The organism is Bacillus sp. AFS037270 (genome assembly GCF_002585305.1).
The window spans coordinates 1-57,671 of record NZ_NUNF01000078.1 but is presented as its reverse complement, the minus strand read 5'-3'; the positions used below and the strand labels follow the sequence as shown (position 1 = coordinate 57,671).

The window sequence follows — 57,671 nt, the reverse complement described above, 5'->3', positions numbered from 1 at the left end:
GCGATCCAGGTAGTTATCCAGTTTACCTGTGTAATCGAGCCAACGGATATAATTGTAATATCCTTGGGTATCAGACTTTTTCTTTCTTCTCGAAAAGAACGATAATAGTGGATGATGATGAATATGGTTTTGTTTCCATGAGTGTATATCTTTTGTTAAGGCAGGGACATATGACTTTTCCATGACCTGTTGATAAAGGGAAAGAAAATATTGTGCAGCCTTTTGCTCAGCTAACTGATAAGATGTATTGGCTTTTTTTATTAAGTCTTCATTCATCCTTTACATTACCTCTACTTAATGGTCTCGATTGCCATATAATTTATAAAATTTCATTTGAAATATATTTATGTATAATCTTTAACGAACATCTTTATGACCCAAAGCGGGAAATTACACTTTATATATCTTTCTTTCATGTTACATTAGGAATCCATTTCTACACCTTTCCTACTATTTTACTAGATTTAACAAAATGAGCAATAGAAAGTGCCAGTTCCTCTTTATCCGGCCTGACACTTTAGATACTTTTATTTTGATTCTTACACCTTTAAACTTTTACAATGAAAAAGTTTCTGTTTCCTTTAGGCTAAATATGCTGCCAAGGTCCTTTAATGTATAAAGTCTTGCTGTTAACAGATATAAATCTTCGTAGTTATTTCGAACATATTCATCTATAATGTCAATTCCCTTTTTAAAACAATCAACTAAATAATGAGTATACTTTCCATCCCATGAATACTGATTGATTCTTAATAGCTCGTCTGCAATTATCTGAAACCTAAATTCTTCAACAAGGAGTTTTACTTGTAATAATTTATCAGGATTAAATCTAAAGCTGTTCTTATTTTCATTACTTTTTTGAACATATTTTATAAAATCATTTATATTTTCAGCTAACATAATAGCTTTTTGCATCTCAAACTTCATTTTCCCATCCCCCTAAATAGTTATATGTCTCCTCTAAGAAGAGTGTATGATTTCATCCTGTAGTCTGACACTCTATTGCTTTATTATTGACATTATTCCTTGTCCCTGTTTATAATTTACTTCGCATACGAAATATTCTTATAGGTAATATTAGATTTTAGAAAGAAAGGAGGGTTCTAAAATAGACGTACTTAATAATGAAATTTTAGGGAGTTTTATGGAAATTAATAAAGCCTTCAATAGACTTGTTAAATTTGATGCAGAAAGATTAGGTATTACTCCTGTTCAATTAAAGGCACTATACAAAATTAACTACAATCCTAATATCAGTTTAGGGGAACTCGCAGAAAAATTAAAACTGACCAACAGTACCGTTAGTGGGGTGATTGACCGCCTCGTTCATAGTGGCTTAGTTGAACGAGTAATACCTCCGGGAGATAGAAGATCCGTCTCTATACGTTTAACAGACGAAGGAATAAGAACATTAGATCAGTTTAATACTTCCGATTCCATGCTTATAAAGAAAATGAAAGAAGTCCTTGATTTACCAGAGGAGGAAATCTCCCATCTGCTGCGTCTTCATAAACTGGTTTTGGAAAAGTTATCGATTGAGGAGGAATAATTGAATGAGTACGAAACGTTTACTATTAGTCAACATTATAATTTTAATTGTCTTAGTAGGTGGAGGTTTTGCAGGATATGCTTACTACAATAAAAGCGTCAATTATTTAACAACAGACAATGCGCAAATCGCTGGACAACAAGTTTCCATTGCAGCTCCTGCTAACGGAAAATTAACTGGTTGGGAAGGCAAAGTTGGGGATAGTTTTACTAAAGATGAAACAATTGGGACGATCTTAACTACTGGAACCGATGGACAGCCGACTGAAATGAAAGTTACTCTTCCAACAAACGGAACAGTTGTTCAAAGTAACGCTGTCCAAAATTCATTCGTTGAAGCAGGAACACCTCTTGCACAAGTATATGATTTAAATAATTTGTGGGTAACAGCAAACATTGATGAAACAAAGATTGACGAAATTGCCGTAGGACAGGATGTTGACATTTACGTTGATGCTTTTCCTAATTCAACATTAAAAGGGAAAATACAACAAATCGGTTTAGCTACAGCAGGCACTTTCTCTTTGTTACCTAGTTCAAATAACACAGCAAATTACACTAAGGTAACACAAGTTGTTCCTGTTAAAGTATCCATTGATGACAATAAAGGTGTAGGAATTGTTCCTGGTATGAACGTGACCGTGCGAATTCATAAGTAGGTGATAAGATGTCAATATATATCACGGTTTATGCCCTTATATGTATTTTAGTGTTACTTCTCATCAATTTCGGTGTGTTGAAACAAAAAAAACCGAAAGTTGCTCAAACTGAAGTAATAAAACAAGAGGTTGAAGATATTCCACAAAGGCAAGAAATCAATAAAAAAGACCAACAAGAAGATCTATCAAGTCAAGTGGAGGATATGCTTGAAGATAATGCGATAGCCGAGCCAGCTTTGGAATATGTGCAAGCCGATGTAAAACCAAAAGAAGAAATTAGAAACCGTTCCAGTCAAGAAGAGCGTAAATCTGAAAAATCTTCAGGAACAGGTAAAATACTCACTGCATTAATGCTTGGTGCATTTGTTGCTATCCTTAATCAAACTTTACTTAATGTAGCGATTCCTCATATTATGAATGATTTAGGTGTTTCTGCAAATACGGTTCAATGGCTATCAACTGGTTATATGCTAGTTAACGGTATTTTGATTCCAGTTACGGCTTACTTGATTGAAAAGTTTGGAACCAGGAAACTTTTTATTGCTGCGATTTCTCTTTTTACCGTAGGTTCATTAATTTGTTCCCTATCATTTAACTTTAGTATGCTGATGATCGGAAGGGTCATCCAGGCAAGTGGTGCCGGAATTATTATGCCTCTATTGATGACTGTCTTTTTCGCCCTCTTCCCTCCGGAAAAGCGTGGGAAAGCCATGGGACTCATGGGTGTTGTTATGATATTTGCTCCAGCTATCGGCCCAACATTGTCTGGGTGGTTGATTGGACATTATTCATGGAGATTATTGTTTGATATCGTTATTCCAATTGGTGTACTTGATTTAATTTTTAGCTTCATGTGGATGAAAGATGTAACCAAAACAACGAATCCTAAATTTGATTTCCCAGGATTATTATTCTCAACATTAGGTTTTGGATTTCTATTATATGGATTTAGTGAAGCAGGAAGTGATGGCTGGGACAGTGCAACTGTAGTGGTTTCTTTAACAGTTGGAGCGATATTTATCCTCGCGTTTATCTGGCGTGAACTTACAACCGATAAACCGATGTTAGATCTAAGAGTATTTAAATATGACATTTTTGCTTTAACTACCATTATCAGTATGATTGTCAACATGGCCATGTTTGGTGCGATGATCTTGCTTCCTATTTATTTGCAAAATATTCGTGGTTTTACCGCCTTAGAATCTGGTTTATTGATGCTTCCTGGGGCGATTATAATGGGAATTATGTCGCCAATCTCAGGTGCACTTTTTGATAAAATCGGTGCAAGGTGGCTTGGTGTCATCGGCTTAACCATAACGGTTATTACAACATGGCAATTTACTAAATTAAGTATGACAACAAGCTATACCCATCTCCTTCTCCTTTATGTATTTAGGATGTTTGGTATGTCATTCATTATGATGACAATTATGACTGAAGGTCTAAACCAATTACCTCGTCACCTAGGGGCACACGGTACGGCCGCATCCAATACAGCAAGACAAATTGCCGGAAGTATTGGAACTGCCTTCCTTGTTACCGTGATGACCTCAAGGTCAGGGGTGCATTATGGTGAATATATTAGTACAATGACAAGTGCGAATCCATTCATCGCAGGTCAATTTTCACAGCTTAGTCAAGGCCTAGCAGCGTTAACACACATGCCTGCTGCCGCTGGTAAACAACTAACTACCTATGTGCTTTATGGGCAAGTCATGAAACAAACCACAATAGATGGGATTAATGATGCATTTATTGTCGCTACCATTATTGCTTTTATAGCCCTGGTTTTAGTATTCTTTGTAAAACGGGCTCAGATACAGAAATAAAATATTATTAATTAGATAGAGGATTCCCAAAAGACTAATTCTTTGGGAATCCTCTATTTTTCTGTATATATTGAATATAAAAAAGCCGCTCAGCAAAACTGAGCAGCTTAGATAATGAATGACTGTTATAGTCCAAGGGCTTTTCTCGTATTCGGTCCTACAACGCCATCTACTTGCAGGTGATGGGCTCTTTGGAAGTTACGGACTGCGCTATCAGTGTTTGCTCCAAAGATGCCATCAAACCCTTTGGTACTGTATCCAAGAGATGTCAGCTTCTTCTGAAGTATTACTACTGCAGGTCCCCTGCTTCCTTTTTTAAGGGTTTCCCCGATTGTAGTAACAGGGACAGAAGGTGTACCTTGCCCGCCGCCTTTTAATCCGTTAGCCACAGCGATCGCATCGAAGGAGCTTTTCGAAGTGGTAATAACAACCGTAGTATTTACTGGCACCTGGTTAAATAGCCACTCCACTTCATTATCATACATGCGGATGCAGCCGCCGCTCACATACTTGCCAATAGAACTTGGGTTGTTGTTCCCATGGATGGCATAGGTGGACCCCCATGTTCCGCGTGCATTCAATCCAAGCCAGCGATTACCCAGCGGATTTCGAGGGTCCCCTCCTGGAATATGCCCCGTGTAATATGGGCGGTTAACGATTTTGTTAACAATTTTGAACTTCCCTTCCGGTGTGTACGAAGGACTCCGCCCTGTTGCTACCTTAAATTCTTTTTTCAGTGTGCCGTTTTCATAGTATGCTAGGCGGTTGGTTGCTTTGTTAATAATAATGAACTTGTTGACTGTCGCCGCCTTACTAGAAGGTACACCAAAACACAAGCTAAACAACAAAAGAAAAGCTAAACTAACAAAAACCAACCATTTTCTCTGCAAATAGATCCCCCCAACACTCCATTAAAATGACTAATCCGTGTATCATATGTTGGCGGGCATATCCACATTACAAATTTGTTAGCAATATTACAATCTAGTTTTCTGTGTTACACCCGGCCTTCCATTATATTAATATTTCTACATATTTTTCCTTTTTCCTTTTTAACGAACAAAAAATTAAACTATTTTCTTTTTAAAAAAAACTAACCCAATCATAATGATGTGGGTTAGTTCACTTTTATATTTTATAACTATTATGCAGATACTTTTATGTTCTGATCCTTGTTTCTTTTAAGAGAGTACAAGATAAATAAAAGAATAAACCATATCGGTGTCAATAATAAAGCTGTCCGAGTTGATTCAGCAAACAACATAACAATAAGAATAAAAACAAATAAAGCTAAGACTGCGTAATTAATAAACGGCGTAAATGGAGCTTTAAAAGTCGATTTTTTTCGCAGGTCCGGACGTAATTTCCGGTACCGTAAATGACAAACTAAGATAATACCCCAAACCCAAATAAAACAAATCGCACTGATCGTTGTCACGATGCCAAAAGCTTGTTCAGGAATCAGTTTGCTTAAAAGTGCTCCGACTGATAAAACAAGTGCTGAGACCAATAATGCATTACTTGGTACATGATTTTTATTTAATTTAGAAAATTGGGCTGGGCCCTGGGATTTAGAGCTTAAATTATATAAGATTCGGCTCGTTGAAAACAAACCACTATTGCAGGCAGATGCCGCTGATGTTAACACAACGAAATTAATAATACCTGCTGCAATCGGTATTCCTACCAAACTAAACGTTTTTACAAAAGGACTGTTATCTGCATTTAACTGTGTCCATGGATTGATACATAACAAGATAAAAAGTGCGCCCACATAGAAAAATAGAATTCTTAACGGAATTTTATTAATCGCTGACGGGATATTTTTTTGCGGATTGGCTGTTTCCGCTGCTGATACACCCACCAATTCAACGCCCACATAGGCAAAGACTACCATCTGAAAAGATAGTAAGAAACCTGATACACCATGTGGAAATAGACCGCCATATTCCCAAATATTTTTTACAGAAACGGTTGCCACATCTGTTTTGAATCCTATTACTAATAAGGTAACTCCTATTCCAATTAAAGCGAGAATCGTGATGACCTTTATTAAGGCAAACCAAAACTCTAACTCTCCAAATAGTTTTACCGTTAATAGATTAAGCCCCAATAATAGAACTAAGCAGACGATGGCTGGAACCCACTGCGGGATATCAAACCAATATTGAACATATACACCAACGGCAATAATATCAGCCATAGCTGTCATGATCCAACAAAACCAATAAGTCCATCCCGTTACAAATCCTGCCCATGGTCCAATGTAGTCTTCAGCAATGTCTGTAAAAGATGTATAACCCGCTTTTGATAATAGCAGCTCTCCTAATGCTCTCATAACAAAAAAACAGGCGATCCCTACAATGATATAGGCAAACATAATCGATGGACCTGCTAACTGGATGGCTCTGCCTGATCCTAAAAATAACCCTGTTCCAATTGTTCCTCCAATTGCAATCAATTGTACGTGCCGGTTTTTTAAATCCCTTTTTAATTCCTGATGTGCCACTTGAAACTCCCCCTAATGGTAGTAATAATTCTTCTTGTACATGTGAAACTATGAACAAGAATTAAACCAATAAAAAAAGAGACTGGAATTTCTCCAATCTCTTCGGGCGAAAGAATAACAAATAATATCTATTACTCTTTTGTGATAGAATAATAAATAGTCTTCGTACTCTTCTGTCCTTTTGCCTGAGATTGTGAACCCTTCGGCGCCGCAGATATCTGCGATCTCTCCAGAAGCTGCTCCTGCTATAGTGTGATCCATAGCAATCATAGCTTGCTAAATATTTAATTTGTAAAGTAATGAATGATTATTGAGCATTCATACTCAGAAACTAAACTATCGTTGAATAATTTATAATTTTAGTAGTATTAGTTCTATTTGTCAACTAATAAATTTATGTACCATTAAAATGACCATTTTTCAGGTATTGAAACTTGCGAAGTCATGGATGGGCAGGTAGTTAAAACTCCGAGCTTTAATACCTAGACACCGTATATGAAAAAAATGATGGTAGAATATTAGAATTAACTTTCTTAAAGTTACTAAAAATAAAAATGGAAGGCGAGTGACACCTTCCATTTTTTTAAAATCTGATTGAGAATAGTTCTGCAGGTTTGTTAATAGGTTTTGTCCTTAATCCCCCCTATTGAAGACACTTTCTAAACTTTTTTACTCGTTTTTGTCCTTATCAGTTGAATCTAATAAAACTTGACTCTGCGACTCTAGGACTTCTGCTCGACTTTGGCCATACAGCCCAACATAGATTTGCTCTATCTCTTCGCCTGTTAAATCGCCACGCTTCAGGAGCTCCTCGGCAATCCGGTGAACAAAGTCAGCATTATCATTTACAAGCTTCTTAACTTTGTTCATCTCTGACTTTAGGAGTTCATTGATTTTGGATCGCAGTGCTCTTAGTCCGTCCGAACGTGAACCGACCGCGAGCCAGCTGAATAATTCTTCACCCATGCCGACTATCCCTAGATAAGCGCCCGCAAGCTCTGTTGCCTGCCTCAAATCAGAAGTAACCCCATTTAATTTTTTATTTAAAAACTCCTCTTCCACCGCACGAGCTGCCAAACAAACTTGTATTTCCGCTAGGATCTCTCTGTCGGTCCGATTATATCGTTCATGCGTTGGTTTCGTAGCTGCGAGTCCTAGCGCACCACCCCTGCGGATAATGGTTACTTTCCATACTCGTTCATGAGGTTTTAGAAGAAACTGTGCAACCGCATGGCCGGCCTCATGATAGGCTACGTTTCGTTTTTCATCCTCACTCATGGACCTAAGCGGCTGTTTTAGCCCCCATTCATATGTCTCCATCGCAGCACGGAAATCTTCGTAACTAGCAACCTGAGCCCCGCGTTGATGGGCAATCACGACTGCTTCATTTACGATGTGTTTAATTTGTGCAGGAGAATAACCAATCGTATCAAGTGCTGCCCGCTCAGGGGTAATAGATGAGTCCCTTTTTACCTTTTCAAGGTAGTATTGGAAAACATCGATCCGTCCATCATAGTCAGGGGAATCCACCCAGAGTTTTCGGTCAAAACGCCCTGGCCGAAGCAAGGCTTGATCAAGTACATCGGGAAGGTTGGTTGCACCAACCGTTAAGACTGCAGGCCGGTCCGCCTTCTTTTTTCGAAGACCAATTGACCGAAGCAACTTGGAGAACCAGCCGTTATCGATATTTGGCGGGTCCATTTGCAAGAGCAGTTCATTTAGCAGACCCGAACCACCCATTCCCATCAGTCCGCCCATCATTCCTCCTGATCCGCCTCCTGCCTGACGGCTCATTCCGATGGCGTCAATTTCATCTATAAAAATAATACAAGCACCATACACTTTTGCGAGCTTACGGGCCTTTTTATAGAGCCCCATTACTTTAAGGTTTCCGACACCAAAGAACATATTTTGAAAACTAGGTGCAGAGGCGTAAGCAAAAGGAACTTGGGCTTCATTTGCAATTACTTGGGCAAGGTAGGATTTCCCAGTCCCTGGCGGTCCACATAGCAATAATCCGCGGATGGCTTCACCACCCATCTCCTTAAACTCTTTTACTCCCTTTAAAAGGGTAACAATGCGTTTTGCATTTTCGACAATCTCTGGGTTTCCCCGGTAATCGTCCCAGGTGGAGCCTGTTTCCCCCGGCAGGATCCAATAGGTCCTGCCGCGGGCAAGGAACCAGAATAGGGCAACAAACTGGATAATCATGAACAGCATGGCAAAGAGCAGCTGCAGTAACAAACTGACAATACTGATGACGACTCCCCATACTGTCGGTCCACTATTAAGCAAATATATACTTATAATGACGACAGCTGCGACCCAGAGGATGATTTTTCGCCACTTTACCCACCGATATTTCCTCATGGCTCCACAATCCTTTCTGAATATTGCAAAAAATTTATAAGTAACTCGCTTGATTGGTGCTGATTTACTGGTGAAGCACCACAGATATTTAATCTAGAATACTGATATTTATTCTTATTTCTCGTAAGTCATACCTATTGGTAAAGGGTAAATTTATTCTCTGATTTATATAGATTTTCTCCCTCTAGTGACATTATTTAAAAAACCCTCCATCGAGCATGGGAGGGTTTCTGACGGGGATTATTTAAATTTTTTTATAATGTCTAATAAATACTTAATTGCAACGGCTAAACCGCCAACGAAAAAGAATGCTATTAAGATCCATCCAGTAGGGTCGATTGGGAACATGGAGATGAGGAAGTTCAATGGAATAACGTAATATAAAAGATCCTTCAAGTAACCTAAAATAAAATCTGAAGTGAGCGTGCCTTTCCAGAATGACTTTAAAAATCCTAATAAAAGATCAAGAATCATTAGTCCAAAAACGGCCCACATTGTATAAAGCATCCAATCTGAAAGTGTAAATGTCATTTTTTATCACCACCTTGATACATGATATGCTTGTAACAACGGCTGGTGAGAGTACATGAAAAGTTTTGTTCACAGAATATTCACAAAAATAACACACAAAAAATGCACCCCTATAATTGGGTACAATAGTAAATTAAATTTATTTTAGTACTTGAAAAATGGGTTCTTCCACTCCATTAGAGTCCCATAATTACACGATTCTTCATCCTCTAAATATTTTGCAATTACTTTTACTGGGGTTCGGCCGCAACGGAGAAGAAAAGATTTTCCCCATAATTACGTATGATCACTGGAACAGGTTTTTCTTGGTCGAAAACAAAAAATTCTTTTCGATACATTGTGCCCCTCCATTTCTAACTGAGAACAAGCCTATCAGTTTCCCAATCCGGGTAAAGATCCGTACGTCGGTCACGCCAGGTTGTAACAGAACCCTTTTCACGTACCTGATATAATAGCTCTAAATTCAGATCCGCAGTGACAATCATATCCTGGTTAATCTCCCCTTCTACCATGATGCCTTGTGGAGGGAATGGGATATCATTAGGTGTGATGACTGCAGCCTGTCCAAAATTTGCACGCATAAAGTCAACGGTTGGCAGCGAACCGACGGTACCAGTAGTTACGACATAGACTTGATTTTCAATCGCTCTAGCATGGCTCGTATAACGGATACGATGGAAACCATGGCGGTCATCCGTGCATGACGGACAAAAGATTACATCTGCGCCTTTTGCCTTTCCCATACGAACAATCTCTGGAAACTCAATATCATAACACGTTAACATCGCGATTTTTCCTTTTTCAGTTTCAAAAACCTCTAGTGTATCACCTGCACTCATATTCCACTCGTATACCTCTGTTGGAGTAATATGAAGTTTTGCATGTTCTGCCACCCGACCATCTGGGTAAAACAAATGCGCCACATTGTAGAGTCGATCACCTTTGCGGATTACATGAGTTCCGCCAATAATGTGCATGTTATATTGTTGGGCTAATGTGATAAATAATGAACGATATTGTTTGGTAAAATCGGGTAATTCTTGGATGGTCAATACTTCCCCATTAGCATTGCCAATTGACATTAGCTGAGTAGTGAAAAATTCAGGAAAAAGGATAAAATCCGCTCCAAATTCTTCAGCTGTTTTAATATAATGCTCCACTTGATTGGCAAACTCTTCAAAAAAATAAATCGTGTGGAGATTATATTGAACCGCTGAGACTCTTAATTGCATGTGATCCCCCTCTTGCCTATTAATTCTTTATTCCTATTATCGGCAAAATATATAAAGTGAACAAGTACGCACTTTTAAAATAACATAGTGTAAAAAAGTATACTGCTAAAGAGTAAAGACCTAAAATAATTATAAACAACAAATACGAATATACCAGCTAACTTAAATAAAAAAAAGAGACAATGTTTAACAAAACATTGCCTCCATTTATAGCTTGTTATACTTTTTTCGTATCCGCAATCTGCCCATTCGAGATTGCCGTCTCTCAATATTAATGATACATAGACATTACTTTCTCTAAATCAGATATTAACTGATTAATTTCATTTTGTGACAAGCGAACAGGCATTTGATCGTATAATGTTATAATTTGGCCATCCTCCTCATCCTGATGTTTTTTCAAATAATCATAAATATTATTTATTTGGTTTACTTTAAGAACTGATTCTAAATCGAAATTTTTCACCTTCTGTAAGGAAAATTCATTCATCATCGAATCAAATTCACCCGCAATAATATTCCCTTGCATGAACATAATCCACACCTCTTAAAGTTATTTTGTTTAGTTTGCCCCTAGAATAAGGAACAAAGAATCATTTTTAAAAAAATTTAAGAACTAAATGTAGTTGAGGTTAAAAATCACAATATTATTTTTAACCTTTTTTTGTATTAAAGAAATGTATATAAAAAATAAGACGATAATCTAGCACTCTTAAGATAAATAAAAAAAGGGAACATGGAAAATGGCAGGTTATGATAAATATGTAAGCGACATCAATATAACAGAATAAAAAGGTGAAGGGAGATTTATCAATGAGTAAAATAAAAACATGCGTTAGTTTATATAGTTTGCAAGATGAATATTTAAATAAACGTATGAGCTTAGAAGATATTTTTAAATTTTTGGCTGAGAATGAAGTTGAAGGAATTGAAATTATTCCAGATCAGATGTTGCATAACACCCCCCATCCTTCAAAGGAAACTTTGGCAGAATGGGACAGGCTGGTAAGTACTTATAAAATGAAGCCTGTCATTGCAGACGTGTTTTTAAATACAAATTTGTACAAGAATAGAGAATTAACAAAAAAGGAATGTGTTGATTTACTAATTGAAGAGATTAAGCTCGCCAACCGTTTAGGGATTAAATTAATTCGATTAGTATCGATGGTACCAGCTTTTGTCATCGAGCCGTTATTACCATATGCTGAAAAATATAATGTTACCTTGGCGTTAGAAATACATGCCGGTTTGAGCTTTGATGTTCCAAAAACACAAGAATTTATTAAAGAAATGATGCGGTTGAATTCTCCTTATGTAGGGCTTGTCATTGATACCGGAATTTTCTGCCGCAGGTTGCCTAGAGTAATGGCAGATTATTGCAAACATTTAGGGACAAATCAGGAAGTGATTGATTATATTAATGATATTTTCGCCCAAGGAAAAGATCCTAGAAAAGTATATTTGGAAAATGGCGGCTTTCCAGATGACCTAAAAAAATTATTAAAATCGGAAGCCGATCACTTCTTCGCACATATGGCAGATGGCTATGAAAATGAGCCATACAGCGTTTTAGATGAATATATGCCATATATTAAACATTTCCACTTTAAGTTATTTGAAATGACAGAAACTGGCGAAGAATATTCTATGGATTATAAAGGGATTCTCCAATATCTGCACGAAAAAGGATATGACGGTTATGTTTCCACAGAATATGAAGGAAACCGCTGGGTACTTCCTGGACATCCAATGGTGGAAAAAGAACAAGTATTAGCCCATCAGGCACTTATTCGAAATGTTATTAAAGAATTAGAAGGACAGGAGGTATATTAAGATGTTTGATAATAATGTGTTTCTTGAAAAAACATGTAAAAATATTGAAGAAGCAAGTAAAATTACAGGATTTGAATTAAAAACCAACATTACCTACTATCGAGGCATTCCTCTGTCCATGGTAAATGATATTCGTGTGGAAGTGGATGGCGAAAAGATTTCACGAGAGGATATTTTATGTTCAGTAGACGAGGTAGACTGGTTTACTTTAGATGAAATGGAAACCGTTACGACCTATAAATGGGAATATGGCGAGCCCTTAACGGTGCGAGTTCGAAAGGATGGGGGTTTATCAAAAGGAACCCATGAAGTCGCATTAGATGTTATCGTTCGGACTGCCTATATACCTGTACCTTTGGCGGGAAGAAAGATTAGGACTGTAGAGATAGCATAATAGAAGATTCAATAAAAAATCAGCCCAAGCAAAAGCATACGGCTGATTTTTTATTATTATTACAAGGTTTATTTAACTTCCCTGTATGGTTTGCTCCATTACATTCTAATCACTCTAAATACTTGTTTGCCCAAGTCCTAAATACTGAAAATAAGTTTAATCCAATTTCCATTGTCAACGTAATTTTATCTCTCTAATTATTTATATATTTAGGAAGATTGGTTCTGCCCGCTTAAAATCGAGACAAAATCAGAATTCCTTCTTGCTTTTTGATTCCAAACTGCACACATAACCATACTTCCTAGTAAAATAAATGCACCAAACACAAAGGGTATATTATAGGAAACATCATATAATATACCTGCTAACGAAGGCCCAATGATATTTCCTAAGCTGCTATAGGCATTATTCATACCAGCAGCAAAACCTTGTTCACTGCCTGCCATTTTCGATAACAACGTATTAATCGCGGGGCGAAGAATAGACGTAAACAAGAAAAAGAATACATTCATAATCAGCATGAATAAAAAGTTTCCAGATAGCAATACAAAGACCATTGATATTGCAGAAAGGATAAAACAAGTATTAATAACTTTAATCTCATCAAAACGACGAAGGAGCCAATCTACCAGCACAGCCTGGATTATTACCCCTACCAGAGCACCAACAGTTAGGATGATAGAAATATCTTTAGGTGTATAATCATATTTCTCGCTAACATATAATCCATAGATTGCTTCAAAGTTTGCTAAACCAAATGTCATTGTTAAAACTAGTAATAACAAGACAAAGTAAGACACCTTATAAGATCTTAAAATATCATGAACCATTCCATCTTTCTCTTGCTTAGAGTTCCTAGCGGCATATTGTTGTTCCTTTGACAATGTCTCCGGTAAGAACAAGAAGGAAACAACCATTGCGATACCTGCAGCAAAAGCAGAGGCAAAAAACGGTACACGTATCCCAAATTCAGCTAGGAATCCACCTAGCCCTGGGCCAATTACAAAGCCGAGCGAAATGGCCGCTCCCAGTAACCCCATTCCCTTCCCGCGATTTTCAATTGTTGTGACATCGGCGACATACGCCATATTTGCAGGTACTAGTATTCCGATACCGATTCCTGCAATTAAGCGAGATAAATAGAGAAGCCATAAATCTGAGGAGATACTAAACATCAGCTGAGATAGCATGATAATCCCTAATCCAGCGATGGTAATGATTTTTCTCCCATATTTATCCGAAAGTTTGCCACCTAGGGGAGAAAAAAGAAACTGAGTCAGCCCTGTTGCAGCTACGAGGTAACCTTGGTCTTTACCTGTTGCTCCTAGGTCTATAATAAATTTCGGGAGAACAGGAATTGCTAACCCTACCCCCAGCAATGCAATAAATATGTTCACCATAAGTATTAGCAATGGTACATTCATTTTAACTTTTAACCTTTTAAACCCTTGCATTAATTTTCTCCTATTCATAAAGTAAAAAGCTTACTTTAATATTACACCCCCCATTCATTAATTTAATTTCACATTTTTAATCTTTTTGCGAAGCAATTTTTAACCTAACTTATTGATTTTTTTCAAATTAAAGAAAGAGATTAAAAATCTAATTATGATTTTTAACCTCTTTGATTACTATCATTTATCATCAATCATTTCAGACATGAAGAATTGCTTGACCGTTCCGGCTTAATTCCGTTTCAATATAATCAAACCACTCGAACTGCGCACTGTTTTTACTTTCTTTTCCATTGGAACTAGCAAACATGCAAAGCATGGTCCCGACCATACCACCTACTGATTCGGGATTTAATTTCCTGCCATCTGCATTATCATAAAGTACCCGTAGATTTTCCTCCGCTTTACCATAATAGAAGTTATACGATTGACCCTCGGCTGTAATGCTTAGTATGATTTCTTCCCCTTCTACTTCCGTTTTGGCAAGCTCCTTTTCTGTTGTCACACACTGAAAGTGTGCCTGGTGAGGGTATCCATTTATCTCACTTGTACACTGGATGAGCCTTAAAATTTGCTTTCCTTTCTCCATCGTCCTCTCCAACCGGAATTGATGATTACAAGCCTGCATGATTGCTATACCAGCTGTTTCATTCTCCTCGGAAGCAAGGAAGTTCATCTTTGTTGCCATACTGAAATTTGGATGCAGTTGTCTGCGCCCAATAAACCCAAGGGTTGGGACATTTTTATCCACTTCTGTTGCAGTTATGTCGATTTTACGTACCTCCTGGCTGATTGAACGAGGAAGTAGTTTCATTGTCAGATTACTGTCTGAAAGCGTGTAAAAATTCACATAAGGGGTCCCAAAAAATACCCAATCCATTCCAAGTTTCTCTTCATCGAAGTCATCCCTCGCAGGAACTACTCGTTCTGTAGCTGCAGGCAAATCTGGCGCCGGATAACTCCATTCGACTTTACCTGTGCCGGGACTGACAACGGGCCAGCCTTCTTCCCATACGACTGGTGCAATAAAGGTTTCTCGTCCAAGATTCTTATGATATCCTTCAATTAGGCGCGAGCCAAGGATCACGGCATACCACTCGCCATTTTTCAGTTCAACCAAATCCGCGTGCCCCACATTGCAAATAGGATAATGTTTTCCGAGATGACGATGGGTTAAAATTGGGTTCCCCGCATAGCCCTCAAAATCATTAAAAATAGTTCTACTGCGTGCAACCGTTACTGCATGGAAGTGCTCTGTGCCTCCCTCAGCAATCACTAAATAATAAAAGCCGTCCTTTTTATAAAGATGTGGAGCTTCTGGTGAAGCGCAATTTATTAGGGCTCCCCCCCAAATTGTCCGGGCCTCTCCAACAAGACACATCTGATCTAAATCAATTTCACTAACCCAGATTCCCTGAGCAATTGTACCGTCCGGATTCGTATCCTGTCTTGTACCTGTAAGATACGCTTTCCCATCATCGTCGAAAAATAAAGATGAATCAATCCCAGGGCAATCCTTGAGCCAGTATGGATCAGACCAGGGGCCACGAGGGTCTTTAGCGGTCACAATAAAATTCCACTTATCGCTAACATTCGTCGTAATCATGTAGTAGGTACCGTTGTTATATCTTAATGTCGGTGCCATGATTCCCGCAGTCATATGATCTGCCGTCACATGAAGTTGAGATTTTCTGTCAAGGATATGACCAATCTGCTCCCAATTTACTAAGTCTGTAGAGTGAAAGATTGGGACGCCTGGAAAGAGAGAAAAACTCGAGGTAATCAAATAAAAATCATCATCTACCCGACAGATGGAAGGGTCTGGATAGAATCCCGGTAAAATTGGATTCATTAACTGTTTTGTCATATTTAATTCACTCCAACTATTAAAATAATTATTTATTCGATATCAAATTCTTTTACGAAGGAATAATTTAAGCTACATGGAGTCCACTTGTGATTATTTGTGTTAGGCTCACCATTTTTCATAAAGTTTGTCCAAGCAGAGACCATTCGCTCTGACAAATCAAAGTCTGCTGTTAAGTTGGGACGCCAATTCCTCTTTAAAGTCCCGAACATATACCAAAGCTCTCCAGAATGGAAGGCACCACTGTCATCACCCGGCAAATCTCTAGTAAAATAATAAACATAGGCAGGTTTTCTTCCGATGTCTTCTACCTTATGACTAAATCCAATACATCCCTGGTAAAGTGGCGAATTCTCTCCACCCTCTGATGTAACAGAAATATCGTCTTTACAACATCCCAGCATATATGGGATATCCTTGATTTCACCTTTTTCGATTAACTTATCATACCCATCAATAAGTAAATGTCCATCAATGATTGGCGAAAAAAATAGTCCCTCTTTTCCAGTCTGTCTTCTATGAAGGTAATAATCTTCAATCAGTACAAGTATTTCACCCGCTGGTTTTTCTCGTAACTCTTTCAGACTCTTAATATTACTTAAATTGATGAATTCTTCTCCAATCTTTTCGGCCTCCTTCAAGTTAGTATTTCTTATGATAGGAGATTTATAGCCCCCGCCGCTTTGCAAAATCGCCTTATTAATCATATTGCCTGTAAGCGATGATGAGATTAGTGTTTGAACGCTAACTGCTCCTGCAGATTGCCCAAAAATGGTAATATTTTCAGGGTTCCCTCCAAAGGCCTCGATATTTTCATAAACCCATTTTAATGCCATAATTTGATCCATAATTCCATAATTACCCGATATACCTTTTTCGTTTTCTTCGCTTAACCATTCATGTGCAAGAAAACCAAACAATCCAAGCCGATAATTGATGGTTACTAAAATGACACCCTGCTTACAAAACGCTTCACCATCAAATTCCATCTCTGAGCCAAATCCGCCTAAAAAGCCGCCGCCATGGATCCAAAAGGCAACCGGTAATTTTTCCGTCGTCTCCTTTGCCGGGGTCCAGATATTTAAGTAGAGGCTATCTTCACTACAGTCCGGCATAAACTCTGGGTTTGAATAAAACTCTTTAATATAAAAAGAAATTTCCTTCGGCAGTTCACTTTGCATACATTTGTTTTTAAAAGTATCGGCTTGATATACTCCATCCCATGGGTCGATTTCCTCTGGTGCATGAAATCGGAGATCTCCGATCGGCGGTTTTGCATATGGTATCCCTCTAAATACCGTATACCCATTTTCTATCACTCCAGAAATGGTTCCGTATTTTGTATCTATCAAATTCATATATTATTTACCTCCTCACAAATACCAAGAGACAGTATAAAACTGTCTCTCTGAAAAATTCAAAAAGAATCAGACCAAAATTAATGTCCTCTTGTGTGTGCCGGCACCAAGAACCGTATCAGCAACTGGAGGAAAATAGGAGCAGCTATACGTATAGCTTACTTCAATATCGTAGCTCCCGGCTTCTAGTCCGCCTTCTTTTGCTACTGTAAGCGTTGCTGGCTCTAAAATACCCCAATGAACATCTCCAAGTGAAGACATTTCAGCTTGTGTGTAGGTATCACCATTAATTGTCCATGTGATCTGATCGCCTGAAAAAGTTTCCCCATCTACTGAAACCGTAGCTGGGCGTAATTGAGGGAGCCAGAGGCCTCGATAATACAAAGATCTTATATTAACCTGGAAGCCGATGATTTTTCCATTTTTCTCGACATTTTTAAATCCTCTCGATTGGATGCAAGGTTTTTCTAACATAGTCATAGCTATTCACCCTTTCTCTTATTCTCCCAAAATTCTTTTCATCATTACATGTTGTTTCCGGATTTGCTCAGAGGCATAGCCCGTAACGTCTTTGTTTGGACCTTCATACTCACTTACCATATAGCCATCCCAATTATGTTCAATTAGCGTTTTAATGATTTTTTCGTAAGGAATCGTCATCTCTTGAAAATCATCCGACATTTTTACAAATTTAGCATGGCAGCAATAGACATAAGGTAATAATGGGATAATATCCTCTACTGGACTATGTTCAGATGGAGGCATGATAAAATCATCGGGACCCCATTCACTTGCAGGTAGAGCTTGTGTCTCAAATACACCGAAGTCGATGTTTAATCCAAAATATTTTGTTCCTGTCTCTTTAATAAACTCAACATAATCGTCTACCATCTTAGATTTCAAAAGTGTTGGAGCATGAATCTCCGGGCACATACGGACATTGTACTGTTCTGCTAACGGAAGCGCCATTTTGATAAATTCCCGCCAGTTTTCTACGGGAGTAAGATTATCATCGATTACGCCTAATTTGGTCCGAAGAATGGTAAATCCAAGTCTGTTTGCCAGTTTGAAATCACGTTCCAACATTTGTAATGATTCTTCTGAAGTAAGATGTCTTCCCTCATACAAGCGTGAATCGACCCAATGTCCGTATTCTGCCGGTACAATATTGTATTTTTCTATTAATCTATCCCAAGTTTCCAGCCATTCCTCACTTGGACTTGGGTAGCCTTCAATATGTGAGTTTGCTAATATTTCTAATCCTTTTGCGCCGATATCGTTCATTTCGGCAAACATGTCTTCTAATGTCATGGTTACACCAAATTCGCCCGCATAACTATAAAGAGAAACTCCTCGTTTTGGTTTGCTAAGATTCCCAGCTTCATTATTCATTCCAGTGTACGCTCCTTTTCAATTTACAATTGATACCGCTTCCACTTTAACTATAAAGTTTATTTCTACTAAATACCTTTACTTATTTATCTTAATAGATATAGATTTTATTTCATTTTGTCTCTTTCATTCTGAATAAATAAAAAAGGATAAAAATCATAGCGTGATTTTTATCCTTACTTGACAGTTCCAACTTCCTAATGTAGTTCTCGGAATTTCGCTGGTGTCATACCTTCTTTTTTCTTAAATACCATCCCAAAATAACTAACATCTTCATACCCGCACCATCTGCTAATATTCTTGATTTTCTCGGTCCTATCATTTATGAGTAAAATTTTCGCATGGGCTAAACGAACATCTGTAATATAGTCAAAAATAGAGAATCCATTCATTTTTTTAAATAACTGACAAAGATATTCTTTTGACAAACCAGTCATTTTTGCTAATTCTGCTAACATAATAGGCTCTTTAAAATGCTCATTTATGTAGTCCATAACTAGATGTACTTTCTTATTCTGATTTAGAAGGGACTTCTCATTTAGCAATGATGTTGATTTTACAATTTCCAATAAAATTTCATAAAGTACTCTTGAAAAATCATACATTTCCATTCGGCTATCCAGACTATAAATAAAAAATAATTCTTCCATATATTGCTCTACCTTTTCAATATCGGTTAGTTTATAAATACCTGATTGCTTAATTCCTATGTTTTCAAACAAATCCTTTGTCCCATAACCTGTAAAACACATGAAATGAACAATCCATTCCTTGCTCACTCCGTAATATTTATGACCAACGTTTGGGAAGAATAACATCCCACTTCCTTCCTCTACAACATACTGTTTAGTGTCTATTTCTAGCACACCGCTTCCCTTGACAGCTTGAATCCATTGAAAAAATGGCAATCCTGAGGGTCTGTTTATGTATTCCTGCCTATGATTTAAACCTAAAGAATATAAAACAAAAGGAAGTTTTAAGTTTTGTTCTGTGTATTTTGTAAAAAAGACCTTATTCATAATTAAGACACACCATCCCGAGCTTAATATATTCATATCCACTATAATATTTTAAGATTTTTTTTGACAATAATATTTATTAAGATATTAATATAATCTTATCATGAAAGGATGCTTTAATCATGTCTACTATCCCTCATATCAAAAAGAACAATGATATTCCAACATTATACGTTCATGACGAGCCCTTTATTGCATTAGCGGGAGAAATCCATAATTCCAGTGCCTCGAACCTGCAATACATGGAAAAATATGTTTGGCCTAATTTAAAAACATTAAATATGAATTCTGTTATTGTCCCTGTTTACTGGGAATTAATTGAGCCCGAAGAGAATCAATTTGACTTTACCATTGTTGAAGGACTGATCAACCAGGCGCGTGAAAATAACATGCATCTTATTTTCCTTTGGTTTGGCTTATGGAAAAATTCAGAATCTATGTATGTGCCCCACTGGATGAAAAAAGATACTAGAACTTATTTCCGTGCTTGTAAACCAACCGGTGATGCAATAAATACCATTTCACCTTTATGTAAAGCCGCAATTGAAAAAGATGCAAATGCATTTTATCACTTAATGAGATTTATCAAATCTATTGATTCAGAAGAAAATACGGTTATTGTTATGCAGGTTGAAAATGAAATTGGACTTTTAGGGACGGATCGAGATTATTCTATTAAAGCAAATGAAGCTTTTTCCCAAGAAATTCCGCAATGCGTTGCCGAAGAATTCCAAGTTTCTGGAACGTGGAAAGAAGCATTTGGCTATGATGCAAGTGAATACTTTATGGCTTATTATTTTTCATCTGCAGTAGAGCAAATTACTAATGCAGGTCAAAAGGCATATCCGCTTCCATGCTATGCCAATGCATGGTTGGAACAATTCCCGTGGCGTGCTGGAACCTATCCAAGCGGCGGTCCTGTAATGAAGATGCATAAAATGTGGAAATTAATGGCTCCTTCTCTATTTTGTCTGGCACCTGATATTTATGTTCCATATGTACCTGATGTATTGGATCAATATAGTCAGAATGGCAATCCATTATTCATTCCAGAGGTCCGTAAAGATGCTGTATCTGCTACATATGCCCTATATGCTGTTGGCGGTTGTAACGCTATTTGTTATGCACCATTTGGCATTGAAGAACTTTTGATGAATCCGGAAGCTATTGAAAAACCACCGCTGGAAATAATGAAGGCACTAAATATTGACCCCACAGCATTTGAAATTGAAGGCAGCGCAGCCTATCTTGCGAAGAGCTATTCTATTATAGAAAATATCAAACCGCTTCATTTTAAATATCGAAACACCAGTCATTTACAGAGTTTTGTTAAAAGAAATGAACATGACTTCGGTAAACTGCTACATTTTGGCGCTTATGATATTCTCGTATCTTATACGCCTAAAGCACCTTATAAGCCAACTTCAGGAGGTATGATTTTCGAACTCTCGGAAAATGAATTCGTCGTTATTGGAACAATGATGAAGGTTCAATTCCTTTCAAAACCAGGAAAAGATACACACGTGGAATTGTTACGATTCGAAGAAGGTGATTTTGTTAACGGTGAATGGAAAGCAGGACGTGTTTTAAACGGTGATGAAAAAATGATGATACAATTGAAAGATATGCCCTCAGCTTTTAGAATTCAAGTATATGAATATTAAAATTTATTCTTAACAGCCAATACATACAAGATACTATTATAACTTGTATGTATTGGCTTGGTTTTTATTAACTGTTCCTAGATTGTTTCACTAACGATGCCGCCCCAATTACCCCAGCATCATTTCCTAACTGAGCAAGCTTCAGTTTCGTACTAGTTCTTACTGTTGGGAAGGCAAACTTATTAAAATATTCTTCTACTCCTTTTAACAGCATGTCACCTGCAGCTGACACTCCCCCGCCAATAACAATCGTTTCCGGATTTAAGATGTTTCCAATATTGCCGCATGCTAGTCCCAAGTAATAATAAAATTTATCAACAACAATGACTGCCAATTGATCGCCACGTTTTGTCTGGTCAAAAACGGTCTTTGCAGTAACTTCTTGGCCATCATCAATTAACCACTTCAATTCAGAATCCCCAGCATATCTTTCTGAAAGATCTCTGGCTAATCGGACAACACCTGTTGCACTAGCTACTGTCTCCAAACAACCTTGATTTCCACATGTACACTGGTAGCCATCTGGCTCAACGATAATATGACCAATTTCTCCGGCAGCGCCTACTTTACCATGAATTAAGTTCCCATCTGCAATAATGCCGCCGCCGACACCTGTTCCAAGTGTAATAAATACCACATCGGCCCCATCTTCACCGGCACCCTTCCAGCGCTCACCTAATGCTGCCACATTGGCATCATTATCAATACAAAAAGAGATGCCAGTTCCTTCTTCAATCTGTTCTTTTACTGGCTGCAAGGTACTCCAGTTTAAATTATAAGCTCCAATGACTGTCCCTTTTTCACGGTCAACTGTCCCAGGAGACCCCATTCCGATTCCTAAAATATCATCAGCTGAAAGCCCATACAAATCAAGACGATGATTAATCGAATCAATAATGCTTGGAACGATATTCTTTCCTTCATTTTGAATATCTGTCTCCAAACTCCACTTTTGTTGAATCTCGCCCTCTTCAGTCAAGATCGCAAATTTTACTGTCGTTCCACCTAGATCAATACCAATTAGTTTTTTCATCTTTTCCCCGCCTTATAAAATAATACAGGTGAAATACCCACCTGTATTATTTTAATCTATTTACCTAATAATTTCCGCTCCATTTGTAAATGACGTTTCGTCATTTCTAAAGCTCTTCCCGATATATGGTCTTCATATTCTGAAACAATATATCCATCAAAATTAGAGTTTTGAATAATCGGTAAGATCTTATCATATGGAATGCTGGCTTCTTCCAAATTCTCATCAATATAATGGAATTTACCGTGGAAGTGAATGACATGTGGCATGATTTGTTTTAAGCCTGCATAATCCGGTTCGTTGTAGAAGGTTACAAAACCATACATTCCTTGGAAAGCACCCATTACTGCACCATTTGCACCAGCGCCAAGCAGCCGTTGTCTTGCTTCCATCATTGGCACACCGTCATAACGTAATTGAGCTGCCATTTCTAATAATTCTAAAGGTGCTCCATTCGCTAAGGCCTCATCCCAATGTGGTTTATTAGGACGAGTCGCAAAAGTACCAAAATCAGTGACAAATCCAAGATAAGGAGATCCTGTTTTTTCAATTACCTCGGTGAATTTCCGGATATTTGGTGATGTTGGCGTTTCAGGATTATGAATTTCAATTCCGACCTTGATACCATAAGCCTCCGCATATGGCGCCAATTTAGCAAAAACTGATGGTCCAATAAGATATTGAGCACGCATGATTTTACAACCCAATTTATTCGCTGTTTTCAAATCAATAATCGACGACTGAAGCAATTCTTCTTCTGTTAAATCACGATCAGATCTTAACCCACGGTCTGCATTAGCTCCGTAAGAAATAAATTCAATTCCATAGTGATTCGTCATGGCCTTAAACTCATTTAAAACCTTGTCACTTACATATGGGTAAGATGGCAGCATTTGCGTACCTACCAATTCAAATCCTTCCGCTCCAAATTCAGCTGCGGTACGAACGCAATCCTCTAATGTAAATTTGCCTTTTACATATTCATCGGTAAAACTATATAAAGAAACACCTAATTTAATATTACTCAACTGATCTGACCTCCTTTCTCCTAATCTCTCACCTGTAAGGTTTTGCTTCCGCAAGAATCTAATACAGCATATTCACGTTCTGTCTTTCTTCCAGGAACAGCCATATAAGGAATACGTAACATCATTTTCACATCGATATGATGTTCCCCTTCAGTTAAACCGCCAGGTGCAAATACACTAATCGTTGCTGGATCTATCAAATTCCAAAACTCTGAAATGAGACTTGGCAGTTGTCTTAAAGTAAACTCTTTCTCATTAAGACCAAAAGTTATATCATCAGAATTTACTTCTTGACCATCCACGGTAACCACAAACTCTTCAATACAGGATAAGTAATGTCCACGATAGTTACTTAATCGAATTTGGAATTCATATCCCAACTTTTTCCCATTCACATAGGTGTTTTTTAAACTTTCATCGCAAACGACATCGACGAAAGGTAATTTCATACTAAATGCCACTTTAGTCCACCTCCTATTTGCTTACCACAGGTTCCTGTTCAAAAACAATTTCTTTTCCAGTTTCAGCAGATCGATAGACAGCATCTAAAATTTTCGTCACAACAAATGCCTGCTCTGGTTTTACGAGTGGTTCTTTATCATATTTAACCGCTTCCAACCATTGTTTTGCTTCAAGCACTTCTGGTTTATTCGATCCGCCTTCAAAGAATGCAATCGCGCCGCCTGCAGAGTTTCTCTCTTCTGTTAACATACCATTGCGTGCAGTATTATAAATTAACTCATTGTTGCGGAAGCTCATGCCGGAATCGATTTGTGCTCCTGCCTTCGTTCCACAAAGAGTTGTAGCCGCTTCTCTTGATTCTAGTACATTAAGTGCCCAAGAAGATTCAAGGAATACCGTTGCTCCATTTTCCATCTTAATGTAACCAAATGCTGAATCTTCCACTTCATATGTTTCTGGATCCCATGGGCCAAACATATTTCCTTCAACCGCTTCAGGAAGATTACCTAATTTATTGAAAACAGAACCTGTCACGGAAACTGGTTTGTAATTATCCATCATCCATAAAGTGATATCAAGAGCATGAGTACCGATATCAATTAGTGGACCGCCGCCTTGCTGCGATTTATCAGGAAATACTCCCCAAGTTGGTACGGCACGGCGGCGAAGGGCATGTGCTTTTGCGAAATAAATATCTCCAAGTTCATCTTTTTCGCAAGCCTTATAAAGAGATTGCACTTCAGGACGGAAACGGTTTTGATACCCAATGGTGAATTTCTTACCGGATTTTTTCCAAGCATCCATCATTTTTTGAGCAGCTTCTGTATTGTGTGCCATTGGCTTTTCGCACATAACATGTTTACCGGCTTCAAATGCGGCAACGGTAATTGGGCTGTGACTAACATTCGGTGTCAATACATGCACAAGATCAATGGATTCATCCTTCAATAGCTCGCGATAGTCTCCGAAAATTTTAGCATCTGGTGTTCCATATTCTTTCGCCGCCTTTTCAGCGCGTTCAATTTTAATATCACAAAAAGCAACCAGTTCAGAAATCTCTTTAAATTGTGATAATGCTGGAAAATGCTTTTGATTTGCAATACCACCGCAGCCAATAATACCAATTTTTAATTTACCCATAATATTCATTCTCCTTTTTTGTTTTAAAATGATTTATTAGATTTATAAATGCATCTATTTAAGCAAAAAACTGACTTAAATAGTTTTTACTAATTTTAATAGAATCTTTTTTGGATTTAAGTGAATCTTCGAACGCCTTGTCCTCTACTTCAATGACAGCATATCCACGGTAGCCGATATCCGTTAAGGCAGATACATATTGGCCCCAATTGACATCTCCGAGCCCTGGTAGTTTCGGCGAAATATATTCTAGAGGTGTTGCCATGATTCCAACATCGTTTAAGCGGTCCTTATAGACTTTGATATCTTTAAAATGGATGTGAAAGATCCGTTCTTGGAATTCATATAACGGCTTGATATAATCCATTTGCTGCCAAACAAAATGCGATGGATCGAAATTCAATCCGAAGTTTTTATTTGGGATTACTTCAAACATACGTCGGAAAATGGCTGGTGTCGTCATTAGGTTTTGTCCACCTGGCCATTCATCTGTAGTGAATAGCATCGGACAGTTTTCAATCGCAATTTTCACTCCTAGTTCTTCAGCGAATTCTACGATAGGCTTCCAAACCGCAGTCATAACCTCCAAATTTTCTTCAACAGTTTTCTTTTGGTTTCTGCCAATAAAGGTAGTTACCATGTTAATATCAAGCTGGCTAGCTGCCTCAATACATTTTTTGATGTGGGCTGCATAATAACCACTTTTTTCTGAATCCTCATCTAAAGCATTAGGATAATAAGCAATGGCGGAAATCTTGATTCCTTTTGCTTCGGTATAATTTTTGATGTAATCGACATCTAAGTTATCAACATCAATATGGGTAACACCAGCATATTTCCGAGCCGCTTTCCCTTTCGGCCAGGCACATATCTCCACACATGAAAAGCCATTATCAGCTGCATAATCAATTACTTCTTCAAAGGTGCATTCATTTAAAATGGCGCTGTTAAATCCAAGTTTCATTGTGTCTGATCCTCCTATGTTTCTATTAAGTTTTATCTATTGATTCCGCTTACATATATATCTTAACCTGTATCTGCACATATTCCCTTTCTTAAATTATCCTTATGAGGTATAGATTTTCGTCTTTTTTCTACGGTTCTTCTTTCATGTATTTATAATAGATTAAGAATGATAGTGTTATTTTTAACCTTGTCTAAAATTCCTTAGAAAACAAAAAGGTGCAATCATTCTGCACCTTTTTGTTGGTTTGGGATTAAACCTTATTTTTGTGTTTTTGCCCATTTATCCAATTGGTTTTGTTTCTCTGCAATAATCTTATCAATGCCGGCAGCCTTTAACCCTTTTATGAACTCAGGTAGACTCTTATCAGGATCTAATATACCGTATTCCAATCCGAGGGCATATTTGCTTACCACATTGGATACCGCTGTCACTTCTGTTTTAACTGGTGAACTATCAAAATTAAATCCAAGTGCTTTAGATTTGATCGCATTTTTATTAAATTCCGCCGTTTGATTCCAAAGGTTTGGATCATTGCCTTCAAACACATAAGATAGGAAAGAATTCCCCATTGCAAAACTCATATTTAAATTGTAGCCATTGTTTCCTGCATTTACCCCATCTGGATATTTAATAACATTATCTGATACTTTTTCATAATGCTTTCCTTCAATACCCCAGCTTAGCAAGTTCACAATATCTTTATCCGCATACATTAAATTTAGAAATTTCATCGCTGCTTCTGGGACCTTAGAACTTTGAGGGATTCCCCACATCATTGTGGTTACGGCAGATGTTGTCGTAACAGGTTTTAGAAGTGATGTAGTTACCATCGTCATATTCGTATTTTGTGATTCTTGTAAAGCTATACCAGGTTTTTGAGGACTGAAATAACTAAAGCCTGCATTTGACTTAACTAACGCCGTGCCAGGATCTACATTCGTTGTTGCATTTTTTAACGTAAGTCCTTCCTCATACCATTTTCTCATTTCCTTTACAAACTGCGCATATTCATCTGTTTCGTATAAATCTACTACTTTCAAATTATTATCGTAGTTAGGAAGAACTCCCATACTGTCACCTAGCGGATCGAACCAGTTATAGACTACAGTTGGCTGGGCTCCAGGCTGAAAAGGAACAAGTGGTATTATGCCTTGCTCGTTTTCTTTAATTGCTTTCAACATTGATTCTACATCATCAAGTGTTTTGATATTATTAACGTTTATGTGATATTTATCTACCAAATCTTTGCGCATATTAATACCAGGTGCTCCTGCCATATCTCTTAAAGTTGGAACCGCATACATTTTTCCTGAAACCTTTGCAGCATTCAAATAATCCGGATCCATTACCTTTTTGATATCTTGACCATATTTATCTACCAAATCGTCCAAGGGTAATAATTGCCCTTTTGCTACTTGTGATGTGTAACCAAAAAAGGAGGTAACAAGCATTAAATCCGCTTTTTCATTACTAGATAACATCAAATTCATTTGTTGAACATAGTTACCAATATTAATGGGGGTTAATTTCACCGTTGCCTTAATCTTTTCTTTTGCTATCTTATTAATTTCATCTTGTACTAGTTTAATATCCTTAGGTACTGAAGCAGCAAAAAAGACAACATTCACCTCAGGCAAATTTTCTCCCGAACCTGAGCTTTCATTTGTAGAACTCTCTTTATTCGAACTGCATGCTGAAAGTAAAAGTAACAAGCAAACCAAAATCAAACTAATTAACCTTTTATTTTTCCGCAAAATTCCTCAACCCCCAAGTTCTAATTGTTTTTCATCGAGACAACTTTTCATCTCTTTGAATATGATCTAATTAAATCCCTCTTTTTACTTTTATTCATCACCACCTTTTTAGGAATGGTTATTCCTTTTTAACCATCGTTCTATATAACGCCTATTATAATGAGGAATAGTATTGAAAACGTTCACTTTCTTAAGAAAAACAATATCATTTTTTACTATTTTCAGAATATTAAAACAAAAAACCACAAAGTTTCCTTTGCGGCTAGCTGATTTTATTCAATTATAATATAGTAAAACACTTAAATTAACTTCTATTATTTGAAGCCCAAATATACTTATCTAACTCTTTAAGGCCAACTTCTTCCGTATAATCATAACCCTCAATTCCTCTTTTATCACTTTTTTGAGAGGTGCTAAAGGTTTTCTGCTGATTTTTCCGAAACTGATAGGGAGTTGTGTGAAAGGTATCTTTAAACAGTTTGTGAAACGTATTCAAACTAGAAAAACCAGACTCCATTGCAATCTGAATAACAGGCCAATTCGTATCCAGCAAATACTTAACAGCCTGTTCAAGTCGAATTCCGTTTAAATATTTAATAAAAGGCTGTCCCATATGCTGCTGAAAATAACGGGATAAATAAGGTACCGTCAATTCTTCATTTTCAGCTATTTCATTCAGAGTAATAGGATGCATATAATTCTTTTGAATATAGTTTGTGATTCTTGTTAGACGTTCTATATCTTTACTACTATTTCGGTTGATTTGCTTTTGATCGCCTACTCTAAATTTACTAATAAGGTTGTAAACGATATCTAATAATAGTGAATGAATTTTTATTTCATAACCTAATTCTTTCTTTCTTAATGTCAGCATGAGGTTAACCATTAACAAGCGAATGCCATTAAACTTTTCTTGATCCTCATTTTGAAGGGATTGGCAGTGGAATAATTCCATTTCAATGTCTTGGTACCATTTTTTAATAAAGGATAGTGGGATTTGAAGTAGTAATACCCGATTATCTTCACTCGCGTCCACCCCGTGGACCACATTGCTGTTAATCAGGAGCAAATCATTTTCCTGTAGAGAAAACTCCTCTCCCCCTACAACAACTTGGATTCGGCCTCTCAGAACAAACAAAAATTCAATCCGGTCATGCCAATGCATCGCCACATATCTTACACTTGTCATTAACATCAACATCGGAACCTCTTCGTTAATGACCACACTTTCATATGGATATTTCATAAGCGCCTCCCAACTGTTAATAAAATATAAATATTCAAAAAGGTGTGGCCTTTTCAGGTAACACACCTCCTTCAGAAATGTCAAGACATCGACAAGGTAATTCTTCCAAACATACCGGTTGGATCCATTGGATCATGCCAAATAATAAATGGTGGTTCTGGCTGATTCAGGCGATCTCGATCCAAGGTTGTGGCCACTTCAACGCGGATGGTATTAGTGCCTTTTCTTAAATAGTTACCCAACTCATAGATATATGGTGGACTTAACTTCATCCCGACATATTCATCATTAATCCATAATTCTATTGCTTCATATATATATTCAAATGATAATATAGCTTGATTTGGTTGTTCTTTTAGTTCAATTGTCTTTTCGTACTTAATGATTCCCGTAAAAGCCGGGTTTTCCTTTGAAATAGGCGCTAACTCTTTCATTAGATTTACTTCACCAAAATTCGGATATTCCTTGTTCTTTACCAGCGAATAATTCCATTCTGAAGAGAGGTTCCTTTCCTCAGCACATTCAGAAAGCTTTACAGAAAGAGGGCGATAATTTCCAAACTCACCGGCTAGTTCATCATCACTAACAAACACAATACAAGATTCATAGGGTCTCAACTCTAAAAATATAATAGATTTGCCATTTTCTTTTCTTATTGGTAAATTTTCATGCTTATTTTCTAGACCGTTATAGACAATAGCAAATTCTCCATTCGTTAATTCAATCTCTCCGCTGAAGGTCTCATGTGCGGATTCATTCTGGAACATGTAAATGTTACTTTCTTTCACATAATGGTAATAAGTTAAATCCTTAAACTGTTTCTTTAATTGAATATCAACTACTCCTTCTGCTTTAAGCTCAGGAGCCAACTCATCTAAAGGTACAACCTTACATTTGTCAACCGCTCTTAAAAGTTCCGAAGCTTCCTGTCGATCTACTACATTAGAAATCTCTTCTGGTTTTCCATCTACAAAAATAATCTCCAATCCTTCTGCACTCTTAATAAAAGCAGCCAGCTCTTTCGTAATATATTGACTATATGGAATGATTAAACATTTAAATTCTTCGCCATTAATGAATAAATGCTTATTTTCTAACTTTCCTTTGTAGGACCCTAGATCAGTCAGTATATCAATTGGTACAAAGTCAAAATCAATTTGATTTTCGGTCAAGACTCTAGCAGGTTTTTGCATTTTCATAGCTTCGCCAGTCCACTCACTCTCGCCGGGATATAAAACAGCTACAGGGGCCACATGTCTGCCGCCATTAAAGATATGGCATAAGCGGTTGGCATAGTGCATGAGATAGGCAAAATGTTTGAACTGCGGATTATGTCCTCGTGCATAGAAATGCGGCGGGCAATCCAAGTCAGGGTATTCACGCATCGAAAAAGCATGAGGAACAAGATAATTAATCCCACGGACAACTAGGTGATCTAAAATGTACTTCATATCGCGAACCCCCAGCCTCCATCCATATGCACCAAATAATTCACACATGGTCCTTCCCTTTTTCTTGGGATCGAGATGACCATAAGAAGAACCTAGTTTTCCTAAAGTATAATGATAAAATTCCCCATCACCCTTAAAGAGTCCGCGTCGTTCTAACCCAGCACCGCCAAAAATGACTTGCCCGCCAATCACGTCAATCCCTGACATGTGCTGACCTGACAACGCTCTAAAGAAATGACCTGCACCGCTTCCTAATCTGCTATGCTGATCATTATCTTCGATCACATGGCCAATATATTCGACATGGTGTCCTTCACACCATTTTCCTAATTGATCACTAAAGTTCTTTTTATATAATCGGGTAACAATATCCATATAGGTATAGCGTGTATGCACACATTGATTCATTTCTTCTGAGTTGTTCCATAAATAAGGTAAGAATACTCTCCACTGATCTCCCAGTGCTCCTAAAAGCAAAGATTTTGCTTCTTCACTCCAAGGTAATGGCATATCCTTTCTTCCAATCGATTCATTAAAATCAAACCCGTTTACATTTCCGAAGGCAGGCTCATCGGAGAAGAATCCGGCAAATGTCTTCCCAAACTCTTCTTTGTATCGTTCAAAATGTGGTTGATATACCGCTTCAAGCTGCGTACTGACAGATTCTTCATCAATCATATTTATATATTTCGGGTTTCCCCCGTCTGTTTTCGTTTCATAAACCACATAAATTCTCCATGGTCCTTCTGGTAAGGTGCAGGTTAAAAAATCTCCCTCAACATTATCAGTTAAATCGATTAACTCTTCATTAATAATGCCATCTGTCACTAATTTGGCTGCGACAACACTAATTAATTTATTGTTTTTCTGTTCATCTTTGTCTATTGTTTTTCCTATATCCAACCATGAGGTCTTCGGCTTTAACATCGGGGTAATATGTATCGTAACTTCATTTTGTGCACCTAAAATATCGAGGGTATTATAGTTTATATATGTTTTCTTTCGTTCCGGATACTTTTTCTCAATTAAACCATTGGCATAACCAGTTGGAAAATGGGCATCGTCTAATACCCAAATACGCATTCCACGTTGCTTCGCCTCGTCCATGACAATATCCAGATCATGCCACCAGCCTGGTCCTGCAAAATCAGGATGAGGCCTTGCTTCTACACAAATCCCTCTGATCCCGCATTCATAGATTCTTGCAATTTCTTCTCTAATAACGTGTTCTTGTTCTCCTCTCATCCAGAGAAAAGGAAGAATATAATTACCGGTATGTGCATTCATTAGATCTTGTACTGTCTTATCCATGATGAACCCTCCTATTAAAATAGCTTATAAGCTACACATAGTTATGTAACTTATAAGCTCCAGTCAATTATTACATTGTTAATTCATTACGTCTTCTTAACAGTTCACTAGTATTCTCCATAGCCCTAGCTTTAGAGATTTTATAAAAATATAACGGAATAGTTGCCAACAGATATATAATACCAGGTGCTAAGTTTACTAACATGTTTATACCATGTACTACTTCTGGTGTTTGTTGTTGATTGGCAACATAGCCGATGGCCCCCAAAATTGTTGCACTCACAGCTCCAACTAAAGCGCTTGCAATCTTAGTTGAAAGACTTGTAAAGGAATAAATGGCTCCGTCAGCTCTGATACCCGTTTTAATTTGATAATCATCAATACAGTCTGCCACCATACTGAAAATCATCGGGCTGGCAAAACCAGTTGGTAAACTTGACACGACTGTCCATACGATAATCATGTTAATATTAGTAGCTGGTGTAAAATACATCGCTATAAAAGCAAGTCCAGTAATGGTTGAACCAACAATCAAGAGTGTCTTCTTTTCAAAAAACTTTGCAATAAAAGGAAGACAGAAAGAACCGATTGCCCCACAAACCGAGAGTATTGTAAATGAAACGGCTATTAAATCTGGACGATTTAAGACATAAATACAGTAATACGTTACAGTACCTATTCTTCCAAATACCCCCAATAGTACAACAAATAGACTTACTATTATTAATAATAGTGGTTTATTGGCTCCAACAGCTATAAGAGATTCCTTAATTGATGGTTTTTCCTCTATAGAAGTCTCGATTACTTCCTTACAATTCTTGAATGTTAAGAATAATAATGGTGCAGATACTGCAGACAATACAATTGCTGCATAAAAGAAACCGTGTTGCTGATTACCATGGCCTAAAAGAGTAATCATAGGCATTACCGCAGCACCTGTAAGAATACCAGCCACTTGTCCAAAAACTCCTCTAAAAGCATTTAGATTTGTTCTTTCATGTGTATCTCGCGTCATTACTGTTGCAAGGGCTCCGTACGGTACATTTACTACAGAGTGAACTGTTCCTAATAATAAGTACGTAACACCAGCATAAATTACTTTCGCTGTTCCTGTTAGATCTGGGGTGTAAAAAGTCAATATATTTAGAAGTGCAAGTGCTACAGCACCATAAAGTATATATGGTCTAAAACGTCCATGTTTGCTTTTTGTCCGTTCCATGATTAACCCTAGGATTGGGTCGACAAAGCAATCCCATACCCTTGCTACTAGTAAGATAATAGCTGCCGCACCACCTGCAATACCAAAAACATCTGTATAGAAAAACAATAGATAAGAGGATGCTAAACTCCAAACAACGCTCGCAGAGAATTCACCAAATCCATAACTTAATTTTGTAAGAAAACTAAGATTTCCATTAATTTGAGGCACTACCAAACTTTCTTTTGTTTGTGGAACTGCTCCATTTGCCATTTCTTATCCTCCTAGTTTAAAATACCTCAAGTCCAAACTGTGAATCTTTTCAGTAGCTACTGTTATAATTATAGTAACGCACCCTATGTGTAAACGCATTCATATAATTAAACACGATACTGCAATATTTTATCCTCTATAGTAAGTATGTTGTGGGATGTAGCAAATGATTAAAAAATTAGGTATAATTCTTAACCTATTTTAATAAAAATTTCGAAAATTAATTTTTATTAGATGTAGTAGGTCTACATTTTCAACTATTTTATCACACCATTAATAGAAGATAGATTAATAATTTGATAGGTCAGACGACCTAACGAAATAAAAATATTATTTGAGTTTATAAAAAACAACCTATAACATAAGTCATAGGCTGCCGATAACATAAATTCTAATAATTTAATGTAACGATATTCATTTGTATTATACTAAGGTGAATTCTCCTTCAAGTCCATCTTGAGAACTTGGTCCCACGTATACTTTAAACAAACCAGGTTCAACTATATATTCCATCGTCTCATTGTAAAATCCAAGGTTATTTACACCTAATTCAAAAGTCACTGTTTTACGTTCCCCAGGTTGCAGCAGGATCTTTTTAAAGCCTTTTAATTCCTTAATTGGTCTTACCCTGCTTGCCACCACATCTGCTACATAAAGCTGAACAATTTCTTCACCGGTCCGTATCCCTGTATTGATTACCTCTACACTAATGGTCACTTTACTTTCCTTTGTAACCTCTGGTGTCTCAATAACAAGACTATCATACTTGAAAGTAGTGTAGCTTAAACCAAAACCAAAAGGATACAATGGTTCATGTGGACCATCTATATATTTAGAGGTGAATTTCACTTTACTTGCAGGTCTGCCTGTTCGAGGATGATTATAGTAAATCGGCACTTGTCCAACTGAATATGGAAAAGTAGCTACTAATTTTCCGCTTGGATTGTAATCCCCAAACAAAATATCTGCTATCGCATTACCGCTCTCGATGCCCAGTTGCCATGCTTCAACAATGGCAGATACGTTCTCAGCCGCCCAAGGTATGGATAATGGCCTTCCGTTTATAAGAATCACAATAACCGGTTTACCGGTTTGGTGCAAGGCTTTTAACAAATCCTCTTGTTTTCCAGGTAAGTTTAGATCCAATCGACTGGAGGCTTCCCCACTCATATCAGCATTTTCACCAACAACAGCAATGATAACATCGGATTCCCCTGCTATTTGAACAGCCAAATTAAAGTCGACATTCTCATCTCCAATTACTTCACATCCCTTGGTGTAGACGATTTCTGTTTCTTTTTCAACCGCGGATGTTATTCCTGAAAGAACTGTAACAACATCTTCTTCATTTCCAGTTATCGCCCAAGTACCCAGCAATTCCTTTTTATTATCTGCTAATGGACCAATTACGGCAATTTTCTTGAGATTTTTCTTTAATGGCAGAATATTATCCTCGTTTTTAAGTAAAACAATCGAACGTCTCGCCATTTCTCTGGCAACTTGAATATGTTCCGGAGCTAATATTACTTGCTCTTCATTGTCCTTATTTGTTCTGTATGGGTTATCAAATAGTCCCAAATGAAATTTAACACGTAAAACTCTTCTTACTGCTTCATCCAAAACCTCTACTGAGATTGTACCGTTGTTAATTTGCTCAGGTAAATCTTCTTTGTAGGTACCTTGACTCATATCCATTTCTAAGCCAGCAAGTAATGCCTTTTTACTAGCCTCTTTCCGGTCTTCTGAATCTCCGTGAACAACTACTTCTGCAATCGAGTTGGCATCACTAACCACAAACCCATTGAATTTGTACTTTTCTCTTAAAATATCTGTTAATAAATATTTATTTACAGTACAAGGAACGCCATTTAAATCATTAAATGCACTCATAAAAGTTCCCACTCCTGCTTTTGCTGCTGCCTCAAACGGAGGAAGGAATACTTCATGAAGTGTTTGCATCGACATATCGACTGTATTATAATCGCGACCGCCAACTGCTCCACCGTAAGCAGCAAAGTGCTTGGCGCAGGCTAGTATTCTTTCGGGTTCAGATAGATTCTCCCCCTGAAATCCTCTCACTCTAGCATCAGCAATCATACTTCCCAGATACGTATCTTCCCCTGCACCTTCTGCAATCCGTCCCCACCGCGGGTCTCTTGTAATATCTACCATCGGCGCATAAGTCCAGTGTATTCCAGCGGCAGAGGCTTCTTTAGCTGCAATTTCCGCCGTTTTCTCAATTAAGTCCAAATCCCAGCTGCAGGCTTCGGCGAGGGGAATTGGAAATATGGTTCTGTAGCCATGGACTACATCTAAGCCAAAAAGTAGCGGTATTCTTAATCTTGACTCCTCAACGGCAATCTTTTGTAATTCATTGGAAAGCTCTGCTCCTGTAACTCCTCCCATTGAACCAAGGAGCCCTTCTCTAATTTCGTCTTTATGATAATTTCTCTCCATTGCCTGGAATTCCTCATATGAAATCTCACCTTCTACTAATTTGGCAATGATTTCGTCTTTCGTCATTCCAAATGCGCCAAATATAGAAGGAAGAAATTGAGTAAGTTGTCCAACTTTTTCTTTTAGCGTCATTTTACCGATCAGTTCATTTATATCTGTCTCATAATCATTATTAATAATTGTTTCTTGATTCCTTATTTTTACCATTCCCCTGCTCCTCGCCTTACTTTTTATTTTTAATTAAAAAGTACCCTAAGGTAGATTTTTATTTTTCTACACTATAAGGTACTTGTTAATCACCATTTTTAAAATGACGATGAAAGTAATAGAACTTTATTTTTGCCTTTTTCGAAAAAAACAGGTTCACTTCGGCTAGCTGCTTTATAAAACTGATCAATAATATCCATCATGTATAATCCATGCTCCGCTGGAGCGATTAATTCTTCTCCAGTTAAAATACTATTTACAAAATGCTCAAACTCATTCTTTAATTTAATATTCGGATTAAGGACTGGCGAAATATCAACACAGGTATCCAATAACTCAGAGTGAATCTTTAATTCACCATTACTAAGGCTTACGCCGCCTTTTGTCCCTAGTATTTCAATAAACGTTTTATCTTTTTCTATATTGGAGGCCCAACTAAATTCAAAATTTACTGTCGCTCCGTTTTGTAGACCGATAAAACCAACCGCTGTATCTTCAACATTAAAAATACCATTTGGATTCCCTTGATAACCGTTTCGATTACGCGTAGTTGTTTCAGTGAAATTCTGGTGAATAGCTCCAGTAATATAGGATGGTTGTGGCATTCCGATGAGAAATAATGCTAAATCAAGATAATGAACACCTAAATCAATCATGACGCCGCCGCCAGCACAATCCTTATTCGTAAACCATGTTCCTCTTCCTGGAATGCCACTGCGTCTAATCCATCCTGCTTTTACTTGATAGATATCTCCTAAGTAACCTGCCTCAATATATTTCTTCAAAAAAGCGGCTTCATTCGTAAAGCGATTATTTAGACCAACCATGACTTTTTTCCCTGATTGATTCTTAGCATCGACTATTTTTTGTGCCTCTCTTGCATTAACGGCAAGAGGTTTTTCACAATGAACGTTTACCCCTTTTGAAAGAGCGTAAGTTGAAATCTCAGCATGAAGATAGTTAGGAGTACAAACACTGACTAAGTCTAACTCTTCATTGTTTAGCATTTCCTCATAATTCCCATAGACTTTTGAAATATTATATTTTTTTGCCAGCCTTTGTGCATTTTCAATATTCACATCACAAATGGAGATTAATTCAACATTTGGCAATGTCATATAATTGTTTAGATGTTTTCTTTCAGCATTACTACCCGCCCCAATTAGACCATAACGTAATTTCTTGTTGTTCATATGACAACTCCTCCATTTTTAGAATGCTAGTTTCTTCATATAATTAATAGTGAAATCGATTCCCTTTTCCCCTAGTTCTCCAATCCATACCGGAGAGTGCGGCTCAATACTTAATCCACCTTTATATCCTTTCACTCTTAACAATGAAATAAATGTTTTCCAATCCGTTTGGTCCAACCCAGCTGGCGGATCATCCACTCTCTGTCCATTAATAATCATCGACCCTTTTAAATGAACATGGTTGAAACGGTCACCCCAATCGAGTGTTTCTTGGAGGTAATCCCCGCCAAAATACCGGCTATGTGAAGGATCAAATTTAATACCTAAGTCCTTTAAATGACCATGAACGATTTTCCATACTTCCGGATTATTGACAAAATTCACCTTTCGACAATTGTAGGAAGACACGTTAACTCCTTTAGGTTTGGCATAGTCAATGAGGAGTGAAAAAAACTGGATTGCCGCTGAACAGTTTTCAAAGTAAGATATTTCCTCAACATAATTACAACCACTAACAAAATTGGTACAACCCAATTCACTTGCTACGTCAATTAGTTTATAGCATCGTTCCAATTCTTCCTCGAGGACCCTTCCTTGCTCATCAATCCGTAATGATTTCCATCTTCCTAACGAACCGATCGCAATCCCATATTGATTTTTCCATTTTACTAGGTTCTCACGATTCCGATAAAACGCATCGACATCTTGGCCTTCATTTACACAAACTTCTATAAAATCTAATCCCTTTTGATTCGCCTTTTGAAAGCTTTCTTCTGTTGGTGTTGCTATTATTCCAAGCGGCATCATAACAAAAACCCTCTTTCTTCATTTTTTAAATTTCATTTATATGAATTTTTGATTTTAAGTAACGCTTACATTTTTATTTTAATCAATAAAAATGTTTACTGCTTTCTTCCTATTAACCAATTAATTATGGATTTTCATTCTTTTTAATTTCTCTTTAAAAAAAATATAAAAAATGGTTAAAAATCTATATTAGATTTTTAACCTCTTTTTTATAACAATTATAGATCGCTATACAACAAATTAAATTCAAATAATCTTACTTCGTGAGGTTGAAGTTCACCTTTCAAAACAATCGATTGATTCTCCACAACATGATGCTCCACTTTCATATATGGGACACAAATTTGCTTTAAATATTCAACCTCATCAGGTTTCATATCGTCTACAGCGCCAAATTTCAACCACTCATCTAATACACTTCCATGATCACGGTTTAATCTAAGTTCCTTAATTCGATACTTTCCATTGACTAATCCCTGTATTTCCAAAGAGAGATTAAGCGTTTCGCTATTCTCAAAAATATCGTATTGTTCGTGAATTCCCATACTTCCTTCTGGATGTAAATAATAGGAATAGTTAAAATGTTTGTAATTAAAACAGATCACTTGGTACCGATCGCCGGACCTCTTCGTAACAATATAATGGTCACCCTTGGCTACTAGAATCTCACCTAATTGTTTTAACAGGACAAACGCATGATAACTCGGTTTTTTTATTCCACTTTTCGTTACCAATCCAGCACCGCCGTGCAGCAGGTTTTTAGAATCTCTAAAATCACTAAAAATATCTGAAAACAACCAATAACCAATCATGTTCACTTGATTTTGATTCAGATTTTCAATGATATTCCTAACCATGTAAGAAGCTTTAAAACAACTATCATTAAGAAAGTTACGATTAGATATTGAGATATTCCACTCAGTCACATTTAGTTCTAAACCATCGAATCCTGCCTTTTTCAAAGTTTTCCTTACTTCATTCAACTTATTGAGTACATAATTAGGATTGCTCGAGTGTAAATTTTTAATTGGCACCCGATATTTATGACGATCTATTTCAATTGGATAAAGGGATATGGAAAGAAAATCAGGCTGAATTTCCTCCTTTTTCCACTCTTCAAGTAACATTTCAAGTTTGTCGCCTTCTAAATCAATACTTAACCCACATCCGCCAACCTTAGCTGAAGGAATAAGTTCTTTGGTATCCTTTTTAAATTCACTAAACATCTTAAAATACTCATGAAATTGGCTCGGACTCTGAGCTTGATTATTCTTAATTTTATCGAAAAATTCTTTTTCATCTTGTACTTTTGTATTAAATACATCTGTATGGGGTTTCCACATTTCAAAATACCAAGTCTCAACTTCTTCAATTCCATAACGTTCAATGCATTGAAGTAAAAAAGCCCTTATTAGGTTTTTCCATTCTTCTGGAGACCTCTCGCTTATCGTTTGGATGGCAAGTGTTTCTCCAACTGCCTTTTGAATAATCTTAGGTTTAGGCCCAAATTCAATAAAAGGCTTTAATTTAACTTTTATGAGAAAATCCAATAATTTGTTCGTATTAGAAAAGTTATAAGTGATCATTCCTTCAGAGCGGTCTTCCACTAGCATATCATCCCCAAACAATCCCCAAAATCTAGCGTAAGTAAAGCCGATTTCATTTTGCAGGAGGGTGATTTGCTCTTGCATATCTGAGTTTAAAAGATCTTTTGCATATCCAACATTCAACAGCTTATTCCAATACTTTGTAAAAGCAGCTAAGTTCCCTATTTTAACTGTTTCTGTTTCCACTGCTCCTGTAGATTGAGAGAATGTTTGAACGCTACGATCTTCAGAACTCTTAAAATATTGTCGCAGCTCAGTAAATGCATCATTACTTTCTTGGATAGTTATTTCTTCAGTAGTATCTATTTCTTTGTATACTGTACCTGACATTTGCTTTCGATATTCAACTGGCTTTAACTGATAGCTTTCATTAAAAACTCTGTTAAATGCCGCTAAATTAGGAAAACCATTATCTAAAGCAATCCGTGTAATAGGTTTACTAGAGTTAACCAATTCGTTAACTGCATGGGCAAGTCGGACTTCGTTTAAATATTGGGAAAAAGTTTTTCCTGTTTGCTTCTTAAAAAATTTAGACAAATAAGGAACAGAAATATAATGAAGACCTGCCACTTCCTCTAATGACAAGGGCTCGCGATAATTACTTTGGATATATTCAATAATTTCAGACAATCGATCATTTTGTCCTTTATTAAACAAGAGATTTTGTATTTCCTGCTGATTTGTACTCTTAAGGTAATGTAATTTTAAAATGGTTATTAATTTAAATGTTTTCTCTAAAGATTCAACTTCTGAATCATTACGCTGCTGCAAATAAACCGATAATAGTTCTTCGATGACCATTCTCATATCCGAGTTCGAAGAATTACTCTGTTCGATGGAATTACAAGAGAAAAAGAGACCTTTTTGTCCCAGCAACGAACTTAATTCTAAATAATTAAAATGAAAAACAACAAATAAATTATCCTTTTCAGATTGAAAAGAGTGAAATTCATTTGAATTCACTAAGATAAAATCCGATTTGTTCAAGTTATAAGAATTATGATTAATTTTCACTTGAAGCTGGCCTTTTATCATATAGATCAATTCAATGTCTCGATGGGCATGCTCTAGATTACTTTTGTTATTCATAACGGAAACCGTTATCAACTTTGAATCTATTGAAGTTTGGAAAATATGCGTACCACTCATTTCAATCACCTCTTAAAAAGCAAAACCAATATTTTAAATGGCTTTATATTTTCTAAATATAGCACAGAAAGAATCTAATTCGACACTTTTTTCTGATTTATTAAATTTAAATCAGTTGATTTTGATCTCGGGTAAATAGGAATAGGAACCTTATTTTTTATTTAATAGGGTTCCTATCAATATTCTATTTATTTATTAGATTGCTTAACAACACTTGATGACGCCTAACCTGCTCCACACTATCTACTTCCATAAAGTCTTGGATGTGGCGGTTTCCTTCATATTCACTGTCTAAATACCCATCATAGCCAGCCTCGGTTAAGACATCAATAATCTCTTTATATGGTATGCTAGGTTCCTCGTAGTTTTCGGTTACTTCATAAAATTTCCCATGAACATGCATAATATATGGAATGTAATCTTTAAGGATTTTTGGATCAGTATAAACAAAGTGTTTAGCTAATTCTGCATATTCCACATCTTTTTCATTTGCATTCTTCATTCTTTTTACTTCTTCAAATGTCTCTTGTTTATCTACACCGTTGGCATAATTGTCACTAACAAACCTTACTATATCGGGGGTAGCTCCATCACGAATATATCTTTGCTCTATAACAGGGGCCATCCGTTTAACAAAGATACCTAAATCAGGCATAATTCCGAACCACTTAGTTCCGCTCTTTATGATATACTCCATTCTTTCCTCAAACCATGGTGTACCAAAGGTAAAAGGCGCATGAACTTCTAGAGCAATTTTCACACCATACTGTTCTGCAAATGGCAGACTTTCTTTCACCACTTCCAGAGGAGTCGATACTAATGTTCTTAACACTTTAAAGCCCAGTTTATTTGCAATCTCTAGATCCCGAACCATCATATCCACGTTTTCTTCAAGAGTGAGTAATCGATTAGGAAATAATTTATTATCTAAAAATGCGTCATAAGCAGCCGGTTCGACCCCGTATTGATCCATCCATCCAAACCACTGGTCAACAAACTGATCTGTTACTTTAGGAAATCCTTTAAGCATTTGTTCCGGTAGCAATTCAATTCCTTTAGCACCAGATTTAGCCGCCTCAGCAATACATTGTTCTAAACTTAACTTTCTTGTATAGTATTCTTCCTGGTAACTATATAAGGATACACCGCGCTTAATGTTTGCTTGTTTGCTCATCTTAATAACCTCCTCGTCCCTAAGCTAAAATTCTATCTTCTTCAAGTGTAATTTGTTTGGTATCATCACCGATATTAGGCCATGGCAGATATGAAATACGTAAATTCACGACAGCATGTACTTTATGCGTTCCCGCTTCCAACCCACCAGTTTTCTTAATAAACAATGTTGCCTTTTCTCCGAATTCCCAGCGATTATTGATAACGGTTGATAATTCATGATATGGAAAGCTGCCGGTTTCTACAGAGAAAACCATATCATCGTGTGAAAATGAGATATCATCTACCTCTAAATCGATGCTATTAATCAATGACAATGCAACTCCCCGATAATAAGGAATCCGCAGTTTTACTTCAAAGCCAGCTACCTGTCCGTCTTCCACAACATTTCGAAAACCATCTTCGCAGACTAAGTACTGTTCAAACATGTATTTTCACTCCTTATTGACTCTAGTGTTACTATTAATATAAAACGCTTACTTTTAGTATCTATTAAAAATATACCTTTTCATTTTCAGTAAAACAATTTTGTTTTAGCCCTACTTTCATATACTTTTCTATCCAATTACACTTTTAGAAGTTAATATGTAACTATTCAGATTAAAAAAGTAATGCAATTTTTTAACCATTAAAAGATTGATACTGAAGCTGCTTTAAATTATGTTTCAATATTCATAAATTATAATGATAAAAAAAAGGAAGGTTTTACCTCCTTCCTTTACATTGCTTATTTATAATGAAGCTTGGATCTCCTTATTTCTCGATTGATTCAGTTTAATAGGTGCTGTTTCTTTTATTCCAAACGTGCAAAGGAAACCAATAAAAGCAGCAGCTGCCGTTATCCATAAAGGAGCCATTAATCCAAAGCGATCCGCTAGTATTCCTGATACAGTTGGACCGAAACTACCGCCAATGATTTCACTTGTTAAGATGACGAAACTTATCGCAGTTGCTGAAAATGACCTAGAAACCGACTCTGCAGGAATAATGTTCATGATTAATGGCTGATAGCCATTTCCCAAGGAGAAAACAAGAATAAAGATGAGTAATAGCCCGAAGTTGTGGTAAGAAAGTGCTATCGTTATAGGAAGGAATATAGCTAAAAAAGAAAAAATCTTTATTGCAGGTAATCGTCCCACACGGTCTGATATCGCTGCACCGCCAAACTGTCCAATAAACATCATCAGACCCATTAAACCTAATAACATGCCAATTTGAGTTTCTCCAAAATTTGTAGTTTGGGCATAGATGGTAGGTAGAAAAGCCGTTAGCGTTAAAATATAAATCATATTACAAATACCAACGATCGTACTTAACCAAATATTTCTCGTTTTAAAAACGTTAATATAATCAGCTTTGGTTGGCCTTACATTTGATGCCACAGTAGGATGAGATATATTTGGTTTTGGTTCTTTTAAAAATTTCCATATGATTAGACCCATTAGTATTCCTGGAATAGCAATGATATAAAAGGAAGACCTCCATCCAAAAGAAGCAGCTAGTGCTACAGTGATCACAGGTGCCAATGTTCCTCCAATTAAAGAGGAAGAACTTTGAACGATCCCCATGTTCAAGCCTCTTCTTTTTTCCGATGACTCATGGATCACAATCGATTGGACCAGCGGCATGACTGGCCCTTCCGCTAATCCCATTATTCCCCTTACCAATAGTAATGTAGCAAAAGAACCGACGACACCTGATAATAAGGTAGCAATTGAAAATAAAAACACAAAAATAACAAGCATCGGTTTCTTTTTTCCTAAAAAGTCAGAGAGACTGGCAAAGATTAAGGTAGACAGACCAAAAAACACTCCTGTTACTGACACAGTTATTCCTAACTGTGTATTGGACAATCCCAATTCAGGAGCAATTTTCGGAAAGATAAACCCCAAACTTAATCGGTCTAAGAATACGAGACCTACAACTAAAAACATGGAGATTACAAGAAAATTTTCATATTGAAAAAACCCTTTCTTTTTTGCCATCCAATTGCCCCCTTCAATAAATACTCAAGCTTTACTTTGAAGTGGAAACGTATACAAAGATATATACGTTAGTCTATAGTGTGTTTACTTCTGATAGAAATGGTTCATTCATTTTTGCTAGTGTTTCATATACAAACTTACCGATATTTACATCCTCTTTCATTTGACCGCTCCAAGTAAGCAATTCCCATTCAACCAACTGGTCTGAATTGTCAACGATGAGCCTGCAGCGTTCATACCGTTTTTCCATGAAAATCTTAAACGCTTCTGCAACTTCGAGGTTATTCTTTAGAATGTCAGCCAAAACAATCACATCTTCGATTGCGATGGAAGCACCTTGTCCAAGATGTGGGGCTGTACCATGTGCAGCATCACCGACAAGCAAAACATTTCCTTTATACCACGGTTTTGGCAGCATATGCGTAAATATCGGGCGATAAACCACTTGCATAGGATCGGTAATTTGATTAGCCGCATCTGCAATCGCACCTCCGAATTCAGTCAGTCTCTCTTTTAATAACACATGGAGTTGGTCATTCGGAAACCTCGGATTACCTGGTTCATGCGTAGTGACAAGCAAATACATTTCATCTTCTGACATAGGAACCAAGCCTGCTTTTGCTTTTTGACCGTAATAAAACAGCCCTCGGTCGACTTCTTTCGGACGTGGCAGGGTATAACGCCATACTCCTTGACCGCTATATTTTTGGACAATATCCCCGAACAATAATTTTCGAACTTTTGAGTTAGCACCATCCGCCCCAATGACCAAGTCATAAACTGCTGAAATCCCGTTACTTAACTCCACCTTCACACCATTTGAGATATTTTCAATCCTATTAACCGTTGAACCCATATATATTTTTGTACTGATTTTTTCAACGGCCTCTAAGAGAAAATCATGAAGTTTCCTTCTGGAGATTCCGTTAACGCCCGGATATCCTTCTATGGTAGGCGAGTCTCCTTGGAACATAAAATGTCCCTGCCCTGTGTAATAATCGAAGCCTGGATAAGAATACCCCTGTTTCATACATGCATCAGCCAAGCCAATTTCATTTAGGGCCCTAAGAGCATTTGGGGGCTGAATAATCCCAACACCATATACATTCCATTCCAGTTCCTTTTCCACTATTTCCGCGTCAATTCCAATTTTGTGAAGGGCAGCGGCTGCTGCTAAACCACTAATTCCACCGCCAACAATGAGTACTTTTTTAACCAATTGATTTGTCATTTTAAACACCCCTCATTCCCTTTTAATCTATAATCGCCACAGCCCGAGTCCATCCTGCGCTCCCGCCTTTTATTTTGACCGGAAAAACTGATACTTTGAATCCAAACGGCGGTAATTGATCCAAATTTGCTAGTTTTTCAATTTGGCAATACTCTTTTTCTCTTCCCACAAAATGCGCTGCCCAGAGTACACCAGGACGCGGGTTTTGTTTATAATCCTCTGCTTGTATGGATAACGGCGTATCCCAACCCCATCCGTCCGTACCCATCACCTTTATCCCTTGGTCAATCAGCCAAAGAGTAGCCTCCGCCGAAACCCCGACATGAATTTCACTATAATTAGGCTGATATCTTCTTTTATCGGCATCACAGCGGATCATAACAATATCGAACGGCTTTAACTCATAGTCCATTTGTTCAAGTTTTCCCTGAATATCTTCAACTGTCAAAGAATAACCTGCTGGTTTGTCAGTAAAGTCCAGTACCACTCCATCATTAAAAAACCATTCCAGCGGCATTTCATCAATGGTTCGAGCCGGTTTCCCTTCTGATGTCGGCCAATAATGCCATGGTGCATCTACATGGGTACCAGCATGGCTCGTCAAGGTCAGAAACTCCCCAGCAAGACCTTTCCGCTCAGGAAAATCATCCGGGGATACACCGACAAGTTTAGCCCCAAAATCGGCACCTTCTTCATGTGTTTCAAAGCGAATCGAAAACGGAAGAGGATCTTTTAAATCCTCTTCAATTGAAACACTTAGGTCAACAATTCTAGCCATAAAAGTTCCTCTCCGTTCATATTCCTTAAATAATTCTATTTTTCAATGTGCCAAGGCCTGTAATCTTTAATTCTACTTCATCCCCAGGCTCAAGCCAGCGGTGAACCTCGGTTCCGAGTTCCATGATGCAGCCGAAGCCGACTGTACCAGAGCCAATGATATCTCCGGGATATAAAGTCACTTCCTCTGAAGCACGCTCAATCATGTCACCAAATGTGTAATAAATATCCTTAAAGTTCCCCCGGGACAGAACTTCACCATTTACGGCCGCAGTCATTTCTAAATCGAACCTGCCAGTTGATTTATAAGGTTCTAATTCATTCTTTGTTAAAAGGTAAGGACCGATTGATGTTGCAAAATCCTTTCCTTTTGCTGGGCCCAAAAGTACCTTCATTTCTTTCATTTGGATATCCCGCGCCGACCAATCATTTAAAATCGTATATCCGAAGATATATTCCTCTGCTTCGTCTGACTTGATATTTCTTCCTTCTTTCCCAATAATACAAGCTAGCTCAAGTTCATAATCAAGTCGGATACATTTAGCTGGGCGTTTTACCTCCTCTCCAGGTCCTTTCATAGCATTGGGATTGGAGAAATAAAAGATGGGCATTTCATACCACTCTGGTGCAACTGTATCCCCTGAGCGTTTTGTTGCATTTTTGACATGTGTCTCAAAAGCAACAAAGTCTCGGAAGGTTACAGGGTTCGGCAATGGCGCAGTTAAACGTATTTCTTCGAGCGAATAGGATGGAAGATTCGTTGAACCGCTTAACGTTTTTACATTTTTCATATATTTTTCGTTATTTTTGATAAACTCTGCCATATTATCAGGTAATTCACCTTTGGAAGCAATCTTCATATCTATCACTCTATCACCATCCAGCCACCCTGCACGCATCTGGCCATCCTGATTATAAAAAGTAACGAACTTCATGACTCCACCTCCGGACTACTTCAATAACTGGTCTTTTAACCAGTCATACATTTCGTAGGTCACTGTGATATTATCGACCTGACAATGAGATGAACCTGTGCTGCTGGTCGGAATAATCTTTAACCAGCGTGGGCAAGTAAGGTCATTATAAACATTATAGGCGTTATCCACTGTATTTTGTCGATCATCTTCGCCATGTACAATGTAAGTTGGCATTTGAATTTTTTCTGCCACACCGCGTAAATTATAGTGCTCAAGCTTTGCCCTTGCAGCAGGCATGTCTTCAACCCCAAAGATATGCTGAAGAATCTTTGCTAATGGATGGTTATCCGGGCGTTTTGCCCAAACATCGTTGTAATCATAAACGGCTCCCCAGATCGCACAAGCTTTAAACCTCGGCTCGAATGCTGCACATCTTGCTGCCATATAACCTCCCATCGATACAGCCATAACCCCAATACGGCCGGGATCGACATCTAGATTTTCAACCGCCCACTCATATGCCGCTGTTCCAGCTGTATTGTAATCATGACGGGAATGTATGTGATGGATTCGTAATGCTCCCCCTTGGCCAGGACCGTCTAGTGCAATAAGCGAAATACCACGTTCATTTAATAGCTGCGCAGGCCCATAATATAATTCCTCTGCAGTTGAATCTAAACCGCCAAACATCACTATCAATGGTCCCTTACTTTGACCTGGTGCTTCAAAATAATACCCTGGCAGAACAGCATGTTCAAAGGGAATGTTAACAGCCTTTGGCGGTGAGGCTAACAGCTCCCCGCCTTTTCTGAATGATTCTACCCCTTTTAAATAGGTTGGCAGTTTACGCTCATCGTCAGGCTGAAGGAAAAATTCTGCCGTACGAAAGTAGTTAGCTGACCGTAAATAGCCGGACCGTGCCGTTTCTTTAAATCCCTTGTCCATTGCATCATTAGCTGTTGTTAATGATTTATTTCCTAGTCTCATCCATTCGTGATGGAAACTCTCATAATCTCCTAACTTCATACGGCTGGCTGCATCTAAGATTTCATTTACTTCACCACCGCCAAAATAAGATTGGCTGATCATTCTTACTATTTGATAAGACCACATATAATTTTCTGGAAAGAAATGCCACATTTTGATAAGTCCCCCTGTTGTTTAATTGATTATTTAATGACTTTTCCTGATGCATCCCAAGGCATTTCACGCCCCCAAGCATCATTTGGATTTTCAGAAAGACTCCATCTGTATGGACCAAAATCTGGCGCAAAAACAAGATGTGCTCCTGCATATAATTCAAACCGATTGCCGCCTGGCTCATCTACATAAAAGAAAAATCCTTCTGCAAGCGCATGCCGTGTTGGCCCGCCCATGGCTAATTCGTATCCACTTTCGAGGATATGGTCGGCTGCTAACAGAACTTCTTCCCTGCTTTCAACCGCGTAACAAACATGATTGAATCCACCTGGTTTGCCACTATGGTTCTTTAAAAAGGCGATATCATGCGAAAGGTTGGTGACAGATAACCATGCACCGATTTCCGGGCTGCCGGGTTCATTGGCATTTAAAAAGATACCTTCGTTATAGCGGAAGCCAATATTTTGATAGAATTCGCGGTCTTTTGTTACGTCATTACTAAAAAGAGTGATGTGATCGATTCGGCGAGGAGATATACCGCGTCCTGGATTTTTTTGCGGACGGTTTTTCCATTTGCTCCGAAGTTGATCTGGTGCTTCATATAATTTAACATCCCAAAAAATCTCTTCTAAATGACCATCGGGAGAAGTGAATTGATAGGCTCTGCCATGTCCCAGATCCCCTTCAATCCAGCCGATTCCTTGTCCAAGTTTTTCAATATGTGCAGCAGCTTCTTCAAGTGCTGCCGGGCTATCAGCACGCCAGCCAATATGACCAAGACCCGGTTCTGTTCCTTCGGTTATTTTCAAGCTGTGATGGTAATGCTCCCCCCATGCACGAAAATAAACGGAATTTCCACTTCTACCTGACTCTTCTAAACCAATGATATTTTTAAAGAAATTGGCTGATTCTTCTAGCTTTGGACTAATTATTTCAACGTGGGCAAGATGGGAAAAAAAGTGTGGATTTTTATGCATAAATGATTCCTCCAATTAATATAATCATAAACAACCCTTCATATTGAAAGCGGTTTATTTATGATTATTATAAAGAATTTCTAATTTAGAAACGTCCACTTTTTTGTCAAAATTAATATCAATTTTTATCTTTTTCTGAAAATACTAAATTAATATGCAGCTCTTTCACCCTATAAGAATCCCAACTACAATTTGGAGTTCCCTCTTTACTGTTTGTTGGACAAAACAAAAAGTGCGAAAATGATTCCGCACCTTAGAATTCCTTCATTTTGATTATTAAAATCAATTAAACAGGAATCGAAATAGTAAAAGTCGTCCCTCTACCCATTTCACTATCGACTTGTATTTTTCCATTTACTTTATTAATAGTGCTATACACCATAAGCATTCCAAGACCAGTTCCTTCTTTTTTTGTAGAATAATAGGGATTCCCTAATCGTAAAACTTCCTCTTTTGTCATCCCGATCCCATTATCCTCTATTTTAATCACAATTTCTTTCTGTTGCTCCGAAACATCGATCGAAAGAACCCCGCCTTTTTCTTTCATCGCTTCTATACCGTTTTTATATAAATTGATTAAACACTGCTGTATTTGGTTTTTATCATACTTAAAAGATAAGGAGTTTTGAAACGCATATTGAACATCGACCTGATGCATGTTCGCGTATGGAGTAATAATGTTTTTTACATACTCTGTTTCTTCCTTAAGATTCGAATAAATCATGTTCTCTGACTGTGGCTTCGCGAAAGCCAGAAAGTCACTTACAATATTTTCAGCTCTTTTTAACTCCAATAATGCATACTCAATATAGGTTTTTTCTTCGACAGTTAGCGTTTCAGATTTATTTAACAGCTGTAAAAACCCATTTGTAACGGTAAGCGGATTTCTAATTTCATGAGAGACACTCGCGGATAAATCACTCAGGACATTTAGCCGTTCTGATTGTAAGGAAGAATTACGGGTTTTAATATTATCAATTATCTTTTCGATTAATATCATAATAATCGTCATTACCAACGCGTAAGTTGGTACGGCATATACCGCTAATAGCCAAAATTCTTTGTTCAGTGCTGGTAATACTGCTGCCAAAGTAGATAAATAGAAGGCAATAGTAAAAATAGTCACAAAAACTGCCCCCAAAATTCGTTTCTTAGCATTTTGAACAAAAAACCATTTATGTAAAAGAGGTACTAAGATAAAAATAACTGTTGAGAAGAGAAATGACTGTAGGGTGCCTGCCCCGCCAATAATCATGAATCGATAGATGTTTAACACGAGATATAACGGAAAGGTATATTTAAATCCCCCAAAAAGGGCGACAATAATAAAAGGAATGTAACGTAAATCAAAGATAAAGCCAATCTCTAATTTAATAGGAAAGGCCATACACAAGACCATTGATAGGGATGAAAGCAGAATCAGGATCGTTTTGTTATATGTATGTAGTTTATTCTCAAAGAAGATAAGGAAAATTAAAACTGGAAACAGCAGAAACAGAAAATTTAACAATAATGATTCTAACAAGGTGAAACTCCTTCCATAGCAGTTAAAACACAATAATATAAATGATTTCTTTAAATGCCCAGATTACTAGTTTACTACATTTTTGGATATTCATACAAAAACAATTATTATTTGATTATTCTCCTTAGGTTCCATCAACAAAAAAGGGGAAATCTCCTTCACAAGAGATCCCCCTCTAATCTGTCACTAATTTCATCGCATATTGGTAAATAAGTTGAAAAGAAACCTTATGCTCCCTTGCTGCTTTTGCAACATCTTCATATTCAGGAGCTTGGTGCAGCATTTTGTTATCTCTGAATGCCTGTTTTACTCTAATAGGTCCATACGGGGTATCTACCTCAATAAATCTTCGATCAAGAATATTACGGGTCCACATGCTTCTTCGGACTCCGAGTGTAGTAGTTTCCTCCAACAAAACTCTTTCACAATGGTCCGCTAATTGTAAGGACACTAAAATGGTTACAAGAGTACCAGGGCGATTTTTCTTCATATAGACAGGAGTATAAAATACATCGAGAGCGCCTACGGCCAAAAGTCGTTCCATTGTATAGCCAAGCCCTTCCCCTGTCATATCATCGAGCTGGGCTTCCAGTATAAATATAGACTCCCGTTCTTGCTGGAACTCCTGGCTGCGTGGCTGCTCGATGTCTGATGGTTTGAAGAGAAGGGCCCTTAGTACATTAGGGTGGTCAAAGTCTTTTTCCCCAGCTCCATAACCAATCTCTTCTACAATTTGTCCACCAATTGGCATGAACTTTTTTACCAGTGCCCTTAATATCCCTGCCCCTGTTGGTGTAGTCAATTCACCCTTAACGTTTAACTCTGCAAGCGGTATTCCTTTTAATAACTCCATAGTAGCTGGAGCGGGAATAGGATAGAGTCCATGAGCCATTTCCTTCTTCCCATAACCGGTTGGTACGGGTGACGCATAAATTTCTTCAATTTCAAGGTTTTCTAGAGCCAAGCATACCCCAATCGTATCTATAATGGAATCCATTGCCCCCACCTCATGGAAATGAACTTCTCTAGGGTCAATTCCATGGATTTTCCCTTCAGCCATAGCCAATTCTCGAAAGATTGCCAGACTTCGTTCTTTTACTCTTGAAGGAAGATTGCTTTCCTCAATCAACGTCAATATCTCTTGCGCATTCCGATGCTCATGGTGATGACCGTGGTTTCGGTTTTCATGAACTCGAGATGGAAAATAGATTTTCAGTTTCTTTGCTGCAATACCCCGTTTGCTGACATTATGTACATCCATTTCAAAGGGATCAATCGGTAATTTTCTTAACTGATCTACGATGTAGGAGAGATCCGCTCCTAAATCAATAAGAGCAGCCAGCGTCATGTCTCCTGCAATTCCGGAGATACAATCAAGGTAGAGGTTTTTCAATTTTTGTTCCTCCAAATTAGTCTTTAAGCTTTCATTAGCTGTAAACCTATTAACATAAAAAATGAAATCGCGATCAAACACATTACCCATAACCATGCCAAATCCATATTTCCTGAATCCATCGCTATATAGATAGCTGTTGATATGGTTTGGGTTTTCCCTGGGATGTTTCCAGCAAACATTAAAGTTGCCCCAAACTCCCCTAATGCTCTAGCAAAACTTAGTATGGTACCGGAAATGATCGCTTTTAGTGATAAAGGAATAGAGATGGTCAGAAATAATTGAAATTCATTCGCTCCGTCCACACGAGCTGCATTCTCAATATCCTCATCTATACCTTCAAATCCTGATTTGGCAGATTGATACATGAGAGGAAAAGCAACTACAGTAGAAGCAACAACAGCCGCCCACCATGTAAACATAACTGGTTGTTTAAATATCCATTCAATCAATAGTCCCACAACACTATTCCTACCAAATATTACAATTAGCAAGAACCCTACAACAGACGGTGGCAATACTAATGGTAAAAGGAAAATAGTCTCAGCTACAGCTTTCCCTTTGAATTTCGTATTAGCCATCATCTTTGCAAAAAATAACCCTAAGATTAATACCAATATGCCAGCGACAGATGCAACCTCAATAGACAGTTTGACTGGTGACCAAAAATCCGTTGCCATGATAAGTTTAATCTAATCCTTTAAATCCATACTTTGTAAAAGTCTTCAAAGAGTTTTCATTTTGAAGATAATCATAGAAAATTTGCGCCTCTTTTGCATGGGTACTAGTTTTTATCACACCCACTGAATAAACAATTGGATCGTGAGTATTTTCTTTGGCACTAGCTGCAATTTTAACCTTTTTTGAAATCAATGCATCCGTTTTATAGACAATACCCGCGTCAACATTTTGGCTTTCTACATATGTAAGCACTTGCCGAACATCCTTGGCATATACCACTTTTCCTTCGACTGACTTCCAAACATTAATATTTTCTAATGTTTCTTTTGCATACTGCCCAGCTGGTACAGCCTCTGGGGTCCCAAGAGATAGTTTATCTGATTTAGTGAGATCTTCGAATGATTTAATTCCCTTACTTGAGCCGATTGGTACTACTAATACAAGTTCATTTCCGAGCAAATCTTTCCCTTTTTCTTTCTCAATTAGTCCCTCCTGGACTAATTTATCAAATTTGTCTTCTGCTGCAGAGAAGAAGAGATCCACAGGTGCTCCCTGACTGATTTGTTGTTGAAGTGCCCCTGACGCTCCAAAGTTATAGTTTATAATCACATTGGGATGTTCCTTCTGGAAAGAGCCTTTAATGTCATTTAAGGCATCTTGTAAACTAGCTGCTGCTGAAACCGTTAATTCTACTTTCTTTTCAGAATCTGATGGTTTCTGGTTCTTAGACATTTTAGCTTGATCATTGTTTGAACATCCAGATAACGCTATTAACAGGATCATTATAGAAAAAAATAAGTAATTTCGGTTTTTCATGACCACACTCCCATTCTAACCATATAAAAATAGTTATATCTTATTGTAATAAGTTATAACAAAAAACTAAAGAAGAAAAATCACCATAAGTGGTTTGGACAGAACAGATTCCACCGGGATCGGTACTTATATAAAAAATATTTAAAGAAGGCTCGAATACTTAAGCCTTCTTCTTTTATTGGATCCATTTTAATTAAAGTACCAGCAAATATTGAATTTGTACAGGTGAGAGTGGTGTTATGGCCACAATGTGATAGCCGATACTTAGCAGCTGCGATAACGTTTCAGCACAATTTTGTCGTGGCGGTTCAATTGGGGCATGAAAACTTTTATAAAGATTAATAAATTGATTGTCTGTTGTACATTGAAGTAATACAACATGTCTTCCGGTCCACGCTTGACCAATTATTGGTTGGGTTTGGATTTCCCTATTTTTTCTCATCTTTTACATCCTCACTTATTGATACCATTACATTATGAAAAACCTTAATCCCTTGTTCTTCCAGAAACCATAGCAAGATAAATTTATTGGTACATATTGTTCATTAAAATAAAGGGCTTACTATATTAAAATAGAATTAAATTTTAATAAATTTTTATATTTATTTCAATCCAAGTTTGTTCTAGAGGAGGTATTTATGCTTAAGAAAATATTCTCAACTATGTTCTCTTTTTCACTTGTGTTTTCGGGGATTTTTACGGTTTCAATATTAGCCCCCGAAGAAGCAGAAGCTTCATCCTACAATAATTTGGCCGGGCGGCCTTTCATGGGCTGGAGCAGCTGGAGTTCCATTCGTAAAAAACCAACAGAAAAAAATATCAAAGCGGCAGCAGATATTATCGCAGAAAAATTCAAGTCACATGGCTACGAATATGTAAACCTTGATGATTATTATCAGCTTGATTGGACCACAAACGTGGATAAATATGGCAGATGGGTAGTAGACCCTAAGAAATTCCCAAATGGTATGAAAGCAGTTGGGGACTATATCCACAAAAAGGGATTAAAGTTTGGCCTTTATGTCACTCTTGGTATTCCAAAAGGAGCAATTGATCAAAATACGCCAATTGAAGGAACACCCTACCATGCAAAAGATATTGTTGACTTTAGCAAGGGTCAAAAAGTCAGTTTTAATTATGACAATATGTATTCTATTGATTTTTCAAAGCCAGGGGCACAGGAGTATATTGATTCTTGGGCCAGATTGTTTGCTTCCTATGGGGTAGATTACCTAAAGATTGACGGTGTTCGCAACCAGGATATCCCAGATATCGAAGCATGGGCAAAAGCGCTGAAGAAAACAGGAAGACCGATTCATGTAGAGTTATCCAATAATTTGGATATAAAGAATGTTTCTACCTGGCAGCAATTATCGAATGGCTGGCGGACAGATCATGATGTTGAAGCCTATGGTACGCCCACGCATACCAATTGGGAAAAGGTTTCTCGAAGATTTGGCGATGTTGCAGAGTGGCAGCCCCATGCGGGATCAAGCGGGTGGAATGACTTAGATTCACTCAATGTAGCAAACGGAAATAAGGATGGTTTAACGGCAGATGAAAAACGTTCGTATGTATCCCTATGGGCAATTGCCTCTTCACATTTTGTGATTGGCAGTGATTTAACGAAACTAGACAATTATGGATTGAGCCTGCTTACGAATGACGAAATTATTGGGGTGAACCAAAGTGGAGTCGCAGGGAAACGCCTATCTAAAACATCAACCTCTCAAGTTTTCTTTCAAGAACTGCCGGATGGTTCGTATAACATTGGTCTCTTTAATACAGGATTAACGCCACAAAACATATCGGTCAAATGGGACGATCTAGGCTTTAAGGGATCAGCAATGGTACATGATCTTTGGAGCCATGAAGATCTGGGTAATAAAGACTCAGGGTTTACAGCTAGTCTTTCTACGCATGCCTCTCAAATGATTCATGTGGTTCCTGACGCCGCCCTTACCGTTTCTCCAGCAAGCGGTGAAACGGAAGTAACCCCTTCAAAAGTTACCTTAAACTGGGATGCACAGTCCAGCGTTGACAGCTATCATGTCCAGGTGGCAAAAGATCCAGCGATGACAAAAATTGTGTTTGATCAGGCAGTTACTTTCAATTCAGCTAATTTTAGGGACCTTTCGAAGGATACACAATACTACTGGAAAGTGTCCTCTGTGGCAGATGGAACAGAACAACAAATCGGGATTTACTCCTTCCATACAAAAAAGACTTCTGTTCCAACACCACCAGACTGGATATTGGCAAACAAAAATAAAAATGATTCTGTTTCAATTACTTGGAATCCGACAGCTGGAGCCACTTCCTATACGATCTACCGTAAAAAGGTTGATATTCTTGGTTTGGACAGTTACAAACCTATCGCAACAAATCTAATTACTCCAAACTATGTGGATAAATCAGCTGAAAATGGTGTCAACTATTCATATACAGTATCCGCAAAGAACGACATAGGTGAAAGTGAACAGTCTAACGAGGTACAAGCGGACAACCACCAGCCAACTATTCAGTTGATCACTCTTTTGATCGGATTTTTAATCTTAGTTATCTTTACTACAATCTTTAGGATTAGAAGAGACAAATCCAAATCTAACACTGTAGAAGTTCTGTTAAATAAAACAGCTTAATAAGGCACAAAAAAAGGGGGAGTTTAGTGAAAACTGCCCCTTTTCTTGTTCCCTTTGATTGACACTTTTTCATTCCTTCAAGCGCGGTTTTGCAGGATCACAAATCGGTGGTTCCAGACTTCCCGATTCAGCTAATTTCATTAAGTAATAACATTCCTCACGAAACATATGATCCGCCATTAACGGGGCAAATGTTCCTAATGCTTGCTTACTTAATTCCAGTTCTTCTAATTCGGTTAAGAAATTTTGAAAAAACTTTATTTCTAACTGGGTGTCTTTATTCATTTTTGTCAAAGCTGGAAAGGACGTCAAACTGGATCTTAAATAGCCGGTTAGTTCAACAGCCTTCATATAAAAATCCTCAAAATTCTCCTTATATAAATTACTTTTCTCCCTCAATTTCTTTTCAACACCATCTAAATTGGAGGTAATCGCCTCAGCATGACCAGCCGCATCTAATAGCCATAAAAGATGATGATGTAGTTCATGGTAGATAGGTGGTATTTGACCTGCTTTCAGGTGATTTAGAATTCTTACATACTCCTCTAATTCGTTAACCATGTGATTGAGAAATGTGGGTGAAAGGTGTATTTTGATTTTGCCAACAAGATGTTTCCTGATTAAAACGAATTTGAATTCTCGTAGATTTATAACCGCTGATTCAGCATCATTTATTAATGAACTTAACTCAGCAGATTTTGCACGCTCGAGAAGCGCATCAAATACTCGAATAAAAGTTAAAGCTTTTTTTATTTCCCCTTCTTGGACCGGTGCAAGTGCTTCATAAATAAACCGAGAATGATCACCTAATATTTGGAGCCAAAAACGGTGTTCAAATCGTGCTGTCCTTTCAAAGACATCATTCATGTTTAATCCTCCCAGAAAGAAAAATTCCACATTGTTTTGATATCTATTCCCCTTATTTTAATTTAAGAACAAAGTTAAAAAAATAAAAATTGAAACAATTTCAAAAAAATTCATATCAACGACAATTTTCGGCTTCGAAATATGATGTCCCGACTTCCTTTTTCACCATGGCCCAGGATACAATCCCCTATTACTTGTTAGAAAAAAATAAATTTGGACGGGATAGTAACCCCTATAAATATATCTGTAATATAAGGAATAATAGCTTTCATCAGCAGCTGGTACTTCTTCAAAAAGGGATGTTTGTAAAACAGTTGGAAGACCTCAATGAGGAAAAAACTAATTTTTTGCATACTCCACTAGCTCTATCAAATTAGAAAAAATAAAAAAAATCCCCCTGAAAGTAAAAGAAATGGATGGGGAAATAATACACTTTTATCTTACTTATTTTTTTATAAAAATTTTTTCACATTCTTTTTTCTAGTAATATCTTTGTGTTTAAAATGGTGTCAGGTTCTCTAATGCAGGAAAACTTTAAAAAATTACTTCTTGTTCTTCTGATTTTTATATATTTCTTTTGTTAATTCTTTAAGATACTTATTTTG

At 37.4% G+C, this 57,671-nt stretch carries 48 protein-coding genes, 1 pseudogene and 1 riboswitch (1 of these 50 running past the window's edge); of the genes and pseudogenes, 7 read left to right on the top strand and 42 right to left on the bottom strand.

What is annotated here, in order from left to right; all coding sequences use genetic code 11:
* Positions 1 to 276, bottom strand: partial view of a polyprenyl synthetase family protein gene (locus tag COD92_RS27625; RefSeq protein ID WP_098530688.1) — the 5' portion only. 2,097 nt of this gene lie to the left of the window's left edge; 276 of the gene's 2,373 nt are visible here — the first part of the coding sequence; the start codon lies at positions 274 to 276; its stop codon lies beyond the left edge, outside the window.
* A 279-nt stretch (positions 277 to 555) separates the two neighbouring features.
* On the bottom strand, positions 556 to 927 hold the full coding sequence (locus tag COD92_RS27620; RefSeq protein ID WP_098530687.1) for a hypothetical protein: 372 nt from the start codon (positions 925 to 927) through the stop codon (positions 556 to 558).
* A 217-nt stretch (positions 928 to 1,144) separates the two neighbouring features.
* Between COD92_RS27620 and COD92_RS27615 the strand changes: the two genes are divergently transcribed.
* Genes COD92_RS27615 through COD92_RS27605 form a run of 3 tightly spaced genes read left to right on the top strand, consistent with a single transcriptional unit; the run spans position 1,145 to position 4,036 of the window.
* Entirely contained in the window at positions 1,145 to 1,549 is a 405-nt protein-coding gene (locus COD92_RS27615) for a MarR family winged helix-turn-helix transcriptional regulator (protein ID WP_098530686.1), read from the top strand.
* Between the two features lie 4 nt (positions 1,550 to 1,553).
* Positions 1,554 to 2,207, top strand: a complete 654-nt coding sequence (locus tag COD92_RS27610; RefSeq protein WP_098530685.1) for an HlyD family secretion protein — start codon at positions 1,554 to 1,556, stop codon at positions 2,205 to 2,207.
* A gap of 8 nt (positions 2,208 to 2,215) precedes the next feature.
* Positions 2,216 to 4,036, top strand: coding sequence for a DHA2 family efflux MFS transporter permease subunit (locus COD92_RS27605; protein WP_098530684.1), 1,821 nt, complete (start codon positions 2,216 to 2,218; stop codon positions 4,034 to 4,036).
* 125 nt (positions 4,037 to 4,161) lie between these two features.
* Here the strand turns inward: COD92_RS27605 and COD92_RS33195 are convergent, their stop codons facing one another.
* From COD92_RS33195 to COD92_RS27570, 7 genes and pseudogenes are all read right to left on the bottom strand, one after another.
* Entirely contained in the window at positions 4,162 to 4,926 is a 765-nt protein-coding gene (locus COD92_RS33195; protein ID WP_098530683.1) for a L,D-transpeptidase family protein, read from the bottom strand.
* A 254-nt stretch (positions 4,927 to 5,180) separates the two neighbouring features.
* Positions 5,181 to 6,545, bottom strand: coding sequence for an amino acid permease (locus COD92_RS27595; RefSeq protein ID WP_098530682.1), 1,365 nt, complete (start codon positions 6,543 to 6,545; stop codon positions 5,181 to 5,183).
* A 163-nt stretch (positions 6,546 to 6,708) separates the two neighbouring features.
* Positions 6,709 to 6,788, bottom strand: a riboswitch (glycine riboswitch).
* 426 nt (positions 6,789 to 7,214) lie between these two features.
* Complete coding sequence (locus tag COD92_RS27590; RefSeq protein WP_098530681.1) at positions 7,215 to 8,915, bottom strand: AAA family ATPase; 1,701 nt, start codon at positions 8,913 to 8,915, stop codon at positions 7,215 to 7,217.
* Between the two features lie 240 nt (positions 8,916 to 9,155).
* Positions 9,156 to 9,446 (bottom strand): hypothetical protein, encoded by a 291-nt coding sequence (locus COD92_RS27585; RefSeq protein WP_098530680.1) that lies wholly within the window; start codon positions 9,444 to 9,446, stop codon positions 9,156 to 9,158.
* A gap of 144 nt (positions 9,447 to 9,590) precedes the next feature.
* A pseudogene (locus COD92_RS33075) lies at positions 9,591 to 9,710 on the bottom strand (GNAT family N-acetyltransferase); the annotation flags it as partial.
* A gap of 89 nt (positions 9,711 to 9,799) precedes the next feature.
* Positions 9,800 to 10,678 carry a carbon-nitrogen hydrolase family protein gene (locus COD92_RS27575; protein ID WP_098530679.1) on the bottom strand — a complete coding sequence of 293 codons (879 nt, stop codon included), beginning with the start codon at positions 10,676 to 10,678 and terminating at the stop codon, positions 9,800 to 9,802.
* Positions 10,679 to 10,949: 271 nt separating this feature from the next.
* The gene (locus tag COD92_RS27570) at positions 10,950 to 11,213 is read right to left on the bottom strand and encodes a hypothetical protein (RefSeq protein WP_098530678.1); all 264 of its coding nucleotides are present in this window, start codon (positions 11,211 to 11,213) and stop codon (positions 10,950 to 10,952) included.
* A 278-nt stretch (positions 11,214 to 11,491) separates the two neighbouring features.
* Between COD92_RS27570 and COD92_RS27565 the strand changes: the two genes are divergently transcribed.
* Together COD92_RS27565 and COD92_RS27560 are read left to right on the top strand one after the other, a co-directional pair.
* Positions 11,492 to 12,511 (top strand): sugar phosphate isomerase/epimerase family protein, encoded by a 1,020-nt coding sequence (locus tag COD92_RS27565; RefSeq protein WP_098530677.1) that lies wholly within the window; start codon positions 11,492 to 11,494, stop codon positions 12,509 to 12,511.
* A gap of 1 nt (position 12,512) precedes the next feature.
* The gene (locus COD92_RS27560) at positions 12,513 to 12,905 is read left to right on the top strand and encodes a C-glycoside deglycosidase beta subunit domain-containing protein (RefSeq protein ID WP_098530676.1); all 393 of its coding nucleotides are present in this window, start codon (positions 12,513 to 12,515) and stop codon (positions 12,903 to 12,905) included.
* 209 nt (positions 12,906 to 13,114) lie between these two features.
* On the opposite strand, the gene COD92_RS27555 is transcribed toward COD92_RS27560, so the two are convergent.
* The 6 genes from COD92_RS27555 to COD92_RS27530 all read right to left on the bottom strand — a co-directional run bounded on the left by COD92_RS27555 (position 13,115) and on the right by COD92_RS27530 (position 19,995).
* Positions 13,115 to 14,359: an MFS transporter gene (locus tag COD92_RS27555; RefSeq protein ID WP_255286659.1), complete on the bottom strand. Its 1,245-nt coding sequence runs from the start codon at positions 14,357 to 14,359 to the stop codon at positions 13,115 to 13,117.
* A gap of 199 nt (positions 14,360 to 14,558) precedes the next feature.
* Positions 14,559 to 16,226, bottom strand: coding sequence for a glycoside hydrolase family 43 protein (locus tag COD92_RS27550; protein ID WP_098530675.1), 1,668 nt, complete (start codon positions 16,224 to 16,226; stop codon positions 14,559 to 14,561).
* A 32-nt stretch (positions 16,227 to 16,258) separates the two neighbouring features.
* Entirely contained in the window at positions 16,259 to 17,584 is a 1,326-nt protein-coding gene (locus COD92_RS27545) for a carboxylesterase/lipase family protein (protein WP_098530674.1), read from the bottom strand.
* A gap of 69 nt (positions 17,585 to 17,653) precedes the next feature.
* The gene (locus COD92_RS27540; RefSeq protein ID WP_218011284.1) at positions 17,654 to 18,064 is read right to left on the bottom strand and encodes a C-glycoside deglycosidase beta subunit domain-containing protein; all 411 of its coding nucleotides are present in this window, start codon (positions 18,062 to 18,064) and stop codon (positions 17,654 to 17,656) included.
* A gap of 18 nt (positions 18,065 to 18,082) precedes the next feature.
* The gene (locus tag COD92_RS27535) at positions 18,083 to 18,976 is read right to left on the bottom strand and encodes a sugar phosphate isomerase/epimerase family protein (RefSeq protein ID WP_098530673.1); all 894 of its coding nucleotides are present in this window, start codon (positions 18,974 to 18,976) and stop codon (positions 18,083 to 18,085) included.
* A gap of 197 nt (positions 18,977 to 19,173) precedes the next feature.
* Positions 19,174 to 19,995, bottom strand: a complete 822-nt coding sequence (locus tag COD92_RS27530; protein WP_176541214.1) for an AraC family transcriptional regulator — start codon at positions 19,993 to 19,995, stop codon at positions 19,174 to 19,176.
* A gap of 122 nt (positions 19,996 to 20,117) precedes the next feature.
* Here COD92_RS27530 and COD92_RS27525 point away from each other — a divergent pair, with 122 nt between their 5' ends.
* Entirely contained in the window at positions 20,118 to 21,659 is a 1,542-nt protein-coding gene (locus tag COD92_RS27525; RefSeq protein ID WP_098530671.1) for a GH35 family beta-galactosidase, read from the top strand.
* A 67-nt stretch (positions 21,660 to 21,726) separates the two neighbouring features.
* Here COD92_RS27525 and COD92_RS27520 read toward each other — a convergent pair whose 3' ends face one another.
* From COD92_RS27520 to COD92_RS27395, 26 genes are all read right to left on the bottom strand, one after another.
* Positions 21,727 to 22,692, bottom strand: a complete 966-nt coding sequence (locus tag COD92_RS27520) for an ROK family glucokinase (protein WP_098530670.1) — start codon at positions 22,690 to 22,692, stop codon at positions 21,727 to 21,729.
* 56 nt (positions 22,693 to 22,748) lie between these two features.
* A complete protein-coding gene (locus COD92_RS27515) occupies positions 22,749 to 23,720 on the bottom strand; it encodes a sugar phosphate isomerase/epimerase family protein (RefSeq protein WP_098530669.1) in 972 nt (323 codons plus the stop codon).
* A 20-nt stretch (positions 23,721 to 23,740) separates the two neighbouring features.
* Positions 23,741 to 24,181 (bottom strand): C-glycoside deglycosidase beta subunit domain-containing protein, encoded by a 441-nt coding sequence (locus tag COD92_RS27510; RefSeq protein WP_098530668.1) that lies wholly within the window; start codon positions 24,179 to 24,181, stop codon positions 23,741 to 23,743.
* 13 nt (positions 24,182 to 24,194) lie between these two features.
* Entirely contained in the window at positions 24,195 to 25,322 is a 1,128-nt protein-coding gene (locus COD92_RS27505; RefSeq protein WP_098530667.1) for a Gfo/Idh/MocA family protein, read from the bottom strand.
* 58 nt (positions 25,323 to 25,380) lie between these two features.
* Entirely contained in the window at positions 25,381 to 26,286 is a 906-nt protein-coding gene (locus tag COD92_RS27500) for a sugar phosphate isomerase/epimerase family protein (protein ID WP_098530666.1), read from the bottom strand.
* Between the two features lie 260 nt (positions 26,287 to 26,546).
* Positions 26,547 to 28,043: an ABC transporter substrate-binding protein gene (locus tag COD92_RS27495; protein ID WP_098530665.1), complete on the bottom strand. Its 1,497-nt coding sequence runs from the start codon at positions 28,041 to 28,043 to the stop codon at positions 26,547 to 26,549.
* Between the two features lie 304 nt (positions 28,044 to 28,347).
* A complete protein-coding gene (locus COD92_RS27490) occupies positions 28,348 to 29,289 on the bottom strand; it encodes an AraC family transcriptional regulator (RefSeq protein ID WP_098530664.1) in 942 nt (313 codons plus the stop codon).
* Between the two features lie 80 nt (positions 29,290 to 29,369).
* Positions 29,370 to 32,051, bottom strand: coding sequence for a sugar-binding domain-containing protein (locus COD92_RS27485; protein WP_098530663.1), 2,682 nt, complete (start codon positions 32,049 to 32,051; stop codon positions 29,370 to 29,372).
* Positions 32,052 to 32,121: 70 nt separating this feature from the next.
* Complete coding sequence (locus COD92_RS27480; RefSeq protein ID WP_098530662.1) at positions 32,122 to 33,522, bottom strand: MFS transporter; 1,401 nt, start codon at positions 33,520 to 33,522, stop codon at positions 32,122 to 32,124.
* A 423-nt stretch (positions 33,523 to 33,945) separates the two neighbouring features.
* Positions 33,946 to 36,186, bottom strand: a complete 2,241-nt coding sequence (gene bglX, locus COD92_RS27475) for a beta-glucosidase BglX (RefSeq protein WP_098530661.1) — start codon at positions 36,184 to 36,186, stop codon at positions 33,946 to 33,948.
* A 98-nt stretch (positions 36,187 to 36,284) separates the two neighbouring features.
* A complete protein-coding gene (locus COD92_RS27470; protein WP_098530660.1) occupies positions 36,285 to 37,379 on the bottom strand; it encodes a Gfo/Idh/MocA family protein in 1,095 nt (364 codons plus the stop codon).
* Between the two features lie 18 nt (positions 37,380 to 37,397).
* Positions 37,398 to 38,186, bottom strand: coding sequence for a sugar phosphate isomerase/epimerase family protein (locus tag COD92_RS27465; RefSeq protein ID WP_098530659.1), 789 nt, complete (start codon positions 38,184 to 38,186; stop codon positions 37,398 to 37,400).
* Positions 38,187 to 38,404: 218 nt separating this feature from the next.
* Positions 38,405 to 40,942, bottom strand: a complete 2,538-nt coding sequence (locus tag COD92_RS27460) for a GH39 family glycosyl hydrolase (RefSeq protein WP_098530658.1) — start codon at positions 40,940 to 40,942, stop codon at positions 38,405 to 38,407.
* 184 nt (positions 40,943 to 41,126) lie between these two features.
* Positions 41,127 to 42,116: a sugar phosphate isomerase/epimerase family protein gene (locus COD92_RS27455; RefSeq protein WP_098530657.1), complete on the bottom strand. Its 990-nt coding sequence runs from the start codon at positions 42,114 to 42,116 to the stop codon at positions 41,127 to 41,129.
* A 19-nt stretch (positions 42,117 to 42,135) separates the two neighbouring features.
* The gene (locus tag COD92_RS27450; protein ID WP_098530656.1) at positions 42,136 to 42,543 is read right to left on the bottom strand and encodes a C-glycoside deglycosidase beta subunit domain-containing protein; all 408 of its coding nucleotides are present in this window, start codon (positions 42,541 to 42,543) and stop codon (positions 42,136 to 42,138) included.
* Between the two features lie 303 nt (positions 42,544 to 42,846).
* The gene (locus COD92_RS27445) at positions 42,847 to 44,100 is read right to left on the bottom strand and encodes an MFS transporter (RefSeq protein ID WP_098530655.1); all 1,254 of its coding nucleotides are present in this window, start codon (positions 44,098 to 44,100) and stop codon (positions 42,847 to 42,849) included.
* A 73-nt stretch (positions 44,101 to 44,173) separates the two neighbouring features.
* Positions 44,174 to 45,331, bottom strand: coding sequence for an FAD-dependent oxidoreductase (locus tag COD92_RS27440; RefSeq protein ID WP_098530654.1), 1,158 nt, complete (start codon positions 45,329 to 45,331; stop codon positions 44,174 to 44,176).
* Between the two features lie 22 nt (positions 45,332 to 45,353).
* Positions 45,354 to 46,109: a cyclase family protein gene (locus COD92_RS27435; RefSeq protein WP_098530653.1), complete on the bottom strand. Its 756-nt coding sequence runs from the start codon at positions 46,107 to 46,109 to the stop codon at positions 45,354 to 45,356.
* 25 nt (positions 46,110 to 46,134) lie between these two features.
* The gene (locus COD92_RS27430; RefSeq protein ID WP_098530652.1) at positions 46,135 to 47,043 is read right to left on the bottom strand and encodes a fumarylacetoacetate hydrolase family protein; all 909 of its coding nucleotides are present in this window, start codon (positions 47,041 to 47,043) and stop codon (positions 46,135 to 46,137) included.
* Positions 47,044 to 47,058: 15 nt separating this feature from the next.
* Positions 47,059 to 48,165 (bottom strand): alpha/beta hydrolase family protein, encoded by a 1,107-nt coding sequence (locus COD92_RS27425; protein WP_098530651.1) that lies wholly within the window; start codon positions 48,163 to 48,165, stop codon positions 47,059 to 47,061.
* Positions 48,166 to 48,194: 29 nt separating this feature from the next.
* On the bottom strand, positions 48,195 to 49,142 hold the full coding sequence (locus COD92_RS27420) for a VOC family protein (RefSeq protein WP_098530650.1): 948 nt from the start codon (positions 49,140 to 49,142) through the stop codon (positions 48,195 to 48,197).
* A gap of 286 nt (positions 49,143 to 49,428) precedes the next feature.
* Positions 49,429 to 50,667 carry an ATP-binding protein gene (locus COD92_RS27415; protein WP_098530649.1) on the bottom strand — a complete coding sequence of 413 codons (1,239 nt, stop codon included), beginning with the start codon at positions 50,665 to 50,667 and terminating at the stop codon, positions 49,429 to 49,431.
* Between the two features lie 175 nt (positions 50,668 to 50,842).
* Positions 50,843 to 52,060, bottom strand: a complete 1,218-nt coding sequence (gene larC / locus COD92_RS27410) for a nickel pincer cofactor biosynthesis protein LarC (RefSeq protein WP_098530648.1) — start codon at positions 52,058 to 52,060, stop codon at positions 50,843 to 50,845.
* Positions 52,061 to 52,083: 23 nt separating this feature from the next.
* Complete coding sequence (modB, locus tag COD92_RS27405; protein ID WP_098530647.1) at positions 52,084 to 52,740, bottom strand: molybdate ABC transporter permease subunit; 657 nt, start codon at positions 52,738 to 52,740, stop codon at positions 52,084 to 52,086.
* Between the two features lie 7 nt (positions 52,741 to 52,747).
* Entirely contained in the window at positions 52,748 to 53,557 is an 810-nt protein-coding gene (modA, locus tag COD92_RS27400; protein WP_098530646.1) for a molybdate ABC transporter substrate-binding protein, read from the bottom strand.
* A gap of 193 nt (positions 53,558 to 53,750) precedes the next feature.
* Positions 53,751 to 53,999: a hypothetical protein gene (locus COD92_RS27395; RefSeq protein ID WP_098530645.1), complete on the bottom strand. Its 249-nt coding sequence runs from the start codon at positions 53,997 to 53,999 to the stop codon at positions 53,751 to 53,753.
* A gap of 196 nt (positions 54,000 to 54,195) precedes the next feature.
* Between COD92_RS27395 and COD92_RS27390 the strand changes: the two genes are divergently transcribed.
* Complete coding sequence (locus tag COD92_RS27390) at positions 54,196 to 56,199, top strand: alpha-galactosidase (RefSeq protein WP_098530644.1); 2,004 nt, start codon at positions 54,196 to 54,198, stop codon at positions 56,197 to 56,199.
* A 69-nt stretch (positions 56,200 to 56,268) separates the two neighbouring features.
* Here COD92_RS27390 and COD92_RS27385 read toward each other — a convergent pair whose 3' ends face one another.
* Positions 56,269 to 57,066 (bottom strand): DUF2935 domain-containing protein, encoded by a 798-nt coding sequence (locus COD92_RS27385; RefSeq protein WP_098530643.1) that lies wholly within the window; start codon positions 57,064 to 57,066, stop codon positions 56,269 to 56,271.
* Positions 57,067 to 57,671: the final 605 nt, after the last annotated feature.

Bases quoted from the DNA above. Each gene is read 5' to 3' on its own strand.
- COD92_RS27575 (WP_098530679.1), bottom strand. From the start codon at position 10,678: ATGCAATTAAGAGTCTCAGCGGTTCAATATAATCTCCACACGATTTAT.
- COD92_RS27535 (WP_098530673.1), bottom strand. From the start codon at position 18,976: ATGAATAATGAAGCTGGGAATCTTAGCAAACCAAAACGAGGAGTTTCT.
- COD92_RS27560 (WP_098530676.1), top strand. From the start codon at position 12,513: ATGTTTGATAATAATGTGTTTCTTGAAAAAACATGTAAAAATATTGAA.
- COD92_RS27605 (WP_098530684.1), top strand. From the start codon at position 2,216: ATGTCAATATATATCACGGTTTATGCCCTTATATGTATTTTAGTGTTA.
- COD92_RS27620 (WP_098530687.1), bottom strand. From the start codon at position 927: ATGAAGTTTGAGATGCAAAAAGCTATTATGTTAGCTGAAAATATAAAT.
- COD92_RS27610 (WP_098530685.1), top strand. From the start codon at position 1,554: ATGAGTACGAAACGTTTACTATTAGTCAACATTATAATTTTAATTGTC.
- COD92_RS27430 (WP_098530652.1), bottom strand. From the start codon at position 47,043: ATGAAGTTCGTTACTTTTTATAATCAGGATGGCCAGATGCGTGCAGGG.
- modA (WP_098530646.1), bottom strand. From the start codon at position 53,557: ATGAAAAACCGAAATTACTTATTTTTTTCTATAATGATCCTGTTAATA.
- COD92_RS27395 (WP_098530645.1), bottom strand. From the start codon at position 53,999: ATGAGAAAAAATAGGGAAATCCAAACCCAACCAATAATTGGTCAAGCG.
- COD92_RS27615 (WP_098530686.1), top strand. From the start codon at position 1,145: ATGGAAATTAATAAAGCCTTCAATAGACTTGTTAAATTTGATGCAGAA.
- COD92_RS27470 (WP_098530660.1), bottom strand. From the start codon at position 37,379: ATGAACAACAAGAAATTACGTTATGGTCTAATTGGGGCGGGTAGTAAT.
- COD92_RS27425 (WP_098530651.1), bottom strand. From the start codon at position 48,165: ATGTGGCATTTCTTTCCAGAAAATTATATGTGGTCTTATCAAATAGTA.
- COD92_RS27550 (WP_098530675.1), bottom strand. From the start codon at position 16,226: ATGACAAAACAGTTAATGAATCCAATTTTACCGGGATTCTATCCAGAC.
- COD92_RS27385 (WP_098530643.1), bottom strand. From the start codon at position 57,066: ATGAATGATGTCTTTGAAAGGACAGCACGATTTGAACACCGTTTTTGG.
- COD92_RS27530 (WP_176541214.1), bottom strand. From the start codon at position 19,995: ATGAATAAGGTCTTTTTTACAAAATACACAGAACAAAACTTAAAACTT.
- COD92_RS27485 (WP_098530663.1), bottom strand. From the start codon at position 32,051: ATGGATAAGACAGTACAAGATCTAATGAATGCACATACCGGTAATTAT.
- COD92_RS27465 (WP_098530659.1), bottom strand. From the start codon at position 38,186: ATGATGCCGCTTGGAATAATAGCAACACCAACAGAAGAAAGCTTTCAA.
- modB (WP_098530647.1), bottom strand. From the start codon at position 52,740: ATGGCAACGGATTTTTGGTCACCAGTCAAACTGTCTATTGAGGTTGCA.
- COD92_RS27585 (WP_098530680.1), bottom strand. From the start codon at position 9,446: ATGACATTTACACTTTCAGATTGGATGCTTTATACAATGTGGGCCGTT.
- COD92_RS27435 (WP_098530653.1), bottom strand. From the start codon at position 46,109: ATGGCTAGAATTGTTGACCTAAGTGTTTCAATTGAAGAGGATTTAAAA.
- COD92_RS27450 (WP_098530656.1), bottom strand. From the start codon at position 42,543: ATGTTTGAACAGTACTTAGTCTGCGAAGATGGTTTTCGAAATGTTGTG.
- COD92_RS27440 (WP_098530654.1), bottom strand. From the start codon at position 45,331: ATGACAAATCAATTGGTTAAAAAAGTACTCATTGTTGGCGGTGGAATT.
- COD92_RS27390 (WP_098530644.1), top strand. From the start codon at position 54,196: ATGCTTAAGAAAATATTCTCAACTATGTTCTCTTTTTCACTTGTGTTT.
- COD92_RS27590 (WP_098530681.1), bottom strand. From the start codon at position 8,915: ATGAGGAAATATCGGTGGGTAAAGTGGCGAAAAATCATCCTCTGGGTC.
- COD92_RS27505 (WP_098530667.1), bottom strand. From the start codon at position 25,322: ATGGGTAAATTAAAAATTGGTATTATTGGCTGCGGTGGTATTGCAAAT.
- COD92_RS27445 (WP_098530655.1), bottom strand. From the start codon at position 44,100: ATGGCAAAAAAGAAAGGGTTTTTTCAATATGAAAATTTTCTTGTAATC.
- COD92_RS27545 (WP_098530674.1), bottom strand. From the start codon at position 17,584: ATGAATTTGATAGATACAAAATACGGAACCATTTCTGGAGTGATAGAA.
- COD92_RS27540 (WP_218011284.1), bottom strand. From the start codon at position 18,064: ATGACTATGTTAGAAAAACCTTGCATCCAATCGAGAGGATTTAAAAAT.
- COD92_RS27455 (WP_098530657.1), bottom strand. From the start codon at position 42,116: ATGAGCAAACAAGCAAACATTAAGCGCGGTGTATCCTTATATAGTTAC.
- COD92_RS27490 (WP_098530664.1), bottom strand. From the start codon at position 29,289: ATGAAATATCCATATGAAAGTGTGGTCATTAACGAAGAGGTTCCGATG.
- COD92_RS27420 (WP_098530650.1), bottom strand. From the start codon at position 49,142: ATGCATAAAAATCCACACTTTTTTTCCCATCTTGCCCACGTTGAAATA.
- COD92_RS27500 (WP_098530666.1), bottom strand. From the start codon at position 26,286: ATGAAACTTGGATTTAACAGCGCCATTTTAAATGAATGCACCTTTGAA.
- COD92_RS27570 (WP_098530678.1), bottom strand. From the start codon at position 11,213: ATGTTCATGCAAGGGAATATTATTGCGGGTGAATTTGATTCGATGATG.
- COD92_RS27555 (WP_255286659.1), bottom strand. From the start codon at position 14,359: ATGCAAGGGTTTAAAAGGTTAAAAGTTAAAATGAATGTACCATTGCTA.
- COD92_RS27565 (WP_098530677.1), top strand. From the start codon at position 11,492: ATGAGTAAAATAAAAACATGCGTTAGTTTATATAGTTTGCAAGATGAA.
- bglX (WP_098530661.1), bottom strand. From the start codon at position 36,186: ATGGTAAAAATAAGGAATCAAGAAACAATTATTAATAATGATTATGAG.
- COD92_RS27480 (WP_098530662.1), bottom strand. From the start codon at position 33,522: ATGGCAAATGGAGCAGTTCCACAAACAAAAGAAAGTTTGGTAGTGCCT.
- COD92_RS27520 (WP_098530670.1), bottom strand. From the start codon at position 22,692: ATGAAAAAACTAATTGGTATTGATCTAGGTGGAACGACAGTAAAATTT.
- COD92_RS27525 (WP_098530671.1), top strand. From the start codon at position 20,118: ATGTCTACTATCCCTCATATCAAAAAGAACAATGATATTCCAACATTA.
- COD92_RS27460 (WP_098530658.1), bottom strand. From the start codon at position 40,942: ATGAGTGGTACGCATATTTTCCAAACTTCAATAGATTCAAAGTTGATA.